Origin of the sequence: Jannaschia maritima (genome assembly GCF_030973515.1) — a bacterium.
GTDB classification, from domain to species: Bacteria; Pseudomonadota; Alphaproteobacteria; order Rhodobacterales; family Rhodobacteraceae; genus Jannaschia; species Jannaschia maritima.
On sequence record NZ_JARGZA010000004.1, the window covers coordinates 109,015 to 164,557 of the forward strand.

Annotated in this window: 57 protein-coding genes (1 of these 57 cut by a window edge); 34 read left to right on the top strand and 23 right to left on the bottom strand. The window is 70.9% G+C overall.

Annotation, left to right across the window (positions count from 1 at the left end):
- From pal to P0084_RS04860, 6 genes are all read left to right on the top strand, one after another.
- Nucleotides 1-225: the 3' end of a peptidoglycan-associated lipoprotein Pal gene (pal, locus tag P0084_RS04835; protein ID WP_308915678.1), read on the top strand. 300 nt of this gene lie to the left of the window's left edge; only the last 225 of its 525 coding nucleotides appear in the window; the start codon falls outside the window, past its left edge; its stop codon occupies nt 223-225.
- Nucleotides 225-1,064 (top strand): tetratricopeptide repeat protein, encoded by an 840-nt coding sequence (locus P0084_RS04840; protein ID WP_308915679.1) that lies wholly within the window; start codon nt 225-227, stop codon nt 1,062-1,064. The genes pal and P0084_RS04840 overlap by 1 nt, the downstream gene beginning before the upstream one ends.
- A complete protein-coding gene (gene tilS / locus P0084_RS04845; RefSeq protein WP_308915680.1) occupies nt 1,051-2,322 on the top strand; it encodes a tRNA lysidine(34) synthetase TilS in 1,272 nt (423 codons plus the stop codon). The genes P0084_RS04840 and tilS overlap by 14 nt, the downstream gene beginning before the upstream one ends.
- A gap of 75 nt (nt 2,323-2,397) precedes the next feature.
- A complete protein-coding gene (gene ftsH / locus P0084_RS04850) occupies nt 2,398-4,305 on the top strand; it encodes an ATP-dependent zinc metalloprotease FtsH (protein ID WP_308915681.1) in 1,908 nt (635 codons plus the stop codon).
- A 91-nt stretch (nt 4,306-4,396) separates the two neighbouring features.
- Nucleotides 4,397-5,008 carry a hypothetical protein gene (locus P0084_RS04855; protein WP_308915682.1) on the top strand — a complete coding sequence of 204 codons (612 nt, stop codon included), beginning with the start codon at nt 4,397-4,399 and terminating at the stop codon, nt 5,006-5,008.
- On the top strand, nt 5,008-5,595 hold the full coding sequence (locus P0084_RS04860; RefSeq protein ID WP_308915683.1) for an MOSC domain-containing protein: 588 nt from the start codon (nt 5,008-5,010) through the stop codon (nt 5,593-5,595). The genes P0084_RS04855 and P0084_RS04860 overlap by 1 nt, the downstream gene beginning before the upstream one ends.
- A 182-nt stretch (nt 5,596-5,777) precedes the next feature.
- On the opposite strand, the gene P0084_RS04865 is transcribed toward P0084_RS04860, so the two are convergent.
- Entirely contained in the window at nt 5,778-6,530 is a 753-nt protein-coding gene (locus P0084_RS04865; protein WP_308915684.1) for an alpha/beta fold hydrolase, read from the bottom strand.
- Between the two features lie 75 nt (nt 6,531-6,605).
- Between P0084_RS04865 and P0084_RS04870 the strand changes: the two genes are divergently transcribed.
- The gene (locus P0084_RS04870) at nt 6,606-7,073 is read left to right on the top strand and encodes a hypothetical protein (protein WP_308915685.1); all 468 of its coding nucleotides are present in this window, start codon (nt 6,606-6,608) and stop codon (nt 7,071-7,073) included.
- 24 nt (nt 7,074-7,097) lie between these two features.
- Here P0084_RS04870 and cobT read toward each other — a convergent pair whose 3' ends face one another.
- Entirely contained in the window at nt 7,098-8,099 is a 1,002-nt protein-coding gene (cobT, locus tag P0084_RS04875) for a nicotinate-nucleotide--dimethylbenzimidazole phosphoribosyltransferase (RefSeq protein ID WP_308915686.1), read from the bottom strand.
- A gap of 88 nt (nt 8,100-8,187) precedes the next feature.
- On the opposite strand from cobT, the gene cobS reads away from it, so the two are divergent.
- Both cobS and P0084_RS04885 read left to right on the top strand, forming a co-directional pair.
- Entirely contained in the window at nt 8,188-8,910 is a 723-nt protein-coding gene (gene cobS / locus P0084_RS04880; RefSeq protein WP_308915687.1) for an adenosylcobinamide-GDP ribazoletransferase, read from the top strand.
- A 75-nt stretch (nt 8,911-8,985) separates the two neighbouring features.
- On the top strand, nt 8,986-9,666 hold the full coding sequence (locus tag P0084_RS04885) for a TerB family tellurite resistance protein (RefSeq protein ID WP_308915688.1): 681 nt from the start codon (nt 8,986-8,988) through the stop codon (nt 9,664-9,666).
- A gap of 39 nt (nt 9,667-9,705) precedes the next feature.
- Here the strand turns inward: P0084_RS04885 and P0084_RS04890 are convergent, their stop codons facing one another.
- The 3 genes from P0084_RS04890 to P0084_RS04900 form a co-directional block, all read right to left on the bottom strand.
- On the bottom strand, nt 9,706-10,587 hold the full coding sequence (locus P0084_RS04890) for a bile acid:sodium symporter family protein (RefSeq protein WP_308915689.1): 882 nt from the start codon (nt 10,585-10,587) through the stop codon (nt 9,706-9,708).
- 3 nt (nt 10,588-10,590) lie between these two features.
- Nucleotides 10,591-12,309 carry an AMP-binding protein gene (locus tag P0084_RS04895; RefSeq protein ID WP_308915690.1) on the bottom strand — a complete coding sequence of 573 codons (1,719 nt, stop codon included), beginning with the start codon at nt 12,307-12,309 and terminating at the stop codon, nt 10,591-10,593.
- A gap of 161 nt (nt 12,310-12,470) precedes the next feature.
- Nucleotides 12,471-13,289, bottom strand: a complete 819-nt coding sequence (locus P0084_RS04900) for an AraC family transcriptional regulator (RefSeq protein ID WP_308915691.1) — start codon at nt 13,287-13,289, stop codon at nt 12,471-12,473.
- A 146-nt stretch (nt 13,290-13,435) separates the two neighbouring features.
- Here P0084_RS04900 and P0084_RS04905 point away from each other — a divergent pair, with 146 nt between their 5' ends.
- From P0084_RS04905 to P0084_RS04955, 11 genes are all read left to right on the top strand, one after another.
- The gene (locus tag P0084_RS04905) at nt 13,436-14,182 is read left to right on the top strand and encodes an SDR family NAD(P)-dependent oxidoreductase (protein ID WP_308915692.1); all 747 of its coding nucleotides are present in this window, start codon (nt 13,436-13,438) and stop codon (nt 14,180-14,182) included.
- A gap of 44 nt (nt 14,183-14,226) precedes the next feature.
- A complete protein-coding gene (locus P0084_RS04910; protein ID WP_308915693.1) occupies nt 14,227-14,769 on the top strand; it encodes a nuclear transport factor 2 family protein in 543 nt (180 codons plus the stop codon).
- A gap of 82 nt (nt 14,770-14,851) precedes the next feature.
- On the top strand, nt 14,852-15,790 hold the full coding sequence (locus P0084_RS04915; protein ID WP_308915694.1) for an EamA family transporter: 939 nt from the start codon (nt 14,852-14,854) through the stop codon (nt 15,788-15,790).
- 17 nt (nt 15,791-15,807) lie between these two features.
- Nucleotides 15,808-16,704 carry an alpha/beta hydrolase gene (locus P0084_RS04920; protein WP_308915695.1) on the top strand — a complete coding sequence of 299 codons (897 nt, stop codon included), beginning with the start codon at nt 15,808-15,810 and terminating at the stop codon, nt 16,702-16,704.
- 64 nt (nt 16,705-16,768) lie between these two features.
- Nucleotides 16,769-17,923, top strand: coding sequence for an aldo/keto reductase (locus P0084_RS04925; protein ID WP_308915696.1), 1,155 nt, complete (start codon nt 16,769-16,771; stop codon nt 17,921-17,923).
- A gap of 63 nt (nt 17,924-17,986) precedes the next feature.
- The gene (locus P0084_RS04930; protein WP_308915697.1) at nt 17,987-18,658 is read left to right on the top strand and encodes a (2Fe-2S)-binding protein; all 672 of its coding nucleotides are present in this window, start codon (nt 17,987-17,989) and stop codon (nt 18,656-18,658) included.
- Between the two features lie 11 nt (nt 18,659-18,669).
- Nucleotides 18,670-19,671, top strand: coding sequence for an FAD binding domain-containing protein (locus P0084_RS04935; protein WP_308915698.1), 1,002 nt, complete (start codon nt 18,670-18,672; stop codon nt 19,669-19,671).
- Complete coding sequence (locus P0084_RS04940) at nt 19,671-21,920, top strand: xanthine dehydrogenase family protein molybdopterin-binding subunit (protein ID WP_308915699.1); 2,250 nt, start codon at nt 19,671-19,673, stop codon at nt 21,918-21,920. The genes P0084_RS04935 and P0084_RS04940 overlap by 1 nt, the downstream gene beginning before the upstream one ends.
- 361 nt (nt 21,921-22,281) lie before the next feature.
- A complete protein-coding gene (msrB, locus tag P0084_RS04945; protein WP_308915700.1) occupies nt 22,282-22,788 on the top strand; it encodes a peptide-methionine (R)-S-oxide reductase MsrB in 507 nt (168 codons plus the stop codon).
- A gap of 27 nt (nt 22,789-22,815) precedes the next feature.
- Nucleotides 22,816-24,021 (top strand): ester cyclase, encoded by a 1,206-nt coding sequence (locus tag P0084_RS04950; RefSeq protein WP_308915701.1) that lies wholly within the window; start codon nt 22,816-22,818, stop codon nt 24,019-24,021.
- A gap of 20 nt (nt 24,022-24,041) precedes the next feature.
- The gene (locus tag P0084_RS04955) at nt 24,042-24,443 is read left to right on the top strand and encodes a RidA family protein (RefSeq protein WP_308915702.1); all 402 of its coding nucleotides are present in this window, start codon (nt 24,042-24,044) and stop codon (nt 24,441-24,443) included.
- 16 nt (nt 24,444-24,459) lie between these two features.
- On the opposite strand, the gene P0084_RS04960 is transcribed toward P0084_RS04955, so the two are convergent.
- Entirely contained in the window at nt 24,460-24,852 is a 393-nt protein-coding gene (locus P0084_RS04960; protein ID WP_308915703.1) for a YybH family protein, read from the bottom strand.
- Nucleotides 24,849-25,157: a hypothetical protein gene (locus P0084_RS04965; protein WP_308915704.1), complete on the bottom strand. Its 309-nt coding sequence runs from the start codon at nt 25,155-25,157 to the stop codon at nt 24,849-24,851. Before P0084_RS04965 ends, P0084_RS04960 begins: the two co-directional genes overlap by 4 nt.
- A gap of 83 nt (nt 25,158-25,240) precedes the next feature.
- On the opposite strand from P0084_RS04965, the gene P0084_RS04970 reads away from it, so the two are divergent.
- The 4 genes from P0084_RS04970 to P0084_RS04985 all read left to right on the top strand — a co-directional run bounded on the left by P0084_RS04970 (nt 25,241) and on the right by P0084_RS04985 (nt 28,446).
- Nucleotides 25,241-26,152 carry a LysR family transcriptional regulator gene (locus P0084_RS04970; RefSeq protein WP_308915705.1) on the top strand — a complete coding sequence of 304 codons (912 nt, stop codon included), beginning with the start codon at nt 25,241-25,243 and terminating at the stop codon, nt 26,150-26,152.
- Nucleotides 26,153-26,451: 299 nt separating this feature from the next.
- Nucleotides 26,452-27,396, top strand: coding sequence for an alpha/beta hydrolase (locus P0084_RS04975; protein ID WP_308915706.1), 945 nt, complete (start codon nt 26,452-26,454; stop codon nt 27,394-27,396).
- A 61-nt stretch (nt 27,397-27,457) separates the two neighbouring features.
- Nucleotides 27,458-28,090: a cytochrome P460 family protein gene (locus tag P0084_RS04980; protein WP_308915707.1), complete on the top strand. Its 633-nt coding sequence runs from the start codon at nt 27,458-27,460 to the stop codon at nt 28,088-28,090.
- Nucleotides 28,081-28,446, top strand: coding sequence for a hypothetical protein (locus tag P0084_RS04985; protein WP_308915708.1), 366 nt, complete (start codon nt 28,081-28,083; stop codon nt 28,444-28,446). The genes P0084_RS04980 and P0084_RS04985 overlap by 10 nt, the downstream gene beginning before the upstream one ends.
- A 38-nt stretch (nt 28,447-28,484) precedes the next feature.
- On the opposite strand, the gene P0084_RS04990 is transcribed toward P0084_RS04985, so the two are convergent.
- A complete protein-coding gene (locus P0084_RS04990) occupies nt 28,485-29,114 on the bottom strand; it encodes a LysE family translocator (RefSeq protein WP_308915709.1) in 630 nt (209 codons plus the stop codon).
- 138 nt (nt 29,115-29,252) lie between these two features.
- Here P0084_RS04990 and P0084_RS04995 point away from each other — a divergent pair, with 138 nt between their 5' ends.
- Nucleotides 29,253-30,176, top strand: a complete 924-nt coding sequence (locus P0084_RS04995) for an AraC family transcriptional regulator (protein WP_308915710.1) — start codon at nt 29,253-29,255, stop codon at nt 30,174-30,176.
- Between the two features lie 73 nt (nt 30,177-30,249).
- Here P0084_RS04995 and P0084_RS05000 read toward each other — a convergent pair whose 3' ends face one another.
- Nucleotides 30,250-31,440: an MFS transporter gene (locus P0084_RS05000; protein ID WP_308915711.1), complete on the bottom strand. Its 1,191-nt coding sequence runs from the start codon at nt 31,438-31,440 to the stop codon at nt 30,250-30,252.
- Nucleotides 31,441-31,517: 77 nt separating this feature from the next.
- On the opposite strand from P0084_RS05000, the gene P0084_RS05005 reads away from it, so the two are divergent.
- Nucleotides 31,518-32,369: a LysR family transcriptional regulator gene (locus P0084_RS05005; protein WP_308915712.1), complete on the top strand. Its 852-nt coding sequence runs from the start codon at nt 31,518-31,520 to the stop codon at nt 32,367-32,369.
- 210 nt (nt 32,370-32,579) lie between these two features.
- Nucleotides 32,580-32,930, top strand: a complete 351-nt coding sequence (locus P0084_RS05010; RefSeq protein WP_308915713.1) for a hypothetical protein — start codon at nt 32,580-32,582, stop codon at nt 32,928-32,930.
- A gap of 413 nt (nt 32,931-33,343) precedes the next feature.
- On the opposite strand, the gene rodA is transcribed toward P0084_RS05010, so the two are convergent.
- The 8 genes from rodA to P0084_RS05050 all read right to left on the bottom strand — a co-directional run bounded on the left by rodA (nt 33,344) and on the right by P0084_RS05050 (nt 41,935).
- On the bottom strand, nt 33,344-34,513 hold the full coding sequence (gene rodA, locus P0084_RS05015; protein ID WP_308915714.1) for a rod shape-determining protein RodA: 1,170 nt from the start codon (nt 34,511-34,513) through the stop codon (nt 33,344-33,346).
- Nucleotides 34,510-36,453, bottom strand: coding sequence for a penicillin-binding protein 2 (gene mrdA, locus P0084_RS05020; protein ID WP_308915715.1), 1,944 nt, complete (start codon nt 36,451-36,453; stop codon nt 34,510-34,512). Before mrdA ends, rodA begins: the two co-directional genes overlap by 4 nt.
- Nucleotides 36,450-36,980, bottom strand: a complete 531-nt coding sequence (locus P0084_RS05025; RefSeq protein WP_308915716.1) for a rod shape-determining protein MreD — start codon at nt 36,978-36,980, stop codon at nt 36,450-36,452. The genes mrdA and P0084_RS05025 overlap by 4 nt, the downstream gene beginning before the upstream one ends.
- Nucleotides 36,980-37,906 (bottom strand): rod shape-determining protein MreC, encoded by a 927-nt coding sequence (gene mreC, locus P0084_RS05030; RefSeq protein ID WP_308915717.1) that lies wholly within the window; start codon nt 37,904-37,906, stop codon nt 36,980-36,982. Before mreC ends, P0084_RS05025 begins: the two co-directional genes overlap by 1 nt.
- Before the next feature lie 29 nt (nt 37,907-37,935).
- A complete protein-coding gene (locus P0084_RS05035) occupies nt 37,936-38,973 on the bottom strand; it encodes a rod shape-determining protein (protein ID WP_308915718.1) in 1,038 nt (345 codons plus the stop codon).
- 163 nt (nt 38,974-39,136) lie between these two features.
- Entirely contained in the window at nt 39,137-39,646 is a 510-nt protein-coding gene (locus P0084_RS05040; RefSeq protein ID WP_308915719.1) for a hypothetical protein, read from the bottom strand.
- Nucleotides 39,643-40,263, bottom strand: a complete 621-nt coding sequence (locus tag P0084_RS05045; RefSeq protein ID WP_308915720.1) for a pesticin C-terminus-like muramidase — start codon at nt 40,261-40,263, stop codon at nt 39,643-39,645. The genes P0084_RS05040 and P0084_RS05045 overlap by 4 nt, the downstream gene beginning before the upstream one ends.
- A 106-nt stretch (nt 40,264-40,369) precedes the next feature.
- The gene (locus tag P0084_RS05050; protein ID WP_308915721.1) at nt 40,370-41,935 is read right to left on the bottom strand and encodes a 2-isopropylmalate synthase; all 1,566 of its coding nucleotides are present in this window, start codon (nt 41,933-41,935) and stop codon (nt 40,370-40,372) included.
- Nucleotides 41,936-42,140: 205 nt separating this feature from the next.
- Between P0084_RS05050 and P0084_RS05055 the strand changes: the two genes are divergently transcribed.
- From P0084_RS05055 to P0084_RS05065, 3 genes are all read left to right on the top strand, one after another.
- A complete protein-coding gene (locus P0084_RS05055) occupies nt 42,141-42,791 on the top strand; it encodes an SDR family NAD(P)-dependent oxidoreductase (RefSeq protein ID WP_308915722.1) in 651 nt (216 codons plus the stop codon).
- On the top strand, nt 42,785-44,320 hold the full coding sequence (locus P0084_RS05060; RefSeq protein WP_308915723.1) for a cryptochrome/photolyase family protein: 1,536 nt from the start codon (nt 42,785-42,787) through the stop codon (nt 44,318-44,320). The genes P0084_RS05055 and P0084_RS05060 overlap by 7 nt, the downstream gene beginning before the upstream one ends.
- A gap of 131 nt (nt 44,321-44,451) precedes the next feature.
- Nucleotides 44,452-45,186, top strand: a complete 735-nt coding sequence (locus P0084_RS05065) for a hypothetical protein (RefSeq protein WP_308915724.1) — start codon at nt 44,452-44,454, stop codon at nt 45,184-45,186.
- 93 nt (nt 45,187-45,279) lie between these two features.
- Here the strand turns inward: P0084_RS05065 and P0084_RS05070 are convergent, their stop codons facing one another.
- Both P0084_RS05070 and P0084_RS05075 read right to left on the bottom strand, forming a co-directional pair.
- Nucleotides 45,280-46,494 carry an acyltransferase family protein gene (locus P0084_RS05070; protein ID WP_308915725.1) on the bottom strand — a complete coding sequence of 405 codons (1,215 nt, stop codon included), beginning with the start codon at nt 46,492-46,494 and terminating at the stop codon, nt 45,280-45,282.
- Nucleotides 46,495-46,744: 250 nt separating this feature from the next.
- Complete coding sequence (locus tag P0084_RS05075) at nt 46,745-48,136, bottom strand: MORN repeat-containing protein (RefSeq protein WP_308915726.1); 1,392 nt, start codon at nt 48,134-48,136, stop codon at nt 46,745-46,747.
- A gap of 130 nt (nt 48,137-48,266) precedes the next feature.
- Between P0084_RS05075 and P0084_RS05080 the strand changes: the two genes are divergently transcribed.
- Nucleotides 48,267-49,940 (top strand): NAD+ synthase, encoded by a 1,674-nt coding sequence (locus P0084_RS05080; protein ID WP_308915727.1) that lies wholly within the window; start codon nt 48,267-48,269, stop codon nt 49,938-49,940.
- Nucleotides 49,941-50,123: 183 nt separating this feature from the next.
- Here P0084_RS05080 and P0084_RS05085 read toward each other — a convergent pair whose 3' ends face one another.
- The 3 genes from P0084_RS05085 to P0084_RS05095 form a co-directional block, all read right to left on the bottom strand.
- Nucleotides 50,124-50,903 (bottom strand): alpha/beta hydrolase, encoded by a 780-nt coding sequence (locus tag P0084_RS05085; RefSeq protein WP_308915728.1) that lies wholly within the window; start codon nt 50,901-50,903, stop codon nt 50,124-50,126.
- Nucleotides 50,900-51,733, bottom strand: a complete 834-nt coding sequence (locus P0084_RS05090; RefSeq protein ID WP_308915729.1) for a DMT family transporter — start codon at nt 51,731-51,733, stop codon at nt 50,900-50,902. Before P0084_RS05090 ends, P0084_RS05085 begins: the two co-directional genes overlap by 4 nt.
- A gap of 122 nt (nt 51,734-51,855) precedes the next feature.
- Nucleotides 51,856-52,545 (bottom strand): DUF2161 domain-containing phosphodiesterase, encoded by a 690-nt coding sequence (locus tag P0084_RS05095; RefSeq protein ID WP_308915730.1) that lies wholly within the window; start codon nt 52,543-52,545, stop codon nt 51,856-51,858.
- Nucleotides 52,546-52,620: 75 nt separating this feature from the next.
- On the opposite strand from P0084_RS05095, the gene P0084_RS05100 reads away from it, so the two are divergent.
- The 3 genes from P0084_RS05100 to P0084_RS05110 all read left to right on the top strand — a co-directional run bounded on the left by P0084_RS05100 (nt 52,621) and on the right by P0084_RS05110 (nt 54,951).
- The gene (locus tag P0084_RS05100; protein WP_308915731.1) at nt 52,621-53,538 is read left to right on the top strand and encodes a manganese-dependent inorganic pyrophosphatase; all 918 of its coding nucleotides are present in this window, start codon (nt 52,621-52,623) and stop codon (nt 53,536-53,538) included.
- A 10-nt stretch (nt 53,539-53,548) separates the two neighbouring features.
- Entirely contained in the window at nt 53,549-54,424 is an 876-nt protein-coding gene (locus P0084_RS05105) for a TIGR01459 family HAD-type hydrolase (protein WP_308915732.1), read from the top strand.
- A 317-nt stretch (nt 54,425-54,741) separates the two neighbouring features.
- Nucleotides 54,742-54,951 carry a hypothetical protein gene (locus P0084_RS05110; protein ID WP_308915733.1) on the top strand — a complete coding sequence of 70 codons (210 nt, stop codon included), beginning with the start codon at nt 54,742-54,744 and terminating at the stop codon, nt 54,949-54,951.
- Between the two features lie 37 nt (nt 54,952-54,988).
- Here the strand turns inward: P0084_RS05110 and P0084_RS05115 are convergent, their stop codons facing one another.
- A complete protein-coding gene (locus P0084_RS05115; RefSeq protein WP_308915734.1) occupies nt 54,989-55,474 on the bottom strand; it encodes a cupin domain-containing protein in 486 nt (161 codons plus the stop codon).
- Between the last annotated feature and the right edge of the window lie 69 nt (nt 55,475-55,543).

Genomic DNA, 55,543 nt, shown 5'->3' on the forward strand with positions numbered 1-55,543 from the left:
GAAGGCCACGCCGACGAGCAGGGGACGCGCCAGTACAACCTGGCCCTGGGCGGGCGACGGGCGAACGCGGCGCGCGACTACCTGATCACGCGCGGCGTGCCGGCCGGCCGCCTGCGGACCATCAGCTACGGCAAGGAACGCCCGTTGGAGGTGTGCTCGGTGGAGGCGTGCTATGCGCAGAACCGGCGTGCGGTGACCGTGCTGGCCGTGGGCGCGGGCGTGTGATGCGCGCGGCCGCGATCCTGGCTATTATGGTCCTGGCCACCGCGCCTGTCCCGCCCGCCGCGGCGCAGGACGGGCGCGCACAGACCTTAGCCGACATCCGTCAGCAGCTGGCGGTCCTACGCGTCGAACTGCAGGGCCTGACGCGCGAGTTGAGCACGACCGGCGCCCCGGCCCTGGGCATCGCCGGCACCAGTTTTCCCGACCGCGTGATCGCGCTCGAATCGTTGCTGCAGGACCTATCGGCACAGACCGAGCAGCTGTCCTTCCGCATCGACAGCGTCGCGCGGGACGGGGGCACCCGGTTGGAGGATCTGCGCTTCCGGTTGTGCGAGCTCACCCCCGATTGCGACATCGCCACGCTCCCCGCGCCCATCCCGCTGGGCGGCGAGGCCGCGGCGACGGGGAGCGTCGCGCCCACCACCCCGGCCGCGCCTGCGACGGACGCGCCGCAGCTGGCCGTGGGCGAGCAGGCCGATTTCGACGCTGCGATGGCCGCCCTGGACGACGGCCGGGCGGAGGAGGCGGCGGACCGGCTGGACGCCTTCGTGTCCGCCTATCCCACCGGTCCCCTGACCGACCGGGCCCGCGTCGCGCGCGGCCGGGCTCTGGCGCAGGCGGGTCGGACGCAGGCGGCTGCGCGGGCCTACCTTGACGCGTTCTCCGGCGCGCCCGATGGACCGCAGGCCCCCGCCGCGCTGATGGGCCTGGGTCGCAGCCTGGGCGATCTGGGCCAGACCGACGAGGCCTGCCTGACCCTGGACGAGGTCGCGGTCCGCTTCCCCGCCGCCCCGGAGGTCGCCCAGGCGCAGTCCACGCGGGCGGAGCTTGGCTGCTCCTGACGGCGAACGGGACGCGATCCGGGCGGTCGCCGACCGGATCGTCACTCTGCTGCGCCCCGGCGACGATCGCCAGCCGATGGGCCGCGTCGGCGTGGCGGTGTCGGGCGGCAGCGATTCCACGGCGCTGCTTCTGGCCGCCGTCCAGGTCGCGCGGATCCATGGCGGAACGATTCATGCGGTGACGGTGGATCACGGCCTGCGACCAAGCGCCCGAAGCGAGATTCGGCAGGTCGCCGCCCTGTGCGACCGGCTCGGCGTGGCCCATCACGTCGTCCCCATCTCCCTGGCACGGGGCGCGAACCTTCAGGCCCGGGCGCGGGAGGCGCGATACGACGGCTTGGCGTCCCTTCGCTGGGCGCCCCCCCTTCTGCACCGCATGCTGCTGGGCCACACCGCCGACGACGCGGCCGAAACGCTGGTGATGCGCCTGTCCCGCGCGGCCGGCATCGACGGGTTGGCGCGCATGGCGGAACGGCGCTTCGACCGCGACGTGGAATGGCTGCGCCCGGCCCTGGACGTCACGCGGTCCGATCTGCGCGCGGCCCTGGCCCGTCGGGACGTGCCCTGGTCCGACGATCCATCGAACGAAGACCCCGCCTTCGCTCGCGTCGCGGCGCGGCAGGCCATCGCGGCGTTGGACCTGGACGTCCACGCGCTCGCGGCGTCCGCCGGCGCACTGGAAAATGCGCGCGCCAGCCTGGTCGCGCGGGCCTGCGACATCGCCGACGGGGCGGTGACGGAGGATCGGGGCGACCTCCTGATCGACCGGATCGCCCTGCGCCGCGTCCCGGATCCCGACCCCGCGCCCCGCATCCTGCTGGCGGCCCTGCGGCACGTGGGCGGCCGCGCCTACGGACCCCGCCGGGCGGAACGCAACCGCTTGGTCGCAGACGCCATGAACGGTCGCCCCCTGACGCTGGCGGGCTGCACGCTGCGGAACGAGGCCGGCATCCTGCGCGTCGCCCGCGAAGCGACGCGTGCCGCCCCCCCCGTTCCGTTCGAGCCCTCGGTTCCATGGGACGGTCGCTGGCACCTGACGCCGCCGGCCGAAACGGCGGGCGACTTGACCGTGGGCGCACTCGGGGAGGACGTGACGCGGACGCCGTGGCGCGACACGGGCCTGCCGCGGTCGTCCCTCGTGGCCAGTCCCGCGGTGCGCGACGGCGCGCGCCTGATCGCCGCACCCGTGGCGGGTCTGGCCAATGGATGGACGGCACGCACCCGCGCGACGTTCACCCAAACCCTGCAGCGGCGTTGAACCCGCCGCGCGGATCCTTACATCTGGCCCAAACGCATGCGCGGGCGGGATCCGCGCCCTTCCGGAGGAAGCCCATTGGGAAATGCCCGTAACATCGCCTTCTGGGTGGTCCTGTTCGTTCTCGTGATGGCGCTGTTCCAGCTCTTCTCGGGTGGCAACGGCTCGATGTCGTCGCGGGAGGTGCCGTATTCGGACTTCGTCGCGCAGGTCGAGAACGGTGGCGTCAACGAGGTGCGGCTCGACGGCGAACGCATCTTCTTCCGCGGGGCCGGCGGCGCCAACCAGGTGACGATCAAGCCCGCCGACGTCGACGTGACCGAAACGCTCCTGAACAACGACGTCGTGATCGAGGCGGAACCGCAGGAACAATCGGGCTTCCTGTCGGCCCTGTCGCTTTGGCTGCCTGTGCTGGTGCTGATCGGCATCTGGATCTTCTTCATGAACCGGATGCAGGGCGGCGGGCGCGGCGGCGCGATGGGCTTCGGCAAGTCGAAGGCCAAGCTGCTGACCGAGAAGCACGGTCGCGTCACCTTCGACGAGGTCGCGGGCATCGACGAAGCGAAGGAGGAGCTGGAGGAGATCGTCGAGTTCCTGCGCAACCCGCAGAAGTTCTCGCGCCTGGGCGGCAAAATTCCCAAGGGCGCGCTGCTGGTGGGCCCTCCGGGCACCGGTAAGACCCTCCTGGCCCGTGCCATCGCGGGCGAGGCGGGCGTGCCGTTCTTCACCATCTCGGGCTCCGACTTCGTCGAGATGTTCGTGGGCGTGGGTGCCTCCCGCGTGCGCGACATGTTCGAGCAGGCCAAGAAGAACGCGCCCTGCATCGTCTTCATCGACGAGATCGACGCCGTGGGCCGGTCCCGCGGCGCGGGCTATGGCGGCGGCAACGACGAGCGCGAGCAGACGCTCAACCAGCTGCTCGTCGAGATGGACGGCTTCGAGGCGAACGAGGGCATCATCATCGTCGCGGCCACCAACCGCCCCGACGTGCTGGACCCCGCGCTTCTGCGCCCCGGTCGCTTCGACCGTCAGGTCCAGGTGCCTAACCCCGACATCAAGGGGCGCGAGAAGATCCTGGGCGTCCACGCCCGCAAGGTGCCGCTGGGCGCCGACGTGGACCTGCGCATCATCGCGCGCGGCACGCCCGGCTTTTCCGGCGCGGATCTGGCCAACCTGGTGAACGAGGCCGCGCTGATGGCCGCGCGCATCGGCCGCCGCGTCGTGACGATGGAGGATTTCGAATCCGCCAAGGACAAGGTGATGATGGGGGCCGAGCGACGGTCCATGGTCATGACGGAGGACGAGAAGAAGCTGACCGCCTATCACGAGGCTGGGCACGCCATCGTCGGCTTGAACGTCCCCCAGCACGATCCCATCCACAAGGCGACGATCATCCCCCGCGGCCGTGCCCTGGGACTGGTCCTGTCGCTGCCCGAACGCGACCAGCTTTCGGTCAGCTTGCAGAAGTACAAGTCCAAGATCGCCATGGCGATGGGCGGCCGCGTCGCCGAGGAGTTGGTCTTCGGCGAGGAACAGGTGACGTCCGGCGCCGCATCCGACATCCAGCAGGTGACGCGCATCGCGCGCGCCATGGTCACGCAGTTCGGGTATGCCGAGGAATTGGGCATGGTCGACTATGCCAACGAGCAGCAATCCTATCTCGGCAACTATCAGGGTGGCGGCAACGTCAGCCCCGACACGCAGCGCAAGATCGACGAGAAGGTCAAGGAGCTGGTCGAGGAAGGCTATGACCGGGCCAAGCAGATCCTGACCGACAAGCGCGATGACCTGGAACGCCTGGCGCAGGGTCTGCTGGAATACGAGACCCTGACCGGTCCCGAGATCATGAAGGTCATCAACGGCGAGCCGTTGAACCGGGACGACGACGATGCCGGCGCCCCGTCGGGTCCCAGCGTCACGGCGATCCCGAAGACCAAGCCGCGGCCCAAGGCGCCCGATATCGGTCCCGCGCCGGAACCCACCTGACGGAATCGCCACGATGCCCCGGATGTCACGTCCGGGGCATCTTCGCATCGGGCCCGTTTACGAGAACGACGACCCGCCCTAGGCACCCGCCATGCACGATCCGCTTCCCACGCCCGCGCGCGTTGCCTCCATCACCGTGGCCTTCGCCGTCGGGCTCGCCGCCTACGACCCTGCCGCCGGTTTCACGAAGGAAGGCGGGGCGGCCGAGACCGCCACCATCGTCCTGCTGGCCCTGGCGGCGATGCGCCTGCTGCTTGCGGGTGCGGGTTGGCCCGCGATGCTGGCGACGCTTCTGACGTTCCGCGAACTCGATTGGGACAAGGCGTTCCTGTCGGACGGCATCCTCAAGTCCAACTTCTATCGCGGCAATGCCCCGCTCGACGAGAAGCTGATCGGCGGAGCGGTCGTGCTGTTCGCACTGATCGTGATCTTCGCCAACCTCCGGCTCGGCTGGCGGCCGGTCCTGAACGGCCTCCGCCGCGGCACCGGCTGGGTCTGGTTGCTGATCGTGGGCGTGGCGATGGTGGTCGTCGCGAAGAGCATCGACGGTCTGGGTCGCAAGTTGGAGCCCCTGGGGATCGAGCTGTCCCCCGCCGTGGCCACGGGCGTCGTCCACGCGGAGGAGGTCTTGGAGCTCGCCTTTGCCTTCTGCATCTGCGTCGCCGCGCATGCGGTCGAACGCCGTCGCGGGGCATTGGTCTGATGCCCGCCCTCGTCGCCACGGAACACACCTGCACGATCGAGTGGCTGGGTCACGTTCCCGACCGCGCCGCTGCGCTGGCTTCCACGCCGCAGGACCGGATGGTGCTGACGTTCGACGGACCGGAGGGGGAGGATCACGGCGGCCGCGAACGTCCGTCCTGCAGCCGGGTCATCGATCTCTATGACAGGGAAACGCCGATCCGGAACGCCCGCCAGCTATCGGTCGTGTCGCGCGAGGAGATGGACCTCATCGCCGGTCGAATGGGTGTCGACGCACTGGATCCCGCCTGGCTCGGTGCGACGCTGGTCCTGTCGGGCCTGCCCGATCTGTCGCACCTGCCGCCTTCGTCGCGCATCCAGTTCGCAGGTCGCGGCGGCCCGACCCTGACGGTGGACATGGAGAACCGGCCCTGCAACCTGCCCGGGCCGATCATCGACGCGGCCTTGCCCGGCAAGGGACGCCTGTTCAAGCGGGCGGCGGGGGGTCTGCGCGGCATCACCGCATGGGTGGAACGCGAAGGCGTCGTCGTTCGTGGTCAGGTCGGCCGCCTGTTCGTTCCGGATCAACCGGTCTGGGCAGGGTCCTAGCCCAAACCCACGACCGTGATCAGGGCGAGCGCGATGCCGGTCAGAAGGCCGGCATGGATCGTCAGGCTGGTCGTGGACATGATCGTTACTCCCGTTACGCAATCGGCACCCCACGGGCGCCATCATGACGGATCAACGAATCATTGCCACCCTCGTTCCCGGCCCATCGGGGGAACGCTGCGTCACCCGTCCAGAAACGATGCGACCGCGGCTACGAACTCCTGCGGTTTCTCGGCGTGCAACCAATGGCCTGCACCCTCGATCACCTGCATCGTGGCATCTGGGAAGGCACGGCGGATCCGATCGTGATGCGCTTCGCGAAGGTAGTCGCTGCGCCCGCCCGTCAGGAACAGCGTCGGCCCGTCGAACCGCCCCGACACGTCCGGAAAACCCATGATCGCGTCCATGTTCGCCCGTAGCGCGTCCAGGTTCAGCGTCCAGCGTCCGCCCTCGACGTCCAGCGATTGCAGCAGGAACGCCCGCGTCCCGTCGTCGGGCACGTCCCCCAGCTGCGCCGCCGCCTCCGATCGGCGGGTGACGCCCGACAGGTCGACCGCCTGCATCGCTTCGATCAACGGGGCTTGGGTATGGGCATAGCGGACGGGCGCGATGTCGGCCACGATCAGGCGCCGCACCGCGTCCGGTCGGGTCAGCGCCAGCACCATCGCGGCCTTGCCCCCCATCGAATGCCCCAGGACGTCGTGCGGCCGGCCGTCCATCACCTCCGCCAGATCCGCCGCCATCGCCGGATAGTCGTGGACGGGGTCGTGGAACGACGCCCCGTGGTTGCGCATGTCCACGACGACCACCTCGCGCGTGCGAGCCAGCCGCTTGGCGATGGCGCCCCAGTTGCGGGCCGACCCGAACAGGCCGTGGGCGATCAGCAGGGGCGGGGCATCGGCACGCGACGCGCCGTATCGGACGTGATGCAGCATGGTCCCGCCCTATCGCAGGCCGCGCGCCGCCGCCAGCGATTGCCCCGGTCCCCCCGCCTTGCTACCGCGCCCGTCATGGCCGATCCCATCCACGTCATGCACGCCTCGCCCGTCCGCCGGACGATGGCGCTGGGGATCCAGGTCGTCCTCGGCGCGCTTCTGCTGTGGGTCGCCCTCGCCCAACCGCCGGAGGCGCTGGCCTGGCGCGTGTTCCTGCTGGTCCTCGGCGCGGGCGCGCTGTGGCTGGGCGTGCGCGGCTGGCGCGACAGCACCGGCACGATCGAACTGCACGACGACGGTCTGCGCGGCGGCGACGGCACCGTGATCGCGCCGCTGGAGGCCATCGCCTCGATCGACCGCGGCCTGTTCGCGTTCAAGCCGTCCAACGGGTTCATCCTGCGCTTGAACCGCTCGATGCCCCGCGCTTGGTCCCCCGGCCTGTGGTGGCGCGTCGGTCGTCGCGTGGGCGTGGGCGGCGTCACCTCCAGCGTCGATGCCCGCATCGTGGCGGACGCCCTGTCGGCGATGGTGGCGCGACGCTGAGGGGTCGCGCCGACCCCCGGCCGTTCAGCCCCCCGCCACGCCGGCCTCCGCGAAGGTCGCCATGCCGGAATGGCAGGCGACCGCGCCGTGCAGCACCTGGATCGCCAGGGCCGCACCGGACCCTTCGCCAAGCCGCAGGTCCAGGGACAGCAGCGGCGTCTTGCCCATCGCGTCCAGCATCCGGCCATGCGCCCCTTCGGCCGAAAGGTGACCGGCCACGCAATGGTCCAGCAGGCCGGCGTCCTCCGCATGAAGGCACAGGGCGGCGGCGCAGCAGATGAACCCGTCCAGGATCACGGGCACGCGCGCCGCCCGCGCGCCCGCGATGGCGCCCGCCATCGCGGCCAGCTCGCGCCCGCCCAGGGCCGTCAGGACCCCCAATCCCGTCCGGTCCGGGTTCGCGGCCAGGCCGTCCGCGACGGCCGCCTCCTTGCGGGCCAGCCCTTCGTCGTCCACCCCGGTCCCGCGCCCGGCCCAGCCCTCGCCCCCCAGCAGGGCGGTGGCGATGGCCGCGGCGGCGGTCGTGTTGCCGATCCCCATCTCGCCCGCCACCAGGACCCCCGCCGCCGGATCGACCGCGTTCCAGCCCGCCGCGAAGGCCGCCGCCATCTCCCCCTCCGTCATGGCCGGACCCCGCGTGAAGTCCGCCGTGGGCCGGTCCAGGTCCAGCGCGTGGACGTCCAGCCGCGCGCCGGCCAGATCGGCCAGCCGGTTGATCGCCGCCCCGCCCGCCCGGAAGTTGGCGACCATCTGGGCCGTCACCTCCGCCGGAAAGGCGCTGACGCCCCGCGCCGCCACCCCGTGGTTTCCCGCGAAGACCAGAACCTGCGGCCGGTCCACCACCGGCGCCGCGTCCCCCCGCCATCCGGCGTACCAGACGGCCAACTCCTCCAACCGACCCAGCGAACCCGGGGGCTTCGTCAGCTGCCCGTTCCGGTCGCGGGCCGCGGCCCGCGCGTCCGCGTCGGGCGGGGGCATGTCGGCCAGGGCCGCGCGAATGGCTGCGATGCTGGACAGGTCGGTCATGGGTCCTCCGGACGGGTCGCCGGGGCCTTTCCCCGGTCACGGCCGGGGGCTATGCCGCCCGCGACCCGTTGACCATCCCAGGGGCGACATGCGCGACCTCGTCTCCGCCGTCATGCTGCTGACGCGCATCCCCGTGCGCGGCAGCCCCACCCAGCCGGCGGCGCGCGCCGTCTGGGCTTGGCCCGTCGTGGGTCTGGGGGTGGGGGCCGCGATGGGGGCCGTCCTGGCGCTGGGCCAGGCCCTGGGCGCCGTGCCGATCCTGTCGGCGGCGCTGGCCGTGGCGCTGGGCTGCGCCCTGACCGGCGCCCTGCACGAGGACGGGCTGGCCGACGTCGCCGACGGATTCTGGGGCGGACGCGACCGCGACCGACGCCTGGCCATCATGCGCGACAGCCGCCTGGGCAGCTATGGGGCGGTCGCCCTGACCCTGACGCTGCTGGCCCGCGTGGCGCTTCTGGCGGCGGCGGCGGAACAGGGGCAGGCCTGGGCGGTCCCCATCGCCGCCGCGATGGCGTCCCGCGCGGCGATGCCCGCCGTGATGCGCGTCCTGCCGCCGGCCCGCGCGGGCGGCCTGTCCCACGGCGCGGGGCGTCCCACGGCGAGGGGCGCGACGCTGGCCACCCTGATCGGCGCCCTGCCTCTGGCGTGGTTCGGCTGGCCCGGCCTGGGGGCCGCATCGGCCGCCGCCCTGGCCGTCGCGGGCCTGGCCCTGGTCGCGCGCGCCAAGATCGGCGGCCAGACGGGCGACGTCTGCGGGGCCGCGCAGCAGGTGGCCGAACTGGCGGTCCTCGCCGTCCTGACGCTGCGCTGACACCCCGGGCGGGGCACGGCGCCGCGACCCGCGGGCACCTTCCCCACCCCGCCCCCTGGCCCTACACTGACGCCCATGTCGCTCTGGTCCCGCATCCTCGACGCGCTGTCGCGCCTCGCCCCGGGCGAGATGCTGTCCGTGCTGTTCGACCGCCTGTCCGGCCCGCCGGAACGGTCGGTGGCCTTCACCATCGCCGTGATCGCGCTGGGCGCGAAGATGGCCAAGGCCGACGGGCAGGTGACCCGCGACGAGGTCGCAGCCTTCCGCGAGGTGTTCCACATCCCCCGCGCCGAGGAGGCCAACGCCGCCCGCGTCTTCGACCTCGCCCGCACCGACGTCGCGGGGTTCGAGCACTATGCCGCGCGCATAAAGGCGATGTTCGACGACGACGCCCCCACCTTGCGCGACCTGATGGAAGGGTTGTTCCACATCGCCATGGCCGACGGCACCTATCACCCGGCGGAGGACGACTTCCTGTCCTGCGTGGCCGACATCTTCAACCTGCCGGAGCGTGAGTTCCGCAGCCTGCGCGCGCGCTTCGCCCCGGGGGAGGAGCCGGATCCCTACGACGTCCTGGCCGTCGATCCGGGCACGCCGCTGGAGGAGGTGCGCCGCGTCTGGCGCGCCCGCGTCCGCGACACGCATCCCGACGCCCTGATGGCGCGCGGCCTGCCGGAGGAGGCGGTCAAGCTCGGCGAACGCCGCCTCATCGCGATCAACCGCGCGTGGGAGCGGATCCAGGCGGAGGCGGCTTGAGGGGCCATCGCAGCCCCTCGCCCACGGGTCCACCCCGCCTCACAGCAGGCCGTCCGGCATCCGCTGCTCCGCCGCCAGGTTCGCCCGGCGGAACAGCAGCGTGACGCCCGCCGATACCAGCACGATGAACAGCGAATACAGGACCGGCACCGCCATCACGGCCTGCGCCTCGTCCGCGGGCCAGGTGAAGGCGACGATGGCGATGGCCAGCGGCCCGTTCTGGATCCCCGTCTCCAGCGCCACGGTGCGCGCGTTGCGGGGGTGCAGGCGCAGGGCTCGGGCGAAGGCGTACCCGACGGCGATGCCGACCAGCCCCAGACCCAGCGCCGCGGCATAGGTCGCCCAGCCCGTCGACAGCAGGAACCCCCAGTTGCGCGGGATCCACGACACCACCAGGAACACGATGAAGAACAGCGCCAGGGCCGAGCCGCCGAACTCCACCACCGCGCCCGTGTTGGCGTTGACCCGCCGCAGGACCATGCCGACCCCCACGGGCACCAGAAGCAGCAGCAGCGTGGCGACGATGTTCTCGCGCGGGATCTCCACGTCCAGGGCGCCCGCGTACAGGATCAGCAGCAGGGGGATCAGCACCACGCCGAACACCGTCGACGTCACCGTCATCAGAAGCGACAGCGCCAGGTTCCCCTTCGAGAAATAGGTGAACATGTTCGACGTCGTGCCCCCCGGCATGCACGACATGATCAGGATGCCGATCGCGATGACCTCCGGCACGGGCAGGGTCAGGGCCAGCACGAACCCGATCAGCGGCATGAACCCGTATTGCGACACCACCCCCACCATCAGGCCATAGGGGCGGCGGAAGGCCAGCACGAAGTCCCGCGGCGTCAGCGACGCCCCCATCCCCAGCATGATGACGAAGATCATCGCGGCCAGAAGGGCCTGCTCCAGCGGTCCGACCATGGCTCAGCCCCGTCCCGACAGGGCGGCCAGGGCGTCCGCGCGCACGTCCTTGCGCAGGATCTTCCCCACGTTCGACTTCGGCAGCGCGTCGCGGACCACCACCCGCTTGGGCACCTTGTAGGGCGTCAGGTGCGCCTTGCAGTGGGCCCGCAGGTCGGCCTCCGTCAGCGCGCGGTCGCGCAGGACGACGTGGGCCTCGACCGCCTCGCCCGTGGCGCCGTCGGGCACCCCGATCACCGCGGCCTCCTCCACCCCGGGATGGGACGCCAGGCAATCCTCGACCTCGTTGGGATACACGTTGAAGCCCGACACGATCACCATGTCCTTGATGCGGTCCACGATCCGGAAGTACCCATCCGCGTCGCGCACGCCCACGTCGCCCGTGCGGAACCAGCCATCCGTCAACACCTCCGCCGTGGCCTCCGGACGGCGCCAGTACCCGGCCATGACCTGCGGCCCCCGGGCCGCGATCTCGCCCGCCTCGCCCAGCGGGGCCTCCGCCCCGTCGGGCCCCAGGCAGCGCAGGTCCGTGCCCGGCACGGGGATCCCGATCGACCCCGCGCGGACGCGGCCCAGGGGGTTGAACGTCAGGACGGGCGCCGTCTCGGTCAGGCCGTACCCTTCCAGCACCGGCACGCCCGTCACCGCGCGCCAGCGATCCGCCACCGCGCCCTGCAGCGCCATGCCGCCCGCGGACGCGAACTTCAGGTGCCGGGGCGGCGTCTCGCGGAACCACAATTCGTTCGTCAGGCCGTTGAACAGGGTGTTCACCCCGCTCATCCAGGTGATGCGGTAGTTCTCGAACGCGCGCTTCAGGCTGGACAGCGGCCGGGGGTTGGGGATCAGGACGTTGCGCGCGCCCAGCCACCAGAAGCCCAGCAGGTTCACGGTGAAGGCGAACACGTGGTACAGCGGCAGGGCCGTCAGCGCGACCTCCTCGCCCGGGGCGACGCCCTCGATCATCTCCATCGTCTGTTCCATGTTCACCAGAAGGTTCGCATGGGTCAGCATCGCGCCCTTCGCGGCCCCCGTCGTGCCCCCGGTGTATTGCAGCACGGCCACGTCCTCGGGCGCCACCCCGGCGCGGTACTCCTCCACCGCGACGCCCGCCGCCGCCGCGCGCCCGGCGGCCAGCGCGGCGGGCAGGCGGATGTGCGGGAAGTCCACGGGCGGCAGCGAGCGGTCCCAGTACCGCTGCACCAGGCGCACGATGCCGCGCGGCAGGACCGGCAGGAACTCCGCGACCTGGGTGACGATGACGTTGGGGATCGCCCGGCCCTTCGTGGCCGCGCGCACCTTGTCGGCGAACAGGTCCACGACGATCAGGGCCGCGGGCTCCGCGTCCTCGAACTGCCGGCGCATCTCGTCGGCGGTGTACAGCGGGTTGACGTTCACCAGGACGCAGCCCGCCTTGAACACCCCGAAGGCGGCCACGGGGAAGGCCAGGCCGTTGGGCACCTGCAACGCCACCCGGTCCCCCTGCGCCAGCCCGCACACCTCGCGCAGATAGACGGCCAGCGCATCCGACATCGCGTCCGCCTCCGCGAAGGTCAGCGTCCCGTTCATGCCGTTGGGCAGGCAGCAGGTGAAGGCAGGCTTCCTGCCGTACCGATGCGCCGTCGCGGCCACCATGTCGCCCAACGTGCGATACCGCGGCACGTCGATGTCCCTGCGCACGTCCGGCCCATAGAACGCCGTCCATGGGCGCGCGTCGTCGGTCATGATCCTCCCCCCGGCCCGGCGCCATCCCCGGCGGACCCGCCCGATATTATAGGACGCCCGCAGGCGCGGCGCCATGCGCGACGTGACGTCGGAGGGGGTTGGGGGGGTCGGCTGACCGTTCTAAGTTCGGTTAAGATATACTCGCGGAACGTCGCCGCTCGTTACGGTCCGCCAAACCGTTGCAACGCTCTTCTGAAGGCATGCCCCGCCGTATATCCCACCTCGCTGGCCGCTTCCTCGCGCGTCCACCCCGCTGCGAGGAGCGCCCGGGCATGCTCCACCCGGCGGGCGGTGACGAACGCGTGCGGCGTCAATCCGGTCGCGCGGCGGAACGCTTCGTGGAAATGGCTCGTGCTCATGGAGGCGCTCGCGGCGAGGTCGGACACCGACAGGCGGCCGCCCATGTGGGCATCGACGTGCTCGACCACCCGGTTCAGCCGGCGCCCATCCAGCGGACGCGCGTTCTGGCGCGATGGTCGGCCACCGTAGTGCTCGCATGCGACGTGTGTCATCGCGGCCCGCAGAAGTTCGTCCCCTTCCAGATCGCCTAAAGCGCGCGCACCGGTGGCGTGCTGGCGCAGCCGGATCGAGGCGGCCCAGAAGACGGGGTCGGGGTCGAGCACGAAGCTGCCGACCGCCTTGTCGAGCGCCACCCCGGTCGTGTCCGCGATCTCGGCGTTCAGCCTGTCCGAAATGACGAACTCCACGCCCTCGTAGGGCTCCGCCACGTGGATCCAGTCGAAGGGCTCCTCGCAGGTCACGAAGAGTGAGTTCGGTCGGACCTCCATCCGGTCCCGCCGTCCCGAAGGACGCTCGACCACCGCATCGCGATGACCGGTGAACGACACGCCGATCGTGTTGGCCTGCGTGGTGGAACGGTGCGGATCCTGGGTGGTGGCGGGCATGCGGAACCAGACGGCGCGCGCGCCGTCGAGATCGACCGCTACCGACGTGTCCACCCTCTCCATGTCCTGGAACATAGCTGTTCCAAGGCCGCCGCGCCGTCCCGATCCTCTGGTGTTTGACCGGCATCGTCCCGATCCTCCGGAGTTCGGAAACCTTCTCCCGCCTCGCCGACCTGTTCCCTCGACCGCCGCGCGCCACGCGGCCGGACCGGAGGATGGCCATGCCGGACGACAGCTCGACGATCCCACAGGCGGATGCTGGCGATCGGCGCGGCTGGTCCTTCAGGGGGCGGACCGTCGCGGTCACCGGCGCGACCGGAGGCATCGCGGGGGCCATCCTCGACGCCGTCGCGGGGGAGGACGTCACGCTCGTCGTTCATGGCCGCGACGAGGACGCTCTCGACGCCGTGGCGGACCGGGCGAAGGCACGGGGCGCGCGGGTCCATAGCGTCGTGGGCGATCTCGCCGACGAGCCCGTGGACATCGCGCAGATCATCGCGGACGTCGGCCCCGTCGACGTGCTGTTCAACGTCGCGGGCATCTACACGCCCGGCGGCCTGCTGCGGACCGATATCGAGACCATCTGCCAGGACTTCGACGTCAACGCCATCGCTGCCATCGCGACGATGCAGGCTATCTTGCCCGGCATGAACGGGCGCGGCCGGGGTCGGGTGGTCAACGTGTCGTCGGGCGGCGGCTCCTTCGGCGAGGGGCTGGCCACGGGACACGCCGCCTACGCCATCTCGAAGGCCGCGTTGAACGCCGCCACCGTCTGCGCCGCCGCCGCGACACGCGGCGACGTTAAGGTCAACGCCATGTGCCCCGGTTGGGTCCGCACCCGCATGGGCGGGTCGTCCGCCAGCCGCTCGCCCGACGAGGGGGCGGACACCGCGCTCTGGCTCGCGACCCTGCCGAAGGACGGCCCCTCGGGCGGGTTCTTCCGCGACCGCAAGGCGATCCCGTGGTGACGCCCGCTCCATCCGATCCCGAACCACAAGCACGGAGACACCCCATGAAGACCCTCCTCGCGGCCACGGCCGCCTCCTTCGCCCTGACCGGAGCCGCCATGAGCCAAGAGAGCGACGCCCAAGCCAACATCCAGGTGATCCAGGACTACTACGCCGCCTACGGCACCGGCGATCCCGAGGCGGTGCGCCCGTTCCTGCACGAGGACGTGGTCTGGAACATCCCCGGTCACCACCCGATGGCCGGCACCAAGCGCGGCCCGGACGAGGTGATCGCCTTCTTCGAGGGGCTGGCCGCCGGCAACTTCGGGGCCGAGCCGATCTTCTTCCAAGCGCAGAACGACATGGTCGTCGATATCCACCGCGGCTTCTCGCAGGTCGGCGAGGGGCCGGAGGTGGACCAGCTCTACGCCCTGATGTTCCGCATCCGCGACGGGCAGATCGTCGAGGCACAGAACTTCCTGACGGACATGTACGAGTCCGACCGCTTCTTCTGGGCGCACTTCCCGCTCGGGCCGTTGCCGGACCGCCTCGGCGATGCCGCGACGGCGAGCCGGTCGGGCAACGCGCCCGGCTCGGGCGGCGAGTGAGCCGCACCACCCCCGCCCGCCGGGGGTGGCCGTCCGGCCGCCCCCGCATGACCCCACAGGAGGCCCGCGCCGCGTGACCGCCGTGACCCACACCCACCGCCCCGCCGCGCCTGCGCTGCTCGCGCCGTTGCTGGCGACCTACCTGATCTTCGGCGCGGGCTACGTCGCGGCTAAGATAGCGGTGGAGGGCGGCTTGCCGCCTCTGATGCTCGGAGCGCGCTTCGCCGTGATTGGGGCCATCCTCGTCGCGATCCGCGTCGCCATGGGACATTCCGACGGTCTGGCCCGCGCCGCCGCATGGGGCGGGGCGACGGCGGCCGGGTTGGGCATGCTGCTCGGCGGACAAGGCCTTGCGGTGCTGGCCATCGCGGACCTGCCCGCGGGCACCGTGGCGCTGCTGATGGCCTCGACCCCACTCTTCGCGGCGCTCATCGGGCACGTCGCGGGCTTCGCCCCCGTCGCGCCCGCGGGCTTCGCCGCCATCGCCCTCGGCATGGCCGGGGTCGGCGTCCTGGGGGCGGCGTCGCTGGGCCTCGGCGGGGTCGTGCCCATCGTCCTCGTGCTCGGGGCCGCGCTGGCGTGGGCCTTCGGCTCGACCTTGGGAGAGCGGCTGCCGCAGGCTCCCGATCCGATCCTCGCGAGCGGCATGCAGATGGTCGTAGGCGGAGCGGCGCTGGCGGCGGCCTCGTGGACGGCGGGCGAGTTCGCGCGCCTCGATCCCGCGGCCATCACCGGGGACGCCTGGGCAGCGCTCGCCTTCATGGCGCTGGCGGTGTCGCTCGTCGGGTTCCCGCTTTTCGTGCGCCTGACCGCGATCGCCCCGCCCGCCATCGCCAACTCCTTCGCCTACGTCGCTCCCGCAATCTCGGCGCTCCTGGCCTTCGTCCTGCTGGGCGAGAGGTTCGGCGTGCTCCAAGCGGCGGGCTGCGCGGCGATCCTTGCCTCCGTCGTGCTCCTCCTGCGCTTCGGCCACCCCGACACGCCCGTCGACCGCGCCCGCCGCGGCCGTCCGACCCGCTGATCCCGAGGAAGATCCGAATGACCGAGATCGTCACCGAACCCGTCCGCTTCGCTTCCGGGAAGGAAGAGCTGGTAGGTGTGCTGCACCGCCCCGCCGACGCGTCCGACGGGCCCGCGCCCGCCCTCGTGGTCACGGGGGCATGGATGACCGTCAAGGAGCAGATGCCCACCTGTTACGCCCGCGAGATGGCCGCGCGGGGCTGGACGGCGCTCGTGTTCGACTTCGCGGGCTGGGGCGCGAGCGGCGGCCTGCGGCGGCAATACGAGGATCCGCAGCGCAAAATCGCCGGCGTGCTGGCGGCGGTCGACTACCTCGCCGCGCGCGACGACGTGGACGCGCGCCGGGTCGGGGCCTTGGGCATCTGCGCGTCCTCCGGCTACGTCGTCCACGCCGCCGACAGGAGCGACACGATCCGCTCGGTGGCGCTGGTGGCCCCATGGCTGCACGACGCGGAGATCGTCGAGGACATCTACGGCGGAGCTGACGCGGTGGCGGACCTCAAATCCACCGGCGACGATGCGGCGGCCTCCTACGCGGACGGCACGCCCCGCCTCGTGCCCGCCGCGAGCCTCTCCGACGATCGCGCCGTGATGTTCGAGGCCCCTTACTACACGGAGACCGATCGCGGCCTGATCCCCACGTGGCGCAATGAGGCAGATCTCGCCTTCTGGCGCGGCTGGCTGGAGTTCGACGCGATCGCGGCCGCGCCCGCCTTCGACAAGCCGCTGCTGATGGTCGAGTCCGACGCCGCCGCAGCCCCCCAAGGCGCGCGCAAGTTCGCGACCGCCATGGGCGGGCGGGCGCGCGAGGTCTGGCTCGACGACGTGACCCAGTTCGACTTCTACGACCAGGATGCGGTCGTGACCCGCTCCGCCGACGAGGCGGCCGAGCACTTCGCCGACACCCTGACCTGACACCCCCGACGGGGGCCGTTCGCGGCCCCGGTCCTCCCTTCGACCCCTAGACCGGAGACGATCCATGACCGACGACATCACCCCCACCGGCCCCTCGCGCCGTGGCCTGCTGACCGGTGCCGCCGTGGCCACCGCCGCCGTCGCGGCTGGCGGCCTGAGCCTCGCGCCGACCCGAGCCCGCGCGCAGTCGAGCCTCCCCGCCGACCGCCGGATGCTCGGCGGGCTGGAGGTCTCGGCCCTTGGGCTCGGCGTGCAGAACCAGCACCGGACCTTCACCACGCTCGTCCCCGACCGTAACGACATGATCGCGCTGATCCGCACCGCCTATGACGAGGGGGTGACGTTCTTCGACTGCGCCGAGGTCTACGGCCCCTACCTGTGCGAGGAGATTCTCGGCGAGGCCGTCGCGCCGTTCCGCGACGAGGTGCAGATCACCACCAAGTTCGGCTTCGACCTCGATCCCGACACCGGCGCGTTCGTCGGCGTGACCTCGCGCCCCGAGCGCATCCGCGCGGCCGTCGAGGGCTCGCTCCAGCGGCTCGGCATGGACCACGTGGAATTGCTCTACCAGCACCGCGTCGATCCCGAGGTGCCCATCGAGGAGGTCGCGGGCGTGGTCCAGGACCTCATGGACGAGGGCAAGGCGCTGCACTGGGGCCTGTCGGAGTGCGGTCCCCAAACGCTGCGCCGCGCCCACGCCGCGCTGCCCTTGGCCGCCGTGCAGTCGGAATACTCGATGCTCTACCGTGGGCGCGAGGCCGATATCCTGCCGATCACGCGCGAACTGGGCATGGGCTTCGTGCCCTTCGCACCGCTGGCCTATGGTTTCCTCACGGGCGCCATCGACATGGCCACCACCTTCGCGCCGTCGGACTTCCGCGCGCTGACCTCGCGCATGGATACCGACGGCGAGGGCGGCGGCCCGCGCGCGGCCAACATGGCCGTGGTGGACCTCGCCCGCGAATGGGCGGGCCGCAAGGAGGCCGAGCCCGAGCAGGTCGCGCTGGCGTGGCTGATGGCGCAGGGCGACGACGTGGTGCCGATCCCCGGGACCACCAACGTCACCCATCTGCGCGACAACATCGGCGCGGCCGCAGTGACCTTCACCGGGGACGAGCTGGCGGAGCTGACCGCCGCGCTCGACGCCATCGAGGTGCAGGGCGAGCGCGCGCCGGCCGCCGTGCAGGCGTGGAACGGGGCCGAGGCACCGGAAGCCTGAACTCGATAGACCGGGGCGGCCCCTCGGGGCCGCCCCGCCACATGCACAGGGAGGGAAGATGCCATGTCCGCCGACCATTACGACGGACCGCGGGGCTTGAGCCGCCGCGGGTTCCTGCAAACCGGGGGCGCCGTCGGTGCCGCCGCGGCCGCGCTGGCCGTGCCCGAGGGGGCCGAGGCGCAGTCCTGGGCCCCTACGGGCGGTTCGCTGACGGGCACGCGCTTCACGCTCAACGGCTCGGAGCGGTCGGTCACCCACGAGGCGCGCGTGACGCTGCTGGACCTGCTGCGCGAGCAGATGGGCGTGACCGGCACCAAGAAGGGCTGCGCCGAGGGGGCCTGCGGGGCCTGCACGGTGATGCTCGACGGCGAGCGGGTGAACGCCTGCATGGTGCTCGCCGCCGCCGTCGATGGGCGCGAGGTCACCACCGTCGAGGGGCTGGCCGAGGCGGACGGCACGCTGCACGCCGTGCAGCAGGCCTTCGTCGATCAGGACGCGCTGCAATGCGGATACTGCACGCCGGGCCAGATCGTCTCGGCCGTGGCCTGCATCCGCGAGGGGCACGCGGGCTCGGAGGCCGAGATCGCCGAGTGGATGTCGGGCAACATCTGCCGCTGCGCCGCCTACCCGCAGATCGTCGCGGCCGTGCAGCAGGCGGCCGAGACGCTCGGCACGCCGCAGGGGGGCGCCTCGGGCGCCGTCCAGTTCACCGCGCCCGCCGCCGCGCGCGCCTGAGGGAGGGACCCATGGATAACTTCACCTACGACCGCGCGGGCAGCGTCGAAGACGCCGCGCGCGCGGGCGCCGGGGGCGCGGCCATCGCCGCCGGCACCACCGAGCTGATCAACTGGATGCGGCTGGGCATCGCCGCGCCCGAGGCCGTCGTCGACATCTCGGGGCTCGACCTGCGCGGCATCGCGCGCGACGGCGACGTGCTGCTGGTGGGCGCGCTGGCCACGCTCAACGAGGTCGGCACCTCCGACCTGGTGCGCGCGGACGCGCCGGTCCTGGCGCAGGCCGCGCTCAAGGCCGCGTCCGCGCAGCTGCGCAACCGCGCGACCCTCGGCGGCAACGTGCTGCAGCGCACTCGCTGCCCCTACTTCCGCGTCGAGGCCGCCAACGAGGCCCGCGTGCCCTGGCCCTGCAACAAGCGCGTCGCGGGCACCGGCTGCGCGGCGCTCGACCAGCCCTTCTCGCGCGCGGCCATCCTCGGCTGGACGCAGGATTGCGTCGCCACCCAGCCCTCGGACCCGGTGGTGGCGCTGGCCGCGCTGGACGCGGTGGCCGAGGTGCAGGGTCCCGACGGCGCACGCGAGATCGCCATGACGGAGTTCCACCTGTCCCAGGAGGAGGGCGGCCTGGACGAGGAGACCCGCCTCGCCCCGGGCGAGGTGATCCTGGGCTACCGCATCCCGGTCGACGCCGCGTCGCGCGGGTCGGCCTACCTCAAGGTGCGCGAGCGTGAGAGCTACGAATACGCGATGGTCTCGGCTGCCGTGTGCCTCGACCACGCCGACGGCGCGATCCGCTCGGCGCGCGTGGCCCTCGGATCCGTGGCGCAGAAGCCGTGGCGTCTGTCGCGGGCCGAGGCCGCTTTGGAAGGCGCCGCGCTCGACGAGGCGACCGTGCAGGCCGCGATGGACGCCGCCATGGAAGAGGCCCGCCCCCTGCCGGGGCAGGAGTGGAAGCCGCGCCTTGCGGCGAACGCCGCCGCGCGCGCGGTGATGATGGCCGGAGGAGCGATCTGATGACCGTGGAAGCGAAGGTCCGGGACGTCCACCACGTCGACGTCGGGGTGAACCGCCTGATCGTGACGCCCGATGGCGCGGCGGTCGATCTACCTGCCACCGGCATCGGCTCGACCGAGCGCCGCCACGACGGCGATGACAAGGTCACCGGCGCTGCCAAGTATGCCGGCGAGGAGCTGCCCTCGGGCACGCTCCATGGGGTCATGGTGACCTCGCCGGTGGCGCGGGGCAGCATCGCCTCGATCGATACGGCCGCTGCGCTGGCCGCGCCGGGCGTCGTCCGCGTGATCACGCCCGACGACATGCCGGACTTGGGCGCGGCCTCCGTGCCGCCCGCCGCGCAGTCCTACATGCCGATGGCCGACCTTACGGTGCGCTACGAGGGCCAGCCGGTGGCGATCGTCCTCGCCGAGACGCTGGAGCAGGCCGAGGCGGGAGCGGCACTCGTGGACGTCCGCATCGACGCCCGCGACCCGGTGGTCTTCGAGACCGCCGAGACCGTCGTGCCCGAGACCGAGGGCAACGGCTACGTGCTGGGCGCGCTGGACCCCGCGCGCGGTGACTTCGAGGCGGGCTTCGCCGGGGCCGCGGCTACCGTCGACCAAGTCTATGTCGCGCCTACGCGCCATCACAACATGATGGAGCCCTCCGCGACCCTGGCCGAGTGGCGCGGGGGCGAGCTGCACATGCACGACAGCACCCAGTGGACCTACGGGGTGCGCTACGCCCTATCGGGGATGCTGGGGATGGAGCCGGGGCAGATCCACGTGCGCTGTCCCTTCACAGGCGGCGGCTTCGGGGCCAAAGGCTACGTCTGGCCGCATCAGGTGCTGGCGGCGGTGGCGGCGCGCGACGTCCGCCGGCCCGTCAAGATCGCTCTGACCCGCGCGCAGTGCTACACCGACACCGGCTACCAGCCCGTCGTGCGCAGCCGCGTGGCGCTCGGCGCCGACGCGGATGGCAAGCTGGTCGCGGTGGCCCACGACACCGAGAGCGTGTCTTCGCAATTCGACGACTACATCGAGTTCGGCAACGCGGGCACGCGCAGCCTCTACCCGACGCCGAACCTCGCGCTGACCACGCGCATCCGCAAGGCCGACGTCGGCACGCCCACGGCCATGCGCGCGCCCCACGAGGGGCCGGGCATGTTCGCGCTGGAATCGGCGATGGACGAGCTGTCCTACGAACTGGGCATGGACCCGCTGGAGTTGCGCCTGGCCAATTATGCCGAGGTGGATCCGGCGAACGAGAAGCCGTTCTCGTCGAACCGCCTGCGCGAGGCCTATGCCGAGGGCGCGCGGCGCATCGGCTGGGCGGATCGCCCGATGGAGGTGCGCGCGCGGCGTGAGGGATCGCGCCTGATCGGCACCGGCATGGCCTCGGCCATCATGTCCACCTTTCGCTTCGCCGCCGCCGCGCGGGTCTGCCTTACGGCGGACGGCGCGGTGCGCGTCGAGGCCGGCACGCAGGAGATCGGCACCGGCACCCGCACGATCTTTCCGCAGATCGCCGCCGAGCGGCTGGGTATCGACGCCGAGGGCATCGAGATGGTGCTGGGCCGCACCGGCCTGCCCGAGACGGGGGGCACCTTCGGGTCGTCGTCGACCATCTCGGTCGGCTCGGCCGTGGCGGGCGCCGCCGACACCCTCCGTAACAGGATCGCGGGATTGGCGGGCGGGACCGTGCCGCCGCGCGACCAATGGCCGGACCTGCTGCGCCGCAACGGCGTATCGGAACTGGTGGGCGAAGGCGGGTTCCAGTTGCCCGGCGACGCGCCCTTCGACGCCCATGGCTGCGCGGGCGACCACTCCATGCACACATGGGGCGCTGTCTTCGTCGAAATGGAGGTGGACGAGGCATTGGGCCTCGCCCGGATGCGCCGCTGCGTCGCCTGCTACTCGGCGGGCCGCATCCTCAACCCGGTCACGGCGCGCAGCCAGATGATCGGCGGCATCATCTGGGGCTATGGCCGCGTGATGCTGGAGGAGAGCGCGATGGACCCCCGCTACGGCCGCTACCTGAGCCAGAACCTGTCGGGCGTCCACCTGCCGGTGAACGCGGACATTCCGCAGGACATCGACGTCGCCTTCATCGAGGAGCACGACCCTTACGCCTCGGCGATCGGGGTGCGGGGCATCGGCGAGCTGGGGGAGGTCGGCGTCGCTGCGGCGATCGCGAACGGCATCCATCACGCCACCGGTCGTCGCGCGCGTGAATTGCCGATCAAGTTCGAGGCGCTGATGAGTTGACCCCCTCCTGTTCGCAGCCCTGCGGGGCCGCGATCGTCTCGCGCCGCACCTGTCCCGTGGCGCGAGGCCGAGGCCCCCTTCCCCCTGGGGCATCGGCACCCACCCCCGCAGGCCGCGCTGCGCGGGTGGGGCACCCTCGCCCGGTGGCTCTGCCGCCACTCCCAAGGAGACACCTCATGACCCGATCCCTCCATCTTTCGCTCGTGGCGGGCCATATCCTCACCGCATGTGCGCCGACCGGCATGCGCACCTCCTCCGCCGGTTCGGACGGGGTAAACTTGTCCTGTCTCGACCGGGCCACACAGGTTGCCATCCGCATCGAGAACGGGAGCCGCGACACGAACCGCCTGCGGCCCTGCGGATGAGCGGCGGGGCGACGTCCCGCCGCGCGCTGCTGCTCGGCGGCGGCGCCGTGGCAGCTGTCGCGGCGGGGGCCTTCGCGTGGACCCGCCTCGGGGCGGGTCGGCCTGAGGGCTTGTTCGCGATCGAGCTGTCGGATGCCGAATGGCGCGCGCGCCTGACCGAGGCCGAGTACGCCGTCCTGCGCCAGAGCGGGACCGAGCAGCCCTTCTCCTCGCCGCTCAACGACGAGACGCGCCCGGGCGCCTACGCCTGCGCGGGGTGCGGCAACGTGGTCTACGACGCCGCGCACAAGTTCGACAGCGGCACGGGCTGGCCCTCGTTCTGGCAAGCCACTGCGGGCGACGTGGTGGGCCAGCGGCCCGACCCGGCGATCCTGGGGCTGGCCATCGAGGCCTACTGCGCCCGCTGCGGCGGGCATCTGGGCCATGTTTTCGACGACGGCCCGGAGCCCACGGGCCTGCGCCACTGCATCAACGGCATCGCGCTCGACTTCACGCCGGCCTGACCGGCCACAGGGAGAAAGGATCCGCACATGACCCCCCTTCGAACCACCCTTCGCCTTGGCCTCGCCGCCTTGGCCTGCGGGGCGCTGCCGATCGGCGCGGGCGCGCAGGAGACGGCCTCCGCCGCGACTGGCCCGAACGTCTCCCAGATCAGCACCCATATGGGCGAGATGGCCATGTCGCTGGAGGCGGCGCAGGCGGCCGGCATGGAGCGCGAGGTGCGCGACCGGCTGCGCTTCGAGCCCTACCAGCAGCTCGGGCCCATCTTCACCCGCGGCGACCTCGTCTTCCTCATGCGCCACGGCCCGACCGACTGGTCGAAGCTCGACGAGCCGAACGTGGCGCCCGACGACTGCGCCAACCAGCGGGTCATGTCGCCCGAGGGCATGGACAACATGCGCGATCTCGGCGCGCTCTTCGCGTCCAACGGCATCCTGCCCGCGCGGATCGTCGTCTCGGAATGGTGCCGCAACCAGCAGACCGTGGACGCGATGCTGGAGGGGATCGCCGAGATCGACGCAGGCGCGGCGGAGGCCATGCCGGTCGAGACGACGTCGGACCTCAACCTGCTGCTCAGCCTCCAAGGAAGCCCCGACGTGACCCCGCTGGAGGCGCGCATCTCGGCGTGGGACGGTGACGAGAACCGCTCCGGCCCTCTGCTCATCGTGTCCCACTACACCAACATCGAGGAGCTGACGCAATTTCGCGTGTTCGAAGGCGAGATCCTCGTGCTGGACCCCAAGCGCGACAACCTCGTGCTGGGCTACCTGCGGTTGCGCTCCGCCGCCCCGGACGTGGGCCATTTCGCCGACGCGCTCGCCTCGCCGCTGCTGAACGAGCGACAGGCCCTCGACATGGTCGAGCGTTACTACGAGGCGCTCAACGCCCGCGACGATGCGCTCTTCCAAGACCTCGTCGACGAGGAGTGGTTCGTCCACGGCGAGAGCCCCTCGCGGCCCACACGCGACGTCGAGGGCTATCTCGCCGAGATCGACGTCTACAAGGAGGGCATCCCCGACATCCAGTTCGCGATCGACAGCTTGCACTATGCGGACGACGTGGTGACGGTGATCGGCACGCTCACCGGCACGCACACGGGCGAGGTCTTCGGCTACCCGGCCACGGGCCGCGCGGTCGAGTTCTCGGCCATCGCCGTCCACCGCATCGAGGACGGCGGCATCGTCGAGAGCTGGCAGATGCCCGACCGGCTGACGCTGGTCGAGCAGATCCGCTGAGACCTGCACAGGAGCCCTCCATGGCCACCGATCTCCGCCGCATCGACCCGCCCACCCTGCCGGACGCCGCCTCGCAAGGCTACGCGCAGGTCGTGACCTGCGCTCCGGGGCGAATGGTGTTCGTGTCGGGGCAGGTGGCCATGGACGCCGAAGGCTCGCCCGCCCCCGCGGGCCACGGCGCGCAGGCAGAACGGGTCGCGCGGAACCTGCGGATCGCCCTGGAGGCGGCGGGGGCCACGCCCGCGGACGTGGTCTCGCTGCGCGCCTTCGTCGTGGGCCTCACGCCGGAGCGGCTGGCCGAGGTGATGCCGCCCTTCGCAGCGCTCTTCGGCGGACCGCTGCCCGCGGTGACCGGCGTGGGGATCGAGGCGTTGGCCGCGCCCGACCTGCTCGTGGAGGTGGAGGCCATCGCGGTTGTCTGAGGGCGGAGCTTGACGGTCAGTCGTTGTCCACGTCCGCAAGGATGCGCCACCGCCCGTCGGTCCCGCGCAGGTAGGTCAGCGCCACACGACCACCGACCTCTAGCGCGTCGCCCCCGCCCTTGGGAGTCATCTCCACCGTGTAGCGGCCGACGACGACGCCGGTGTCGCCGTGGACGACCAACGCCTCCTCCTCCCAGCCGGAGCGGATGTCGAAGCCCGCGATCCGCGGTGCGTAGCGCTCGCGCATCACGGCGATCCCTCTCGCCGTGGGCGCACCGCCGTTGGCCATGACGATGTCGTCGTGGCAGCAGTCTAGCACGCCGTCGAGGTCGCCCCCGTCCAGCGCACCCATCCACGCGGCCACGGCGACGCGAAGGGCGGCGGCGTCGGTATTGGTGTCGATGCTCATTCCGTCTCCTCTTCGGTCACGTCGGTGAAATGCTGGCCCACGATCATCTCCTCGATCTGCCCGAGGAGGGCCCGCGTCTCCGCCATCTCCGAGAAGCGCGCCCCCGCCGCACGCGCTCGGGGCGCATCGGCGAAGGTGAAGGTCTCGACGAAGAGCGTCGGGCGGTCGGGGTCCGTCGAGCGGTGCGTGCGCCAGTCCTCCACCCCCGGTAGAGCGAGGAAGGCGGCGCGCGCGCGGGCGCGGATGGGGGCCGCGGCGGCCTCGTCCTTGAGGCGGACGACGAAGTGTTCGTGGATGCGGGACATGGGGCCTCCGGTGATGGTCGGCCCTTGGATACCGACCACGGAGCTATAGGATAACCGGACAATCACGGGACGGTGCGTGCGGCATGTCGAACGATCTTAGCTTGGACGACCTGCGGGTTCTGCGCGCCGTGGCCACGGCGGGCGGCTTCCGCGCGGGCGCGGCGCGCCACGGCCTGTCGCCCAGCCGCGTCTCCGAGATCGTACGGCGCTGCGAGGACCGGATCGGGGCGCGGCTCTTCGAGCGCACCAGCCGCAGCGTCCGCCCAAGCGATCTGATGACCCGCCTGCTGCGCGACGCCGAGAGGCCACTTGCGGAGCTGGAGGATCTCATCGCGTCGCTGGGGTCCGACGACGACCCGGCCGGCACGCTGAGGATCGGGGCCCCCGTCGCTGCGGGGCCGCTCTTCCTGACGGCGTTGGCGGCGGACTATCTCGCGCGATACCCCGCCGTGGCGCTCGACCTGCGCTTTGAGGATGCGCCCGTCGACGGGGTGGCGGAGGGATTGGACCTCGTAGTTCGCAGCGAAGTCCTCCTCGACGCCGACCACCATGCCCTTCCCATCGGTCCCGAGGTCCAGACCGCCCTAGTCGCCGCGCCCGCCTATGTCGCGCGCAGGGGGCTTCCCGCGAGCCCGGACGAAGTGCCGGATCATGACGGGATCTGCTTCCGCATCCGCGGCACGAACCGGCTGGCACCGTGGAGCTTCGCCTTGGACAGCGCCGGACGGGTCGTGCGGATGCCCAAGCTCCGCGCGGTGGTGGACAGCCAGCCCGACGTCGCAGCCCTCGCGGGAGCGGGCGCCGGGCTGGCGCTTGCATACAGGGGCGCGGTGGCTGGCATGATCGCTGCGGGGGCGTTGATCGACGTACTGCCGGAACGGACCGCCCCGCTGCCGCGCTTCCATCTCGCCTACCGCACGAGGCGTCACATGGCTCCGAGCGTGCGCACGTTCATCGATATGGCGAAGCGGTGGCGGCCCGTCGGGACTGGGTGAGGGTGCCGGCGAACGCGGAGTCACTGCTCGGCCCCGTCGATCCCGACGGCGTCAAGAGGGCGGCCAGCCCGAACCTGCCATGATCGATACCGCCTCGGGCGCCGGGATCGGGCGCCCGTACCCCAAGCCCGGCGGGGAGTACCAGGTGGAGGAAAGCGTGTCCCTTGACACTAAGCTCAATCCTAGGGCGACGTGACCGTCCCGATCCTACGCAGTTCCGCGTAGGCTCGGCTCCATCTGGAACCCGCTTCCTTCCCGGAACGCTCCTTCGATGTCCAGATCATCCGAGGAGACGACCGATGAAGCCCTACGCCCTGACCGCCGCTGCCCTCATGCTCGGCAGCACCGCCATGGCCGAGATCACCACCGAGACCTTCACGTTCGAGAACGACGGCGCGACGTTGGCGGGCACGCTCTACTACCCCGACGGTTGGGATGGCGCGGCGACGGATGCGGTGATCGTGACCGGCGCGTGGACCTCCGTCGAGGAGCAGATGCCTTCGCTCTACGCCCGCGAGATGGCCGAGCGCGGCCTGATCGGCGTGACCTTCGACTTCCGCGGCTGGGGCAAGTCGGGCGATCTGCCCGACACCGGGGCGGGCGGTCGCTTCATCGAGGACCCGGCTGCCAAGACCGCCGACATCCGCGCCGCGATCGACCACGTCGCGGGGCTTGCCCAAGTCGGCGAGATCCACGGGCTCGGCATCTGCGCATCGGCTGGCTATATGGTGGACGCGACGCGCGGGGATGACCGGATCGCGTCCGTGGGCCTCGTGGCGCCGTGGCTGCAGGACCGCGCCCTCGTCGAAGCCGTCTACGGCGGCTCCGAAGGCGTCGAAGGCTTGATGCAGGTCGCCGCGACCGCCGAGGCCGAAGGCGGACAGCTCATCCCCGCCGCCGGACCCGAAGGGGCCGAAGGCGTGCTGATGCCGGTGGGGGGCTATTACTACGAGGCCGACCGCGGCGCCGTGCCGGCCTACGACAATCGGTGGAACAACGCCGGCTGGGACGACTGGCTGTCCTACCACCCTGTCGACGGCGCGGCCTCCTTCGACCGCCCGCTGGCCATCGTCCACTCGGACGCGGCGGCGATCCCCGACGGGGTGCGCGCCTTTGTGGCCGCCCTGCCCGGCGAGGCGACCGAGCGATGGCTGTCCGAGGTAACGCAGTTCGACTTCTACGACCGCCCGGACGCGGTCGAGGAAGCGGCGGACACAGTGGCGGCGCACTTTGCCGCGCACTGAGCGCTCCGACTGGCTCAGATCGCCGCATGGCGGTCTGGGCCACCTGCCGAAGGACCCGTCGATGACCGACTTCCGATCCGCCCGCCGTCCCGCGATCGCTCTGGCCGTGGCAATCGCCGTGGTCACCGGAATCACGGCGCAGCGCGCTGCCATGGCGGAGCCGCGCGATGGGCCGACGGAACGCGTCGGACCCGAGTTCCGCGAGGCCATGCATCGCTATGCGATCGTGGATCGCGGCGACGGGAAGGTCTACGATCTCTATGTCGATCCGCGCACGCTGGAGGTCTGGCGATCGCAGCGTCGTCTTCCAGATGGGGCCATCTTCGCCATCGAGTCCTTCGCCCCGCACGCGGACGGCCTACGCGAGGCTTCTGGTCATCTCGTCCGCGGAGCCTCAGAGAACGATGTCCACGTCGCGGTCAAGTCGACGGGTTGGGGCAGGGAGGACGTGCCAACCTCGACCGGCCTGCTGTTCGGCCAGCCGACGGAGGACGGCCGCTGGAGGATGGACGGGTTCGACCCACGCACAGGTGCTCGAACACCGGATCTGGACATCGCGGAATGCCACGCGTGCCACCTCGACCGACGGGCGGAGGACTTCATCCTGTCGCGCGGTCTGCTCGACCGCTTCGCGCGGACCGGCGCGCCTGCTCGGATCACATTCGACTGCTTGGGAAGAGAGATATGCTTCTGACCCCACTTCGCGCTGCCATCTGCGCCGGCTGTTTGATCCCCGGCGCCGCATCGGCTGACCGCGCCGCGCTGGAGGCCTATGTCGGTGCTTTCGAGGCGGGCGACATCGCCGCCTGCGAGGCCACCTTCGCCCCGGGCGCCCGCTTCATCGACCTCGGGCGGGATCTGAGCGACCGAATCCCTTGGTTCTGCGACGCGGTGATCGCGAGTGGCGGGGGCTACGTCGTCTCGGGCGTGGCGACGCAGAGCAGGACAACGACCGCTGCCTTCGTTTACGAAGCTGGAACCTACCGCGCGAGCGGCATGATCACCCTTCAGGGAGAGGATGGTCTGATCCGTTCGCTCGTCATCGAGTGAAGGGAGATGGCCACGCAAAGCCATGCCCGTTTAGATGTTCAGCGATCCTGTTCCCCGAACGCGCCGGCACCGAAGAGCATCCACGCCATCGACAGCACGAGAAGCAGCGCCATCGCGCCGTTGAACCACGCGATGCGATTGCCGGCCGCCAGCACGCGGGTCAGCGAGGCTCCTGCCACCACCCATGCCGACATGGCAGGCACGTTCACGACAAAGAACAGCGCGATCAGGACAGCGAGGCTCACGAGGTAGGCGTCCGGCACGATGTAGGTCACCGGCAGGATCAGGGCGACAGCCCACGCCTTCGGGTTCACGAGCTGGAACGTCGCCGCCTGCACAAAGCTGACCGGCGCGCCGACCGCTCGCCCTCCGCCGGACGGGATCGCGCGGCTGCGGGCAATCTTGGAGGCGAGGTGGAGGACGTAGGCCGCGCAGGCGACCTTTAGGGCGGTGACGATGCTCGGATGGGCTCGCAGCACCTGCCCGAAGCCCAGCCCGATCACGGCGACCATCGACAGGAAGCCGAGCGAGATCCCCAGCACGAGCGGCACGGAGCGCCGGAAGCCGAAGGTCGCACCCGAGGACAGCAAGAGGAAGTTGCCCGGCCCCGGCGAGATCGACATGACGAAGGCGAAGCCCATCAGGGCGATGGCGGTCTCGAGGGGCAACCCGGTCTCCGACGGTCGATGGAACGGTCTTCGTCTTCGTTCGACCGGCCCGTCCGCGCACGGCCCGACCGTCCGTCATTCCCGCCCACCCGTCCGGCACGCGGGACAGGGCGACCGCCGGGGGCATATGCTCCGGCCATGCGTCACGACCTCCTCGGCGACATCTTCGAGACCCTACGCCTGCGCGGCCGCCTTTCCTTCGTCGCCGAGCTGCGGGCGGAGGATGCCGTGGCCGTTCCGGCCGAGCGGCAGGTCGTGCGCGTCCACCTCGTCCGGCACGGGGCCTGCACCGTCGCCGTTCCCGGACACGATCCCGTCGCCCTCGCGCAGGGCGATCTCGCGCTGATCCCCCACGGGGCGGCGCAGGTCCTGCGCGGCGGAGACGCCATCGGCGAGCCCATGCCGCTGGTCGCTCTGTTGGACGCGGGCGCGCTGATCGACGGCGTGCTGCGGACCGGCGACGGCTTGGTCGGCGCGTCGCTCCTGTGCGGCTACTGCGAGGCGGACGGCGGGCATCCGATCCTCGAAGCGTTGCCCCCGGCGATGGTGCTGCAAGAGCGCGATCTCGGGGGCGATCCTTGGGCGGCAGCCGCCCTCCGGCTCCTGACCCTGGAGGCGGGCCGCATGGGGAACGGCGCGGGCGCGATCCTGACACGGACCATCGAGGTGCTGCTGATCCAGGCCGTCCGGCGCGCGGCGACCGGCCACGAGACCTCGACCGCCTTCCTTGTCGCCCTCGCGGACCGGCCCCTCGCGCGCGCGCTCGCCGCGATCCACCGCGATCCCGCCGCGCCGTGGACCCTGCCGCTCCTAGCCCGTGAGGCGGGCCTGTCCCGGACGGTCTTCGCCGCGCGCTTTGCCAAGCTCGTCGGTCAGCCCCCGGCGACCTACCTCGCATCCTGGCGCCTGACGCTCGCCGCAGCCCATCTCCGGCGCAGGGACATGGCCGTCGAGGAGATCGCCGAGCGGGTGGGCTACGCCTCCCCCGCCGCCTTCGCGCGGCGCTTCAAGGCCGCGCACGGCCTCGGCCCCGGCGCTTGGCGGAAGATCAATTCTCAGTAGAAACGGTGCGCGATCGATATGTCGGGTAAGAACATCTAGCTTTGCAGTATAGCCGGTGGAACGTTTCGAAAGCTCAGGGAGCCTCCGCGGCTTGCATCGCCCGGTGCCTGCTTCCGAAGGCGATGACGGCGAGCGCGAGGGTCGCGATCCCTGCGCCAACGAGGATCGCCGTTCGGAAGTCGGCGGCCTGGGCGATCAGCCCCGCGGCGGGCCCGGCGAGGACGCTCGTCGTCATCGTGGCGTTCCAGTAGACCGCCATCGCCTGGGCCGGGCGGTCCGGGGCGAGGGACTGCACCCAGCCGATGGCGAGGGTGGAGAAGAGGCCGTAATAGAGCCCTTCGAACGCGGCGCCGACGAGCATCTGCCCGTAGGTCTGGATCGAGGCGAGGAAGAGGATCGCCCCCACCGCCAGGACCGCCGTCGCTGTGAGCGACCGGCGTAGGCCGAAGCGGGCGATCAGAAACGGCGTGCAGGCGATGGCGACGATCTCGACGGCTGTCTTCACCGAGAAGGCGTTGCCAGGGGCGTAGCCCGGAAGGCCGACTTCGCGCACGAAGAAGAGCGGCAGCGCGGTGAAGGTGAGGAAGTGCGCGGCCGCGAGGCAGCCGACGAAGGCTCCCGCGATCCAGAGGGCCGTGTCGGGCGTGCGCTGTCCGGGTGACATCGACGTCTCGTTCCCTCCGGTGGCTGAGCCAGCGTGCCTCGCTGCCGCCTCGCGCGGCGTGACAGCCAACCAGAGGACAATCCACACGAGAACTACGGCCGCGACGACATCGAACACGACGGTCGGACCGAAACGATCCGCGATCACGAAGGAGGCGGCCGGCCCGATCATCCACGCCGTCGAGGTGGTCGCACGCATGAAAGCGTTGAACGTAGTGCCTTCGATGCCGCTTCGGGCTGCCACGAGCGTGCCGAGCGAGAACATCGTGGAGAGCGCGCTCGACCCTGCGCCGAAGCCTGCGATGCCCAAGGTCAGCATGACGGGTAGGATCGGCGCGAGAGCGAGCGACCCGGCCGCGACCAACGAGCCGACCGCCGCGACGCCGACCATTCGGAAGGCCGGCACCCCGGCGTCCATCGCTCGCGCGAAACGCTTGTTGAGCACCACCACGATCACTGCGACCGCGCCAGCATAGACGCTGATGACCCACGGATCGCGCTCCAGCCCCTCCACGAGAAAGAAGCCCATGAACGGCACGATCATCGAGATCGAGAGCGTGCCCACGAAGAGCAGTGCGAGAAAGGGGGCGTAGCGCGTCATGTCGGTTCCGTCTGGTTGCCCCGAGGATACTCGCCCCGCATGGTTCGCTGAACGGACGGCGACGAACGGATCAGTTCATGGGTGAATCGAAGGGCACAACGAGCAAGCCCTGCCCAAGTGAGGCCAACTCAGCGTCTTGGGACGATCTTGCGGCCTTCCTCGCCGTCGCGCGCGCCGGCGGCCTCGCGGGCGCTGCGCGGGGCCTGGGCGTCAGCGGTCCTACCCTTGGCCGGCGAATGCGCGCGCTGGAACAGGCGCTCGGGCGCGACCTCTTTCGCCGCCGCACCCACGGTTACGACCTGACCGAGGACGGGCAGCGTCTGCTCGACGACCTTGCCGGGATCGAGGCGGGCATCCTACGCGTCACCCGGCCTAGCCCGGGCGAGGCCCTGCCCCTCGTGAGGATCACGGCGGGAACCTACACGATGATGGCGCTCGCGCCCCTCGCCGGCGCCCTGACCGGCGATCCGCCCGACCTGCGCCTGCGGCTCCTCGCGGGCGAGGCCGTCCTGTCTATCGCCCGGCGCGAGGCCGACATCGGCTTTCGCGCACGCCGACCCATCGAGGCGGGCCTCGCAGGTCGCAAGCTGCGCGACGTGGCCTTCGCGCCCTACGCCGCCCCCGACGCGCCGGATCGGTGGATCGTCGTGGCCGCGGACACGCCGTCCGCTCGGTGGGTCGCCGAACGCGCAAGCCGAGACGCGGCGATCCAGACCGATACCCCGCGCGTCGCGCTCGACCTCGCGCTCGCCGGGCTCGGGCGGCTGATGCTGCCGGACTTCCTCGGGGACGCGCGAGCCGAGTTGGAGCGAGTCGGCAACGCCGTCCCCGAACTCACCCACGAGCAGTGGATTGTCACCCATGCCGACCGGCGGGCGCAGCCGGAGGTGCGGCGCACACTAGACCGGATCGAAGAGATGTTCGCCTAGCGTGCAATCCAAAGAGACAGCCCGCCGGAACGGTCGGGCCGTTCCGTTGGGGTCCGTTCGGAGATCCAAGACGCCGCCGGGTGCGGGTCCAGGGGCCAGTGGGACACGCGGGGCGGGGCCGGGGCCATGCGATGCGTTCGCGGGTCGAGGCCGGTGTCCCGACGATGCCCCCGCCTTGACCCCCACCGCGCCCGCACCATCATCGTCCCCATGCGACGCGCCATCCTGTCCCTCGCCGCCTGTCTGCTGACCCTGCCCGCCGCCGCGCAGGACGAGCCGTCCAGCCTGATGGAACGGGGCATGCGCCTGTTCATGGATGGCCTCATCCAGGAGATGGAGCCCGCGTTGCGGGACCTCGAAGACCTGTCCCGCGAGGCCCTGCCCCTCCTGAAGCAGTTGGAGGAGCAGATGCGCGCCACCCTGGGCGACCTCGACGACCTGTCCGCCTATGCCGCGCCCGAGATGCTGCCCAACGGCGACATCATCCTGCGCCGCAAGGAACCCCTTCCCCCGCCCGAACCGATGCCCAAGCCGAACCCCGACGGTTCCGTCGACCTCTAGGCCGATCGGCACACGGCCCGTCTCCACCGCCATGCACGCGGCCGGTTCCGAACCCGGGGGTCCGCTTCGTCCGCGCGCGCCCATCCGCGTCGCGCCCCCTCGGTCGCCGGGATGCGGGGGCAGCGGAACGGCGGACGACCTCCGATGCGATACGCGATCCTGTCCGACGCCCCGCAGACGCAGCGCAGACGCGACGCAGACACGCGTCGTACACCCCGCAGGACCGCCGCATCCCGGCCACCGGCGCACCCGCGACCGGCGCCCAACCCCCGCATTTCCTGACCGAACGCCCCGGCTTGCACGCCCCCCGCGCTCTCGGTCAGACTGATACCAAGAAACGGTCTCGAACCGGCCCGATCCGGAAAACTTATGCCGCAGCGCAGCGAAGCGCGATCCGAGTTGCCCGACCCGCGTCAGCGGCGCAGGAGCTGTCCCTCGCCCGGCAGGCGGGGGCGGTGGACATGGGCCGATTGCACCAGCCCGAACGCCACCATCAGCACCAAGAGCGCCGATCCGCCATAGCTGACCAGCGGCAGCGGCACCCCCACGACGGGGGCCAGGCCCATCACCATCGCCATGTTCACCGCGAAGAACAGGAAGAACGTCACCCCCACCCCCAGCGACACGATGGACGCGAACCGGTCCTTCGTCTTCAGCGCGGTCCACACGCAGAACGCCACGATCAGCACGTACAGCGCCAGCAGCGACAGGGACCCCGCGAAGCCGAAATCCTCTGCCAGGGTGGTGAATATGAAGTCCGTGTGCTTCTCGGGCAGGAAGTTCAGCCGCGCCTGCGTGCCCTGCATGAACCCCCGCCCCGTCAGCCCGCCCGAGCCCAGCGCGATCTTGGACTGCGTGATGTGGTATCCCGCGCCCAGGGGGTCGTTCTCCGGGTTCAGGAACGTGTCGATCCTGCGATACTGGTAGTCCTGGAGGATCTGCCAGTCCGTCCCCTTCGACTTCAGCACGGCGGTCACCAGGCCGACCCCCGCCGCCACGACGGTCGCGAAGTACGCCCAATGCACGCCCGCGATGAACATCACCGCACCGCCGCCCATCAGCAGCAGCAACGACGTGCCCAGGTCGGGCTGCTGCACGACCAGCGCGACTGGCAGCAGGATCAGAAGGACCGGCACCAGCACCCATTGCGGGCGGCTGACCTTCGACGGCGGCAGCCAGTCGTAATAGGCCGCCAGCATCATCACCAGTGTGACCTTCATCAGCTCCGACGGCTGCAGGCGCATGAAGCCCAGGTCGATCCACCGTTGCGCGCCGCCCCCGCTCGACCCTATCACCTCGACCAGGACCAGCAGAATCAGCCCCAGCGCGTAGAACAACGCGGACACGTTCCGCCAGAACCAGATCGGAATCATCGCCACCGCGAACATCGCGGCCAGCCCCAGGGCGAAGCGCTGCATCTGCGCCTCCGCCCAGGGCCGCATCGAGCCGCCCGCGACCGAATAAAGCACGAGCAGCCCCAGCGCGGCCACAGCGGCGACGGTGATCGTCAGCGCCCAGTTCATCGCCAGGACCTTGCGCAGGCCCGACGGCGTGCGCGCGACGTTGTATTCCAGATAGCTCATGCGCGCGTACGCCCCCCGCCCGCGGGCGCCACGGGGGCCAGGCGCAGCGCACCCAGGCGTTCCTCCGCCTCGCCGCGCTGACCGGACGGATAGGCCTCCAGGGGCGGCACGCCGCCGTGCAGGGCATAGAGCATGATGTCGCGCGCCACCGGGGCCGCGGCCTTCGATCCGCCGCCGCCATGCTCGACCACGACCGACACGGCGTACCGGGGATCGTCGTGCGGGGCATAGCCCACGAACAGCGCGTGGTCGCGCCGGTCCCAGGGCAGGTCCTCGTTGCGGAACACGCCGCGGGCCCGTTCGGCGGCGGTGATGTTGCGGACCTGGCTGGTGCCCGTCTTGCCGGACCATTTGACGCCGGAAAGGTCGAACTTCGACCGCCCCGCCGTGCCCCGCGGGCTGTTGACGACGTCGTACATCGCCCGGCGGACCAAGTCCAAATGCGAGCGTGGTATGTCCAGCGTGCCCTGCACGCCCGATGGCTGCGCCGCCCCGTCGATCGACCGCACGAGGCGCGGGCTGACGTTCAGGCCCGACGACAGGCGCGCCGTCATCACCGCCAGTTGCAGCGGCGAGGCCAGGACGAAGCCCTGCCCGATGGACGCGTTCAGGCTGTCGCCGACGACCCATTCCTCCGACCGCCGCTTGCGCTTCCAGGCACGGTCGGGGATCAGCCCCTCGGACACCGACGTCATCTCCAGGTCGTGACGGATGCCCAGGCCCAGCTTGCGGGCCATCGCGGCCATCCGCTCGATGCCCGTCCGCTGCGCCAGCTCGTAGTAGTAGACGTCGCAGCTTTCGCGGAGGGACTCGTTCAGGGCCACGTGCCCATGGCCGCCCCGCTTCCAGCAGTGGAATCGGCGGCCGGAGACGCGGGTGGACCCACCGCACCACACGGTCTCGTTCGGCGTGATCTCGCCCGCCGCCAGGGCGGCCAGCAGCGTGACCATCTTGAAGGTGGAGCCCGGCGGATACAGGCCCTGGACGATCTTGTTGTGCAACGGCCGGTGGTCGTTCTCGCGCAGCACGTCGTAGTCCGGCTGGCTGATGCCCTGCACGAACAGGTTCGGATCGAAGCTGGGCGCCGACACGGCCGCCATGACGTCGCCGTTGCGGCAATCGATCACCACCGCGGAGGCGGACTCGGACCCCAGCCGCGCCTGGGTGAAGTTCTGCAGGCCCGCGTCGATCGACATCACCACGTCGCGCCCGCTGATGCCCGGTTCGCGGTCCAGCTCGCGCATGATGCGGCCCGCGGCGTTGACCTCGATCCGCTTGCTGCCGGCACGGCCGCGCAGGCTGGCCTCCATCGCCTGCTCGGTGCCGGTCTTGCCGATCTGGAACTGCGGGACCCGCAGCAGCGGGTCGTCGGTCGTGTCACGCTCCAGATCCCGGTCCGACACCCGCCCGACATAGCCCACCACGTGGGCGAAGTCGTCGTGGCGCGGATAGACCCGGCTTAGGCCCACCTCCGGGGTGATCCCGGGAAGCGCGGGCGCGTTCAACGCGACGGCCGACAGCTCCTCCCAGGTCAGGCGCTCGGCCAGGGTCACGGCCACGAAGGACGGGCTGCGCGCCATCTCGCGCCGCGCCTTGGCGAGACGATCCTCGTCCAGGCGGATCAGGCCGCGGAGCTGCGCGATCACCGCCTCCACGTCGCCCGCATCGTCCGGGATGACCGACACGCGGTAGATCTGCTCGTTGCCCGCGATCTCGACGCCGTTGCGATCCACGATCAGGCCGCGGGCGGGCGCGATCAGGCGGACGTTGATGCGGTTCTCCTCCGCCAGGAGGCGGAACTCCTGCCCCCCGTCCAGCTGCAGCTTGGCCAGCCGCGCGGTCAACAGGCCCGCCACGCCCAGCTGCAACCCGCCCAGCACGGCGGCCCGGCGGCTGATGCCGCGCGCGGATAGCAGGGCCTCCTGCGGGTTGCGCTTCATGCCCGGGCCCCCATCGTGTCCAACTCGCCCGGCGCCAGACGGCGGACGCCCAGAAGCCGCGAGACGATGGCCACCGGCCAATAGAACAGCATCGTGGCGACGGCGTGGATCGCCTGCCCACCCAGGGGCGGCGGTGCAGGGACCAGGAGGAGCGACAGGGCCAGTTGGTTCGCGGCGAAGGCCACGGCGATGCAACCGACGGCCAGCGCCGTTTCCGTGCTCCATGGCAGCGCCTCGCCGTGATCGACCCTGCGGCGCAGCCATTCCGTCACGAGGACGACGGTCAGCGTCCACAGCCCCAGGGGGCGCATCAATAACGCGTCGTCCAGCAACAGCAGCGGCAGGAGCAGCCACAAAGGCACGTAGTCGGGACGCCGCAACACCCAGGCGATCACCAGGCACAGCATCAGGTCCGGACCGGGGATCCCCCCCTCGCCCGGCCCGAAGGGCAACAAGGCGAAGAACAGGATCGCGGTCGCGAGCGCGCCGAACAGCGCGCGGAACGCCCAGACGGTGCGTGGGGCCATCACAAGGCGCCCCCTTCGGCCAGGGCTGCGGTGCCGGGCGGCGGGGGCGGCCCCTGGATGGGTGCGGCGGGCGGCTCGATCAGGGCGCCGGTGCCGGCGATCGGTGACGCCGCGCGCGTGCGCAGGACCCGCAGGTATTCCAGCCGCTGCGTGTCGGCGGCCAGCCGGACGCGCAGGCGGCGGCTCCGGTCCAGGAACACCTCGCCCACAAGCAGGTCGGCGGGAAACACGCGCGCATCGCCCGACGTCACCACGCGGTCGCCGGGCTTCACGTCCTCCGGCACCTCGATGAAGTCGAGCGTCGGCGCCGCCGTCGTGTCGCCCGACAGGATCGCGCGCAGACCGGACGGCTTGACGGTCACGGGGATCCGGCTGTTGCCGTCCGTCAGCAGGAGCACGCGGGCCGTGCGGTCGCCCACGCCCGCGATGCGGCCCACGAGGCCGAGCCCGTCCATCGCGGCCCATCCGTCGCGGATGCCGTCCTGCGCGCCCACGTTCAGCAGGACGGACCGCCGGAAGGGCGACCCGCTGTCGGTCAGCACGACCCCGGTCACGAAGGTCAGGTCGGGCGACAGGCGGACGTTGTTCAGATCCAGCAGGCGGGCATTCTCCTGCTCCAACTGAATGGCGGCCTCCTGCCAGGCCTTCATGCGCTGCAGTTCGCGCCGCAGCTCGCGGTTCTGTTCGTACACGCGGGCATAGCCTTGGAAGTCGGCGATCAGGTGGCCCGTCCAGGTCAACGGCGCCAGGGCCCATTCGACGTTGGGCACCACGCGGTCCACCAGGGCCGCGCGGATACGTTCGGCCCGCGCGTTGTCGATGCGCCACAACAGCACGAGCCCCACCAGCGCCACGCAGAGCAGCGCGACGATCAGCCGGCGGACCGGCTTGCCGTAGATCTCGTGACTGGACCGCGTGCGGGCCATGTCGCCCCTCCGCCGGGTTCGGGCCGCCGTCAGCTCTCGTAGTCGATGACGTGGCTCAACTGCCGTTCGTATTCCAATGCCTTGCCGGTGCCCAGGGCCACGCAGTTCAGGCTCTCGTCCGCGACGCTGATGGACAGGCCGGTCTGCTCGCGCAGTGCCAGGTCCAACTCGCCCAGGAGCGCGCCGCCACCGGTCAGCATGACGCCCCGGTCCACGATGTCCGCCGCCAGGTCGGGCGGGGTGGATTCCAACGCGGTCATCACGGCCTCGCAAATGGCCTGCACGGGTTCGGCCAGGGCTTCGGCGACCTGGGCCTGGCTGACCTCGGTCTCCTTGGGGACCCCATTCAAGAGGTCGCGACCCCGGATGGTCAGCACCTCGCCGCGCCCGTCCTCGGGCATGCGGGCGATGCCGATCTCCTTCTTGATGCGCTCCGCCGTGGCCTCGCCGACCAGCAGGTTCTGGTGGCGACGCAGATAGGAGATCAGCGCCTCGTCCATGCGGTCGCCGCCGACGCGGACCGACCGGGCATAGACGATGTCGGCCAGCGACAGGACCGCGACCTCCGTGGTGCCGCCGCCGATGTCCACGACCATGCTGCCGGTGGGATCGGTGATGGGCATGCCCGCCCCGATGGCCGCGGCGATGGGTTCCGCGATCAGCCCGGCCTTGCGGGCGCCCGCGCCCAGGACCGATTGCCGGATCGCGCGCTTCTCGACCGGGGTGGCGCCATGGGGGACGCAGACGATGATCTTGGGCTTCGTGAAGGTGGACCGACGATGGACCTTGCGGATGAAGTGCTTGATCATCTCCTCCGCGGTGTCGAAGTCGGCGATGACCCCTTCGCGCATGGGGCGGATCGCCTCGATGCTGCCGGGCGTGCGGCCCAGCATCAGCTTGGCGTCCTCGCCCACCGCGAGGACCTCCTTGCGGCCGTTCTTCATGTGATAGGCGACCACCGAGGGTTCGTTCAGGACGATGCCCTTGCCCTTGACGTAGACCAGCGTGTTCGCCGTGCCCAGGTCGATGGCCATGTCCGAACTGAACAGGCTGCTGAAGATGCCCATGCTACCCCTCGTCCCACTCCGGGTCGGTCCGACCTCGGTGGATCGGATCTCGTTGCCCCCGTCCTAATCGCAGCCGCCGTCATGCGAAAGGCGGGGCGTCGCATTTCGGCCACATTTTGTGGATGTGACGCGCGACCGCATCCGCAGGCCGCGCGGCGGGTTCTCAGTCGTCCAGACAGGACGCGTCGGGGACCGCATCGTCCACCCAGTCGCACAGGACGGTGACGGGCAGCGGATCGTCGCCGTCGACCAACGGAACGCCCAACAGCGCCCCGCCGGCATAGGTGCCGCCGTTCATCGCGCGATCGTCCATCAGCACCAGCAGGTCGCCCCCGGCCAGGCCCAGCGGCGTCAGGCCCATGGCCCATCCGTCCCCCATCAAGGCCACGCCCGCGCAGAGCGGCAGGACGACGGGCAGGAACATCTCCGACGGCACGGCACGCTGACCGGCCTCCAACCGGGGACCGCGGGAGTTGGGGAAGCTGGACAGGTCCATGCGGTCCACCAGCGTCCCGACGGCGCCGCAGGGATCCAGGATCGGCTGGACGTCGAGGCGGAACGCGGCTTCGGCGGCCAGGCATTGCAGCGGCGTTCCCGGACAATCCGTGGTTTGCGCCCAGGCCGGTACGGCCGTCCATGCCAGGACGAGGAACGCGGGGGCGGCGCGGATCACGGCGTCTTCGCCTTCGCGGTCCTCTTGGGCACCAGCGGCGTCAGGTAGTCGGCCTCCTTGCCGCGGCGGGTGCGGTACCCGTCGCCGAAGTTCCGCAACTCCGTTTCGACGGTCGCCCAATCCTGCGCGACGGCGGCCCGGAAGAACTTGGGCGCGGCCTTCTTCAGGTCGGCGCCGTACTGGAAGGCCACGGACGCGATCACGGTCTGCGCCTCCCGCGCGAGGGCGCGGAAGCGCACCAGCTTGGGATCGGCCTTCGCGGCCACCGCGGCGTCGTAGCTCGCGGCGATCTGGTTGGCGGCCCGCGTTTTGACCGTCGTGTAGATCAACGTCGACTGCGCTTGCGTGATCGTCAGCGGCGTCTTTGCCAGGGCGGCCACGGCCTGCGTCCGCTTCAAGCCCGCATAGGGCTTGAGCAGCGCCGCCAGCGCGGGATCGGTCTTGCCGAAGAAGTCGTCGATCTGGATGGCCGAATGCTGGCCCACGTCGAAGCCGGTCGAGACTGTGACCCCCGACTGGCCCAGGACGGCGCCCGCCGCGTCCAGCGGGACATAGCCCGTCAGCCTGTCGGCCCCCTCGAGCCCCGCGATGAACTTCCAGTCGATGTTGAACGTCATTGCAATGCTCCGAAGGACCGCGGTCACGGGCGGCGCTACGGGGAACGCGCCCCCGCCGCAACGCCGAGCGCGACGGAAGGGCGGGACACCGCCGACGGGCGCCGTCTCAGCCCGCGTCCTTATAGCTGACCTCCGGCAGATCCCCCGACACCTTGCCGCGCCGCATCATCAACCTGTTCAGCGCGTTGACATAGGCCTTCACGCTGGCGACGACGGTGTCGGTGTCGGCGGACTGGCCGGTGACGATGCGGCCCGCCTCCTCCATGCGCACGGTCACCGTGGCCTGCGCGTCGGTCCCCTCGGTCACGGCGGACACCTGATACAGTTGCAAGCGCGCGCCGTGGTCCACCAGCGCCTTCACCGCGTTGAACGCGGCGTCCACGGGGCCATCGCCGGTGGCGTCGGCCGATGCGTCCTGCCCGTCGATGGACAGGGTCAGCGACGCCTGCTGCGGGCCTTCGGTGCCGCACACGACCCGCAGCGAGCCGACCTTGATCCGATCCTCGGCGGTCCGCTCCTCGACCTGCATCAGGGCGATGAGGTCGTCGTCGTAGACCTCCTTCTTGCGATCGGCCAGCGCCTTGAACCGCACGAACACGTCGGCCAGTTGGTTGTCCGCCACCTCGAAGCCCAGATCCGACAGCTTGGACCGCAGGGCCGCGCGCCCCGAATGCTTGCCCATGGTCAGGGTGGTCGCAGACAGGCCCACGTCCTCGGGGCGCATGATCTCGAAGTTCTCGGGGTTCTTCAGCATCCCGTCCTGATGGATGCCGCTCTCGTGGGCGAAGGCGTTCTTGCCGACGATCGCCTTGTTGAACTGCACGGGAAAGCCCGACACGGCGGCGACGCGCCGGCTGATGGCCATGATCTTGCGGGTGTCCACGCCGGTGGCGAACGGCAGGATGTCCCCGCGGACCTTCAGGGCCATCACGACCTCCTCCAACGCGGTGTTGCCCGCCCGTTCGCCCAGGCCGTTGATGGTGCATTCGATCTGCCGCGCCCCGCCCTCGACGGCGGCCAGCGCGTTGGCAGTCGCCATGCCCAGGTCGTTATGACAGTGCGTCGCGAAGACGACGTCGCCCGCGCCCGGCACCTCCGCGATCAGGCGGCGGATCAGGTCGGCGGATTCGACGGGCGCGGTGTAGCCGACCGTATCGGGGATGTTGATCGTGGTGGCGCCCGCCCGGATCGCGATCTCGACCACGCGCGCCAGGTAATCCCATTCCGTCCGCGTGGCGTCCATCGGCGACCATTGCACGTCCTCGCACAGGTCGCGCGCGTGGGTGACCGTGTCGTGGATGCGGTCGGCCATCTCGTCCGTCGTCAGGTTGGGGATGGCCCGGTGCAGGGGCGAGGTGCCGATGAAGGTGTGGATGCGCGGATGCCGCGCATGGCGCACGGCCTCCCAGCACCGGTCGATGTCACGGACGTTGGCGCGGGCCAGGCCGCAGATCGTGGCCCGTTCGGTCTGTTCCGCGATGGCCTTTACGGCCGCGAAGTCCCCTTCGGACGCGATGGGGAAGCCGGCCTCGATGACGTCGACCCCCATCTCGTCGAGCATGGAGGCGATCTCCAGCTTCTCGTCGTGGGTCATCGTCGCGCCAGGGGATTGCTCGCCGTCACGCAGGGTGGTGTCGAAGATCTTGATGCGGGCTTTGTCGGGCTGGGTCATGGGCGGGATCCTGTGTACCTGGGTGTCTTCTTGGCCGGCGCTGAAACCCTCCCGAGCGGTCGCGCCGATGGGCACGCTCAGGAGCGGCTAAGAAGAAGGTCCAGGAACAGGGTCGTGGTCATGACAGCCAGGATACGGAAACGGATGCGGATGTGAAGCCCCGTCTTGCCTGGACCGGGGCGATGCGTCCTCTAGGTCGCGGATCATGGAGAACGCACTCGTCATCGGCGCCTCGGGCGGGATCGGGGCGGCGCTGGCGGATGCGTTGGCGGCGACCTATCACGTGGCCCGCCTGTCGCGGTCCCACGACGGTCTGGACGTCGCCGACCCTGCCTCCGTCGCGGCGCATCTGGACCCGCTGGCGGGACCCTTCGCCCGTCTGATGATCGCCACAGGCATACTGGCGCCCGACGGGCACACGCCGGAGAAGTCGCTGGACGCCATCGACGCCGATGCGATGGCGCGGACCTTCGCGGTCAACGCGATCGGTCCCGCGCTGGCGTTGCAAGCGGTCGCGGGCAAGTTGACGGACGACGCGAAGGTCGGCGTACTGACGGCGCGGGTGGGCAGCATCGGCGACAACCGGATGGGGGGGTGGTACTCCTATCGCGCGTCGAAGGCCGCCGCGAACCAGATCGTCCACGGCGCGGCCATCGAGATCGGGCGCAGGCGCAAGGGCGCCGTCGTGGTGGCCCTGCACCCCGGCACCGTCGAGACGCCGTTCACCGAAGGGTACACCGCGAAGAAGCTGGCCCCCGCGGACAGCGCGGCCAGGCTGCTCGACGTGCTGGATGGGCTGACGCCCCGGCAATCGGGCGGGTTCTTCGACTATGCCGGAGAAGCGATCGAATGGTAGGGCGGCTGATCCTCGTGCTGGGGGACCAACTGTCCGACGATCTGTCCGCCCTGCGGGAGGGATCGAAGGACACCGACACCGTCGTCATGGCCGAGGTGCGCGCCGAGACGGACTACGTCGCCCACCACCCGCGCAAGATCGCGTTCCTGTTCGCGGCCATGCGCAAGCATGCCGATCACCTGCGGCGCGAAGGCTGGACCGTCCGTTACACGACGCTGGACGATCCGGAGAACACGCATTCCATCCCGGGCGAATTGCTGCGCGCCGCCCATGCCACGGGCGCCACGGAGGCCATCGGGACCGAACCGGGCGAGTTCCGCCTGATCTCCGCGCTGGAGGACGGGCCCCTGCCCGTCCACCTGTTCCCCGACGACCGCTTCCTGTGCGACCACACCACGTTCGAGGCCTGGGCCGGAGGGCGCAAGGAGTTGCGGATGGAATGGTTCTATCGCGACATGCGCCGCCGGACCGGCCTGATGATGGATGCGGACGGCAGGCCCGCGGGCGACAAGTGGAACTACGACCACGACAACCGCAAGCCCGCCCCCGACGACGTGTCCGACGCCGACGGCCCCCTGAAGTTCGAGCCCGACGAGACGACGCAGGCCGTGCTGGATCTGGTCCGCACCACCTTCGGCAACCGATATGGCAGCCTGGACGGGTTCTGGTTCGCCACGGACCGTCCGGGCGCGCTGAAGGCGCTGGACCATTTCGTGGCGCGGTCCCTGCCCAAGTTCGGCGACTTCCAGGACGCGATGGTGACCGGCGCCCCGTTCCTGTACCACGCGATCCTGTCGGTCTATCTGAATGCGGGCCTGCTGGGCTGGCGCGAGGTCTGCGAGGCGGCCGAGCGGGCGTGGAAGGACGGCAACGTCCCGATCAACGCGGCCGAAGGCTTCATCCGACAGATCATCGGATGGCGGGAATACATCCGCGGGGTCTATTTCCTCGAAGGGCCCGACTATCCGCAGCGCAACGAGCTGGGCCATTCACGCGACCTGCCCGACTTCTATTGGACCGCCGAGACGGACATGCACTGCGTGGCCGAATGCGTCACCGCGACGATGGAGGAGGCGTATGCCCACCACATCCAGCGGCTGATGGTCACGGGCAACTTCGGATTGCTGGCCGGACTGGACCCGCAGCAGGTCAGCGAGTGGTACCTGATCGTGTATGCCGACGCCTACGAATGGGTCGAGAGCCCCAACGTGATCGGGATGTCGCAGTTCGCCGACGGGGGCGTGGTCGGGTCGAAGCCCTACGTTTCGGGCGGCAACTACATCAACAGGATGTCGGACTACTGCAAGCATTGCAGCTATTCGGTCACGAAGAAGACGGGCGACGGCGCATGCCCGTTCAACCTGCTCTACTGGCACTTCCTGGACCGCCATCGCGACCGGTTCCAGTCGAACCCCCGCATGGCGCAGATGTACCGGACCTGGGACCGCATGGACGAGGACCGCCGCCGGACGGTCATCGCAGACGGCGACAGGATCCTGGCCAGGCTGGACGCGGGCGAACGGGTCTGATCCGGCGCCCGAGGGCCATCGCGGGCGAGGCGACGGCCCCCGGCCCCGATGGGATGCGGCGCCGCGGACATGCCCGCAGCATCACCGACGTTTCGCCCCAATTCGGCCCCGCCCGACGGCGATGACCGGGCGTGACGGCGTCCAGCGCGGAAGGCGAGGCCATGCAGATCGAACGCATCGACGCGGAGGCGGCCGCCAAGATGGCGACGCCGGTCGCCGCCCCCCGCAAGCCGCAGGGCACGGGATCGGGATCGTGGGAGGACGGGTGGGGTCACGGCCTGCCCGACGAGGCGGTCATGAAGGCGGTGATCGCCGAAGGCCGGCGCAAGGCCCGCGCCCGCCGCGACGCGACGTCGGAGGTCGCCCCGGAACTGAAGCGCCTGCCCCTTGGGACGCGGATCGCCACGGACGTGACGAACCGCCTGCGCGCCCTGATCGGACGCCTGCGGCCCCGCCCCTGGCCCCAGGACGCCGGTGCGGAGGCCGCGACCGCTCCCGCCGCGGCGAAGGCCGCCGCGCGGGTGGAGGGAACGCTGACCCTGCACCCGATGCTGCCGGCCCGGTCCCTGATGGTCCATGCGCTGATCGCCGACCGCTTGGAGGTCGAGGCCCCGACCTGCACCCTGCACGCCCGCGTGGCCCTGTCCGCGATCCTTCGCGGCGCCCCGCTGGACGGCATCGTGGCCGAGATGGTGGTCGCCGACGGTGGCGGCCGTCCCCGCGTGGCCCTGCTGCGCGACCAACCGATGGACCGCGCCCTGGAGGACGCGCTGAAGCGGGCCGGCCTGCCCGTGGTCGACGTGAGCGACGACCCCAAGGCGGAGGAGGTGTGGAAACGGATCCGGGGGTGGCTGCCGGGGGCATGAACGCCAGGCCGTGGCCGATCCCGTCCGCCGCCGCCGATGCTGCATGGGCGGGACACGGCGACGTGACCGTGCGGCGCGACGGCGACCAGCACCTTACCGTCGATTGGCGCGTGCAACCATCCGCCGCAACTGCGGGAGCGTCCGTTCGAACGCGGCGGCGAAGGGCAGGCAGAGCGCTATCGGCAGAACGACGAAGAGCGCGGCCTTTCCCGGCACGTCCTCCGGCAGGCCCGCATCCATGAGGTGCATGACCGGATAGTGCATGACGTAGATCGAGAAGCTCGCCCCTGCCCACCAGCGGATCGCGCGGATCGCGGCCCCACCGAGGGACGGCGCGACGCGGGCCATGCCCAGCAGGTGCAGCGCCAGGGCGAGGGCGATCAAGCCGTTCCATAGGACCTCCTGCCCGAAGTCGAAGACGTGGACGTGCCGTATAGGGCCCAGCCAGTCCGGGGTCGCCCGCAGCAGCGCCTCGTCGACATGGGAAAGCTTGGCCGCGACGAGTGCGGCGATCGGAAGGATCGCGAGCGGGAGGGCGACCGCGCGCCGTCGCGGCACGCGTCCGCTGCGGATCGCATGCCACACGCCGAGCCCGGCGAGCCATGTCGGCAGCAGCAGCAGGATGGACAGGCCGAACAGCCACCCGAGCGCCGCGAGCGCCGCGACGCGGACCCAGCCCGACAGGAACAGGGCGGTGCCGAGCAGGACGTAGTAGGCCGCCTCGAAGCTTAGCGACCAGAGGGGCGCGTTCGACCCAAGTTGCACCGGCGCCCCCGCACCGCGCCATTGCTGCAAGAAGGTGAGGCCGCGGACGAGGAACTCCACGATCGGGAGCGCCGTGTAGTGACGCGGCGGGTAGGCGCCCGGGTCGATCGCGCGGCCCACGGCGTCCAGCAGGAGGGTCAGCAGCAGCGCGGGCGCGACGACGCCGAGCAGCCGGGTCAGGCGGTTGAAGGCGTACGTGCCCCACGTCCGATCACGCGCAGCGGCCCGGCCGATCACCAGGCCCGATACCACGAAGAAGACCACCACCGCATCGGGGGCGAGGGTCCAGGACCGGACCCAGCCGAGGTCGCCATCGGTGAATCGCAGGTTGCCCGCATGGCCCAGGACGACCACGAGCGCGGCGAGGGTCCGCAGGAGGTCGAGCCAGACCGACAGCTCGGAGGACAGGTCTCCAGCCTCGGACGTGCGGGCATGCGGATGGACGGCCGAACGCGGGCCATCCGCGGCATCGGATCGAACGGGTCGGCCATGGGGATGATGAGCGTCGGTCACGCGAAACCCATAGGCGCCGCAGCGGATCACGTCCGAGAATATAACGAGATAGGGTCAAGGCCATCCGGAACCCGCCGACACCCCGTGTCGATCGACCCCGGCCTATCGCGGCACGGGCGGCGGCTTTCCCAAAGCGTGGTAGCGCAAGGTCCCGTGGGCGCATCGACCCGTGGAATGGACGTGGAGGGCGCGCCCCGAACCGTGCATGGCGACCGGCCCCGAACGGCCCGCGATGCGGGTCCGGTTCTTTCGGCGCAGCCGTGTTCGGTGCGAACGGCCCCTATTCGACCACGGACCCGTCCAGCACGAAGTCGCCGCCCTGCCATTCGCCGTCCTCGACCTGGCCGGTGGCATAGCGCATGGTGCCGGGACCCTCGCGGCGGCCGGCGACGAAAGATCCCTCGTAGACGTCGCCGTTCGGATAGGTCGCGGTGCCGGTGCCGTCGATCTCGCCGTCCGACCAGCCGCCTTCGTAGACGAAGCCGTCCGCCATCTCGATGCGACCCGTCCCGTCGCGTTCGCCGTCCACGAAGGTGCCTTCGTACACGGTGCCGTCCGCATAGGTGGCGGTGCCCTGCCCATGGCGTAGACCGTCGCGCCACTCCCCGTCGTAGCGGTACCCGTCCGGCGCGGTCATCACGCCCCGGCCGTGGTTGCGCGCTTCCCGAAAGCCGCCTTCGTAGACGAGGCCGTTTGGATACTCCGCCCGCCCCTGACCGTCGATCAGGCCGCCCGACCATTCCCCCTCGTAGGTCGATCCGTCGGCATACACGATCCGCCCCTGCCCGTCCGCCACGTCGTCGGCGAACGACCCTTCGTAGACAGACCCGTCGGCATAGGTCGCGCGCCCCTCGCCCGCGATGCGCCCGTCCGCCCATTCGCCGACATAGACGTATCCGTCCGTCCCGGTGAACGTGCCCTGACCGTGGCGGCGGTCGTCCTCGAACCGGCCCTCGTACACGTCGCCGTTGGCATAGGTCACGGTCCCGTCGCCCTGCCGGCGGCCGTCCACCAGCTCACCGACATAGACGTCGCCGTTGGGCTGGGTCAGCGTCCCCCGCCCTTCGATCCGGCCCTGCACCCATTCGCCGTCGTAGGTCAGCCCGTCCGGCGTGGTCAGGACGCCCGTGCCGGAGCGCAGGTTGTCCTCCATCCCGCCGACATAGGTGGAGCCGTCGGAATAGGTGATCGACCCCTCGCCCTGCTTGACGCCCTGCGACCAGCCCCCGTCGTAGCGATAGCCGTCCTCCCCCTCCAGCACGCCCTGGCCGTGATGGACCGCATCGAGGAACCCGCCGACATAGACGGACCCGTTGGCATAGCGGGCGGTGCCCTGCCCTTCGATCCGGCCATCGACCCAGTCCCCGTCGTAGGTGCCGCCATCGGCGAAGGTGATCCGCCCCCGCCCTTCCGGCTTGCCGGCGGCGAACTGCCCTTCGTAGACGGACCCGTCGGGGAACGTCGCGCGCCCGTCGCCGCGGATCTCTCCGTCGACCCAATCGCCCGTGTACTCGTAGCCCGACGGCAGGGTGTAGGTCCCCGTGCCGTGCTGCAGGCCGTCCCGGAACGTCCCCTCGTAGACGCCGCCACCGGCGTACTGCTTGGTCACCACCTCCTGCGCGGCGGCGGGCGCCGTGGCCAGGATGGCCCCCAGGACGACGATACGGAACATGGCACACCCTCGGTCTTTCCCATCCGCGGGCACGCTAGGTCAGGGGGGGACCGGGGGCAACCGGGCAGGCCGTTCCGCCGCAGCCCGCGCCGCCTTCCCCCCCGCCCTCCGGCGGGCTAGGTCGCGGGCCATGACCGATGCACCACGCACCTTCCGCCTGTCGCTGGCGCAACTGAACCCCGTGATGGGCGACCTGTCCGGCAACGCCGGCCGCATCCGCGAGGCCTGGGCCGCGGCGCGCGACGCGGGCGCCGACATGGTCGCGTGCCCGGAGATGGCGTTGACGGGCTATCAGCCGATGGACCTGATCCGGAAGCCCGCCTTCGTGGCCGACGCCACCGCGCATCTGGACCGGCTGGTGACCGATTGCGCCGACGGGCCCGCGCTGGGCGTGGGCCTGGCCGTCTGGCCGCCGGGCAGCGTGAAGCCCTTCAACGCGTGGATCGTGGCGCACCGGGGCAAGGTCGTGGCGGAGGTGCTGAAGCACCACTTGCCCAACTACAAGGTGTTCGACGAGAAGCGATACTTCCATTCGGGCGACATCGCGGGACCCTATGCGGTGAACGGCGTGCGCATCGGCACCCCTATCTGCGAGGATGCCTGGTTCGACGACGTCGCCGAGACGCTGGCCGAGACAGGGGCCGAGATCCTGGTCGTGCCCAACGGGTCGCCGTACTTCCGCGGCAAGCAGGACGTGCGGTATTCGCACATGGTCGCCCGCACGGTCGAGACGGGGCTGCCGCTGGCCTATCTGAACCTGGTGGGCGGGCAGGACGACCAGATCTTCGACGGGGCCAGCTTCGTGCTGAACCCCGGCGGGCAGTTGACCCATCACCTGCCGTCCTTCGAGACGGCGCAGGAGACGGTCACCTTCCGGGACACGGCGGAGGGTTGGCGGGCCGAGGACGGGCGCAAGGCGCCGCAGCCCGACGGGGTCGGCGCGGACTATCAGGCGATGGTGCTGGCGACGCGCGACTACATGCGCAAGGCGGGGTTCGACCGCGCGCTCCTGGGCCTGTCGGGCGGCGTGGACAGTGCCATCGTGGCCGCGGTCGCGGCCGACGCGCTGGGCCCCGCGAACGTGCATTGCGTGATGCTGCCCAGCGAGTACACCTCGCAGCACAGCCTGGAGGACGCGGAGGGCGTGGCCCGCGCGCTGGGGACCAAGCTGGACACCCTGCCGATCTCGGGGCCGAGGGCGGCGGTGACCGAAGCGTTGGCGGAGTTGTTCGCCGGCACGGAGCCGGATCTGGCGGAGGAGAACATCCAGTCCCGCCTGCGCGGCCTGCTGCTGATGGCGCTGTCGAACAAGTTCGGTGCGATGCTGCTGACCACGGGCAACAAGTCCGAGGTCGCGGTGGGCTATGCCACGATCTACGGGGACATGTCGGGCGGCTACAACCCGGTGAAGGACCTCTACAAGATGCAGGTCTTCGCGGCCTGCCGGTGGCGCAACCAGAACCACGTGGACTGGTTCGAAGGGCCGCCCGGCACTGTCATCCCGCCCCGCGTGATCGAGAAGCCGCCCAGCGCGGAGTTGCGCGAGGATCAGAAGGACGAGGATTCGCTGCCGCCCTATCCGGTGCTGGACGACATCCTGGAACGCCTGATCGACGGCGAGCAGTCCGTGGGCGAGGTGGTGGAGGCGGGGCACGATCGGGCAATCGTCAAGAAGATCGAATCGCTGATCTATGCCAGCGAATACAAGCGGTTCCAGTCCGCGCCCGGCGCGCGTCTGACGCAACGGGCGTTCTGGCTTGATCGACGTTACCCGATCGTCAACCGATGGCGGGATCCGAGTTGATACGGGCGTGTCCCGGACTCGACCCGGGACCGTTTGCGATCTGCCGGACCGTCCGACCAGGTCGATCGAGGACCCGGGTCAAGCCCGGGATGGGCACCGAGACCCCTTCGCGGTCTCAGTGCCCGAACATGAACAGAAGCACGCTGATGACGATCAGGCCCAGAAGCAGCTTCATTCCGTCGTTCATTCCACCAGCCCTTCCAGCACCGCGTCCAGTTCCTCGTCCAGGCCTATCACGTCCAGCGCCGCCGTTAGGTCGAGGTCGGGATCGAACGCCCCCCGCCGCAGGTAGCGCAAGGTCTGCGCGATGACGACCGGGTTGTTCATCATGAAGGTGTGGCTGACGGGCAGGACGACGTGGTCCTCCATCCCGTCCAGCCGGGTGGAGGCGACGGACACCTTGCCGTCGTCGGGACCCGGCAGGATCGCGGAATAGATCGCCGACAGGCTGCTGTCGCCCGCGATGACCGCCACGCCGGGCCAAGCGCCGGGCAGGTCCTCCACGATCCCGTCGGTGCCCAGCTGCCCCCCCGCCGGTCCGTTCAGCCAATCGAAGGGCGGCCAGTCCGACAGGGCGTCGACCAGTTCGGATCCCCCGTTGGGCGGAGCCAGCATCACCGTGCGGCCCGGCGGCATCGGGTTCGCCTGCGCATGGACGCGCAGGAGGATCCCACCCATCGAATGGGTCACGAAATGGATGCGCGCGGTATCCCCACAGGCCGCGATGGCGGCGGGCACGGCGCTGGACGCGAGCGTGCGGACGTCCGCTTCGCCCGACGCGTAGTCGCTGTTGATCACGGCGAAGCCCGCCAGCTCCAACGCCTCCTCCATCACGATCAGGGAGGCGTCGCTTCGGGCCAGACCGTGCAGCAGGACCACGCAGTCGGGCCCATGGGGCAGCACCTTCGATTGTGCGGGTGCGGCGAGAAAAAATATCAGGACGAGGGCGGTGAGACGGGTCATGCGCGTGTCCATCTGACTGTCGCGAGCGCGATGCCCGCGAGGACGATCAGACCCGCGGAAAGGGATCGGATGGTGGGAAGTTCCTGCAACAATGCCGCCCCCAGGATCATGGCGATGACGGGCACGGACAGTTGGGCGACGCCCGCCATCGCCAGCCCGATTCGGGGCAGGATCGTATAGAGCAGCGCATATCCCAAGCCCGACGCCACGGCGCCCGACGCGACGGCGAGCGCGATGCCGGACGGGGTCCACGCCCCGCCCCACCAGACCGGCAGCAAGGCCGCGAAGAACGCGGCGGCGAGGGCGAAGTTTCCCGCGTTGCCCGCCAAAGGCCGCGGTTCGTACTTGCCGGCGTAGCTGTAGGCGGCCCAACCCAGTCCGGCGGCGATCATCAGGGCCGCATCGACAGGGGCGGCACCGGCGATGCCGGTGCCCGTGGGCCATAGCAACAAGGCCAGTCCGGCCAACGCAAGCGTCATGCCCGCCAGGCGCACGGGCCCCAACGGCTCCGCCCGCAGTGCGCCTGCGGCCAGCAGGCCCAGCTGCACGGTAGCGAACAGGATCAGCGCGCCCAGGCCCGCGTCGAGCGTGCGATAGGCCAGCGAGAATCCAAGGAGATACACGACGAGTGCGGCGGCCGCCGACCAGCGCGCGCGCCCCGCCACGGGCACCGCGCCGCGCACCAGGATCGCCAGGGTCGCGGCACCCGCGGCCACGCGGATCGCGGCGAAGGTCAGGGGGTCGGTGCCGGCCAAGACGCCCGCCCGGGTCAGAAGCGAATTGGACGCCATCAGCGTCATCGTCAGACCGGCGAGGAGGATCAGGCGCATGGCCCATCGCTATGGCGCAGGGAACACATGCGCGCATCCGAAATCATCGTGAAGGCCCGAAAGGGACCGTTCGGTGCGTGTCTGCCCTACGTCTGCTCCGCGTCGGATATCCGTCCGACACCTTATCCGCAATCCCGCCCTTGCAGAAACCCGCGGTCGCGCCCGGTCGCGCCCTCACCCGCCTCGGTCAGGGCATAGGTTCCGACCGAGACCTTGCGGAACCAACCGTAATGATCGTCGCGCATCATGGTCGTCGCCCGCGCCACGCCGGTCGCCGCCGCGACGTCGCGGCCCCGACTCGGTCCATGCGCGCGCAGGTGACCCGCGATGGCGATGCAGTCCTGCCGGTAGGCCGTGACGAGGCCGTCGCGCGTCGCGCCGCCGGGCGTGGGGTCGCCGCGACGGGCCGCGAACTCGCGCAGCAGGCGCTGCGCGGGCTTGGTCATCAGGCGGGGGCGGAACGGGCCGGGGTCGAGGCGCGGCGTGACGTGGCCGTCGGCCCCGCGCACGGTCAGCACGCCCAGCGACAACCGGCGGGCGAGCTTCAGGTTTGCCTTCAGCGCGGACCAGCCCCGGCGTCCGGCCGGGTCGGGCACGCCGAGATAGACGTGCGGCGTGACCGCCTGGCGGGCGATGCCCTGCTGCAGCAGCGTCAGCGAGAACGCGGCCTTCAACTCGACCACGACGGGGGGCTCGGCACCGCGGACGCCCACGACGTCGGCCGGCCCGACCTCGCCCTTCACGGCGTAGCCCTGGGCTTCGAGGAAGGCCTTCACCGGCGGATAGAGGGCGGTTTCAGGCAGCCGGGCCATGCGCGTGACATCCTGCGGGGCGGTTGCTAGGGGGACGGCGCCATTCCTCCCCCGACGTTTGATGGGACCGCTACGATGACCACCCTCGTCCTCGGGCACAAGTCGCCCGACACCGATTCCACCGGCAGCCCCATCGTCTGGGCCTGGTACCTGAACCAGACCGGCACCGACGCCGAACCCGTGCTGCTGGGCGAGCCCAACACGGAGGCCGCGTTCATGCTGGACCGCTTCGGGCTGGAGCATCCGCGCATCGTGGACCACCTGGAGGACGGCCAGCCGGTCGTGGTCGTGGACACCAACAACCCGGCCGAATTGCCCCCGGGCATCGACCGGGCGGACATCCGGCAGATCATCGATCACCACAAGCTGGTCGGCGGGCTGGAAACGGCGGGGCCCATCGACATCACGATCCGGCCCCTGGCCTGCACGGCGACGATCATGGCCGACCTGATGGGCGGCACGCTGGACACCGCGCCCGACGGGATCAAGGGCGCGATCCTGACCTGCATCCTGTCCGATACGCTGGCGTTCCGCTCGCCCACGACGACCGATCACGACCGCGCGGTGGCCGAACGGCTGGCGGACGACCTGGGCGTGGACATGGGCGAGTTGTCGGACGCCATGTTCGCCGCGAAGTCCGACGTCAGCCGGTTCAGCGACGCGGAGCTCCTGCGGATGGACAGCAAGGAATACGCCGTGGGCGACACGACGTTCCGCGTGTCCGTTCTGGAAACGACCGCGCCGGACGCGATCCTGTCGCGCAAGGCCAGCCTGATGGAGAGCATGGCCTCCGTCGCGGTCGAGGACGGGGTGAACCAGGTGCTGCTGTTCGTGGTCGACATCCTGGCGGAGGAGGCGACGCTGCTCGTCCCGAACCCGCTGGTGGCGTCCGTCGCCAAGGCCAGCTTCGGCGTGGAGCCCGAAGGCGACACCGTGGTCCTGCCCGGCGTCCTGAGCCGCAAGAAGCAGATCATCCCCGTTCTGAAGACATGAGGCCCCTGCCATGAGGATCGTCGCCTCGCTGGAGGAGATATCGGCCCAATACGACGCGCTGTTCGTGGACGTGTGGGGCTGCGTGCACGACGGCATCCACCCCATCGCCGGCGCGCCGGAAGCGCTGGCGGCCTATCGCGCGCGGGGGGGTCGGGTGATCCTGGTGACGAACGCGCCCCGGCCCCGCCATTCGGTGGCCGAGCAACTGGACCGCATCGGCGTGACGCGCGATGCCTGGGACGACATCGCCACGTCCGGCGACAGCGCGCGCGTGGCGATGTTCACCGGCGCCATCGGGACGCGCGTGTGGCATCTGGGGCACCCGCAGGTGGACGCGTCGTTCTTCGTGCCCCCGTCGGTCCTGGACGACCCCGTGGCCATCGAGCGGGTGGAGCTGGAACTGGCGGAGGGCATCGCCTGCACCGGCCCGTTCGACCCCCTGGCCGACCCGGAGGTCCTGCGCCCGCAACTGCTGTCCGCGAAGGTCCACGGGCTGAAGCTGCTCTGCGCCAACCCGGACATCGTGGTGGACCGTGGTGACGTGCGCGAATGGTGCGCGGGCGCGGTGGCGCGGCTCTACACGCAGATGGGGGGCGAATCGCTCTATTTCGGGAAGCCCTATCCCCCGATCTACGACCTGGCGCGGCGGCGGCTGGCGCAGGTGGCCGACGTGGCGGACGGCAACATCCTGTGCGTGGGCGACGGCGTGCTGACCGACGCGCGCGGGGCGATGGGCGAGGATCTGGACCTACTGTTCGTGTCCGGCGGCCTGGCCGCCGCGGAGACGGGCACCGTCCACGGCGGCGACCCGGAGCCGGAGATGCTGGCGGCCTTCGCGGCGGCGGAAGGGATCGCCCCGCAATACGTGATCGGCACGCTTCGGTAACGATCGTACGCCCGGGAGCGGACCCGCGACGCGGTGTCGGCGGTGATCGGCATCCACCGAAGTTTCGTCCGCCCGGGCGCATGGTGCAGCATGGCGGGCGCGCGGTGCAGCGCGGCGGGTGAACGGGTGCCGGTGGGCGGCGCGGCCATGCCGGCCCCGTCGAAGACGTTCCGCCGATCGCTCGGACCTGGAGCCGACGGGGCGCTTCGGGAATGGCGGGCGGCGGTGCCACACCGGACGCGGCCCGTGCCGCGTTAACCTATCCTTAAGCGCGTTCGTTCGACCCTGTGGCTTCAGGACCAGACGGAGGGGAACGGATGACCGACCATGACGACCGCATGCAGACCAGGCGCCGCGAGGCCGCCATCGCGCAGTTCGAGCTGGAGGCGCGGATCATGCTGGACGACGTCCAGCACTTCACGATGCCCGCGCTGCCGCACGCGCCGCGCCATCCGCTGATCGCGGCGGGCGCGGTCGCGCTGGCCCTCGTGGCCTGGGCGCTTCCGTGGCGCGGCCCCGCGGCCTGACGCGCGGACCCCGGCGGGGGCGAACGGCAGGGCGCCCCTACTTGGCGCCCATCGCGGGATGCTCGATGGCGTCCATGTCCACCAGGTCCGGCGCCAAGCCCGCCTGGCGATAGATGCGCTTCCCCCGGCGGGGATAGTCGCCGACGTCGTGGGGCAGGCGCTGCCCCATCACCAGGAGGCGCAGGGTCGCGGTCCCGGTGTTGCGGATCGTGTGCGCCAGCCCGCCTGCGCGGTAGCCCACGAAGTCGCCCGGCCCGATCGGGTGGTCCTCGTCCCCCGTCGTGGCGGTGGCGGTGCCGGACAGGACGAAGACGGCCTCGTCCTCGTGGTGGTGGCGGTGATACTCGGTCGTCTCGTGCCCGGGCTCGACCTCGATCAGATGGATGCCCAGGCCGGTCAGTCCGGTGGCGTCGCCCAGCGACCTGTTCCGGCGCCGGGCGTCGGGGTTCAGGAAATGGGTCTTGTCCCGCCCCGCCATCGCTTCGATGTCGGCGGCGCGCAGCAGATAGGTGTCGGTGGTCATGGGCTCGTCCCCCTTCGGTCGGCAGGCTAGCACCGCCCGCGCGCCCCGTTGAACCCCCCTGCCCGCGCC

Bases quoted from the DNA above. Each gene is read 5' to 3' on its own strand.
- P0084_RS04965 (WP_308915704.1), bottom strand. From the start codon at position 25,157: ATGTCCCGCATCCACGAACACTTCGTCGTCCGCCTCAAGGACGAGGCC.
- P0084_RS04985 (WP_308915708.1), top strand. From the start codon at position 28,081: ATGCTTCTGACCCCACTTCGCGCTGCCATCTGCGCCGGCTGTTTGATC.
- P0084_RS04980 (WP_308915707.1), top strand. From the start codon at position 27,458: ATGACCGACTTCCGATCCGCCCGCCGTCCCGCGATCGCTCTGGCCGTG.
- P0084_RS05080 (WP_308915727.1), top strand. From the start codon at position 48,267: ATGACCGATGCACCACGCACCTTCCGCCTGTCGCTGGCGCAACTGAAC.
- P0084_RS04955 (WP_308915702.1), top strand. From the start codon at position 24,042: ATGGCCACCGATCTCCGCCGCATCGACCCGCCCACCCTGCCGGACGCC.
- rodA (WP_308915714.1), bottom strand. From the start codon at position 34,513: ATGAGCTATCTGGAATACAACGTCGCGCGCACGCCGTCGGGCCTGCGC.
- P0084_RS04895 (WP_308915690.1), bottom strand. From the start codon at position 12,309: ATGACCGACGACGCGCGCCCATGGACGGCGTTCTATGGGCCGGACGTG.
- P0084_RS04940 (WP_308915699.1), top strand. From the start codon at position 19,671: ATGACCGTGGAAGCGAAGGTCCGGGACGTCCACCACGTCGACGTCGGG.
- mrdA (WP_308915715.1), bottom strand. From the start codon at position 36,453: ATGAAGCGCAACCCGCAGGAGGCCCTGCTATCCGCGCGCGGCATCAGC.
- P0084_RS04970 (WP_308915705.1), top strand. From the start codon at position 25,241: ATGTCGAACGATCTTAGCTTGGACGACCTGCGGGTTCTGCGCGCCGTG.
- P0084_RS04865 (WP_308915684.1), bottom strand. From the start codon at position 6,530: ATGCTGCATCACGTCCGATACGGCGCGTCGCGTGCCGATGCCCCGCCC.
- P0084_RS04900 (WP_308915691.1), bottom strand. From the start codon at position 13,289: ATGTTCCAGGACATGGAGAGGGTGGACACGTCGGTAGCGGTCGATCTC.
- P0084_RS04950 (WP_308915701.1), top strand. From the start codon at position 22,816: ATGACCCCCCTTCGAACCACCCTTCGCCTTGGCCTCGCCGCCTTGGCC.
- P0084_RS05085 (WP_308915728.1), bottom strand. From the start codon at position 50,903: ATGACCCGTCTCACCGCCCTCGTCCTGATATTTTTTCTCGCCGCACCC.
- P0084_RS04930 (WP_308915697.1), top strand. From the start codon at position 17,987: ATGTCCGCCGACCATTACGACGGACCGCGGGGCTTGAGCCGCCGCGGG.
- P0084_RS05060 (WP_308915723.1), top strand. From the start codon at position 42,785: ATGGTAGGGCGGCTGATCCTCGTGCTGGGGGACCAACTGTCCGACGAT.
- P0084_RS05010 (WP_308915713.1), top strand. From the start codon at position 32,580: ATGCGACGCGCCATCCTGTCCCTCGCCGCCTGTCTGCTGACCCTGCCC.
- P0084_RS05055 (WP_308915722.1), top strand. From the start codon at position 42,141: ATGGAGAACGCACTCGTCATCGGCGCCTCGGGCGGGATCGGGGCGGCG.
- P0084_RS04960 (WP_308915703.1), bottom strand. From the start codon at position 24,852: ATGAGCATCGACACCAATACCGACGCCGCCGCCCTTCGCGTCGCCGTG.
- P0084_RS04920 (WP_308915695.1), top strand. From the start codon at position 15,808: ATGACCGAGATCGTCACCGAACCCGTCCGCTTCGCTTCCGGGAAGGAA.
- P0084_RS04935 (WP_308915698.1), top strand. From the start codon at position 18,670: ATGGATAACTTCACCTACGACCGCGCGGGCAGCGTCGAAGACGCCGCG.
- cobS (WP_308915687.1), top strand. From the start codon at position 8,188: ATGCGCGACCTCGTCTCCGCCGTCATGCTGCTGACGCGCATCCCCGTG.
- P0084_RS05035 (WP_308915718.1), bottom strand. From the start codon at position 38,973: ATGGGCATCTTCAGCAGCCTGTTCAGTTCGGACATGGCCATCGACCTG.
- P0084_RS04925 (WP_308915696.1), top strand. From the start codon at position 16,769: ATGACCGACGACATCACCCCCACCGGCCCCTCGCGCCGTGGCCTGCTG.
- P0084_RS04855 (WP_308915682.1), top strand. From the start codon at position 4,397: ATGCACGATCCGCTTCCCACGCCCGCGCGCGTTGCCTCCATCACCGTG.
- P0084_RS04840 (WP_308915679.1), top strand. From the start codon at position 225: ATGCGCGCGGCCGCGATCCTGGCTATTATGGTCCTGGCCACCGCGCCT.
- mreC (WP_308915717.1), bottom strand. From the start codon at position 37,906: ATGGCCCGCACGCGGTCCAGTCACGAGATCTACGGCAAGCCGGTCCGC.
- P0084_RS04870 (WP_308915685.1), top strand. From the start codon at position 6,606: ATGGCCGATCCCATCCACGTCATGCACGCCTCGCCCGTCCGCCGGACG.
- P0084_RS05005 (WP_308915712.1), top strand. From the start codon at position 31,518: ATGGGTGAATCGAAGGGCACAACGAGCAAGCCCTGCCCAAGTGAGGCC.
- P0084_RS04910 (WP_308915693.1), top strand. From the start codon at position 14,227: ATGAAGACCCTCCTCGCGGCCACGGCCGCCTCCTTCGCCCTGACCGGA.
- P0084_RS05045 (WP_308915720.1), bottom strand. From the start codon at position 40,263: ATGACGTTCAACATCGACTGGAAGTTCATCGCGGGGCTCGAGGGGGCC.
- P0084_RS05000 (WP_308915711.1), bottom strand. From the start codon at position 31,440: ATGACGCGCTACGCCCCCTTTCTCGCACTGCTCTTCGTGGGCACGCTC.
- P0084_RS04890 (WP_308915689.1), bottom strand. From the start codon at position 10,587: ATGGTCGGACCGCTGGAGCAGGCCCTTCTGGCCGCGATGATCTTCGTC.
- P0084_RS05090 (WP_308915729.1), bottom strand. From the start codon at position 51,733: ATGCGCCTGATCCTCCTCGCCGGTCTGACGATGACGCTGATGGCGTCC.
- P0084_RS05105 (WP_308915732.1), top strand. From the start codon at position 53,549: ATGAGGATCGTCGCCTCGCTGGAGGAGATATCGGCCCAATACGACGCG.
- P0084_RS04995 (WP_308915710.1), top strand. From the start codon at position 29,253: ATGCGTCACGACCTCCTCGGCGACATCTTCGAGACCCTACGCCTGCGC.
- P0084_RS05095 (WP_308915730.1), bottom strand. From the start codon at position 52,545: ATGGCCCGGCTGCCTGAAACCGCCCTCTATCCGCCGGTGAAGGCCTTC.
- P0084_RS05050 (WP_308915721.1), bottom strand. From the start codon at position 41,935: ATGACCCAGCCCGACAAAGCCCGCATCAAGATCTTCGACACCACCCTG.
- P0084_RS05075 (WP_308915726.1), bottom strand. From the start codon at position 48,136: ATGTTCCGTATCGTCGTCCTGGGGGCCATCCTGGCCACGGCGCCCGCC.
- P0084_RS05025 (WP_308915716.1), bottom strand. From the start codon at position 36,980: ATGGCCCCACGCACCGTCTGGGCGTTCCGCGCGCTGTTCGGCGCGCTC.
- P0084_RS05110 (WP_308915733.1), top strand. From the start codon at position 54,742: ATGACCGACCATGACGACCGCATGCAGACCAGGCGCCGCGAGGCCGCC.
- msrB (WP_308915700.1), top strand. From the start codon at position 22,282: ATGAGCGGCGGGGCGACGTCCCGCCGCGCGCTGCTGCTCGGCGGCGGC.
- P0084_RS05100 (WP_308915731.1), top strand. From the start codon at position 52,621: ATGACCACCCTCGTCCTCGGGCACAAGTCGCCCGACACCGATTCCACC.
- cobT (WP_308915686.1), bottom strand. From the start codon at position 8,099: ATGACCGACCTGTCCAGCATCGCAGCCATTCGCGCGGCCCTGGCCGAC.
- P0084_RS04860 (WP_308915683.1), top strand. From the start codon at position 5,008: ATGCCCGCCCTCGTCGCCACGGAACACACCTGCACGATCGAGTGGCTG.
- P0084_RS04975 (WP_308915706.1), top strand. From the start codon at position 26,452: ATGAAGCCCTACGCCCTGACCGCCGCTGCCCTCATGCTCGGCAGCACC.
- P0084_RS05115 (WP_308915734.1), bottom strand. From the start codon at position 55,474: ATGACCACCGACACCTATCTGCTGCGCGCCGCCGACATCGAAGCGATG.
- P0084_RS04905 (WP_308915692.1), top strand. From the start codon at position 13,436: ATGCCGGACGACAGCTCGACGATCCCACAGGCGGATGCTGGCGATCGG.
- P0084_RS04885 (WP_308915688.1), top strand. From the start codon at position 8,986: ATGTCGCTCTGGTCCCGCATCCTCGACGCGCTGTCGCGCCTCGCCCCG.